Origin of the sequence: Catenulispora rubra (assembly GCF_015356825.1) — a bacterium.
GTDB lineage: Bacteria > Actinomycetota > Actinomycetes > Streptomycetales > Catenulisporaceae > Catenulispora > Catenulispora rubra.
Window position 1 is genome coordinate 1 of the sequence record NZ_JAACYW010000072.1, and the last position, 43414, is coordinate 43414.

The following is a 43414-nucleotide window of genomic DNA, read 5'->3' on the forward strand; positions in this document are numbered from 1 at the left end:
ATCCTGGTGATCGTCGCCGCGGTCTGGAACAGCAAGCGCAAGTCGATCGCCGTCTCCGACTCCAACTCCGACTCGCACTCCACCCCGGTCACCGGCACCGGCCCGGCGGGCGGCCCTTGGACCGTCACCTGGTGACGGTCAGGCCGAGATCTCCTCCGGAAGGCTTGCAAGGCACAGGGACCGGAGGACGCACAGTCGGGTCGCTTCGACGGTCATGTCCCTGCCCCTTCCTTTCCGATCTCGGCTTCGGAACCGCTTGATGGGTACATCCTGCCGGGCTCGCAGGGTGCGGACAACCGATTTAACCGGCGGGTGAAGCGGAGCGAATGAGTTCATTGACGTGCCCCGTCTGCCGCGCGACACTGAGGCCGCGGAATTCATGACTCTGTCATCGCTTCACGTATGTGAACCACCTCTGCCAGACGGAACGGGAGATCTTCGTTGAAACGCAGCCGCACGACGCCTCGAATACTCGCAGCCCTCGCCCTCGTCACCGGCTTGCTGGCGCCGTCGGCGGCCACAGCCTCCGCACATTCAGGAGAATCCGCGCATCCCGCGCAGCAGAGCTCGCCGGCGCACCGGTTCCAGGTTCCGGCGACCGTCGTCCTGGACGGCTACCGCCTGGCCCTGACCCGCGAGCTCGTGCGCGTCGGCGTGCCGTCGCTGCAAGCTCCGCTGGCTGACCTGCGCAAGCAGGCCGACGCCGCGCTCACCACTGGGCCCTGGTCCGTCACGGACAAGCCGCAGCTGCCGCCGAGCGGCGACAAGCACGACTACCTGAGTCAGGCCCCTTACTGGTGGCCGACCCAGCCCGCCACCGCCGCCAACCCCTGGGGCTGCCCGTACGTACAGCGCGACGGGGTGCGCAACCCGGCGATCGACGACATCACCGACCACGCCGAGCGCGGCGAGATGTTCAACGCCGTCTACGACCTCACCCTGGCCTGGTACTACACCGGCGACGCGGCGTACGCGCGGCGCGCGGCGCTGGACCTGCGCACCTGGTTCGTCGACCCGGCCACGCGCATGAACCCGAGCCTGGACTTCACGCAGTTCATCCCCTGCGCGGTCAGCGGCCGGGGCATCGGCATCATCGACTTCTCGCAGCAGTTCACCGACCTCCTCGACGCCGTCGCGCTGCTGAACACCGGCGCGCCCGGCTGGTCGGCCGCCGACAACGCCGGCATGACGACCTGGAACAAGCAGTTCCTCAACTGGTTGCAGACCAGCAAGAACGCCTCCGACGAGGCCGCCTCGACCAACAACCACGGCTCGTTCTTCGACATGCAGGAGGCCGCGCTGGCGCTGGCCACCGGGCAGCCGGCGCTGGCCCGCTCGATCGTCGTGACGGCGGAGACCAAGCGGCTGAACGTGCAGCTCGCCGCGAACGGCGGCCTGCCGCTGGAGCTGGCCCGGACGCGCAGCTACCACTACTCGACGTTCGACCTGGTCGCGCTGACCCGGCTGGCGATGATCGGCCGACACGTGGGCGTCGACCTGTGGCACTACGCCACCCCGACCGGCGGCACCCTGTTCAAGGCCGTCGACTTCGTCGTCCCGGCCGCCACCGGCCAGGCCGCGTGGACGTACCCGGAGCTCCAGTTCCAGGCGTTCGCGGCCGACGACGTCGTGCACGCCGCGGCCGACGCCGGGGACCGCACGGCGCGCGCCGCCGTGGCGAAGCTCCCGACGCCGCCCGGCGGGGACGTCTGGCTGCTGCGACCGGCGCCGGAGCAGTTGGACCCGATCAGCGGCTAGTGATCGAAGAATCTGACAGCGCGATCGGCGAGCTGTGCAGGAAGTCGTTCAGCGCGACAAGCAGAGCCTCGGGGCGATCCAGCGGAATGATGTGTCCGCACTCTGCGATGTCGTGCCGGGTGACGTCGTCCGCGATCTGCCGCAGCTGCTGGTAGAGCGTCGGCCCGACCGGCTGCGCACCGACCGCCAGCACCGGCACGGTCAGCCGGTGCCCGGCGGTCGCGGCAGCGATCTGACGCCCCGTCTCGGGCATCGCGCGGTAGTGCTCGAAGGCGCAGCGCAGGGACTCGGTACCGGTGTACGCGGCGACGAAAGCGTCGCGTACACCGGCGGAGATGCCGCGTCCCTGCGTTCCGGTCGCCAGGAACCAGTCCACGTATTCGGCCTCGTGTCCGGCCAGGACCGTCTCGGCCAAGCCCGGCACGGCATGGAAGCCGAACCACCACGGCGCACCGGCAGCCAGGAAGTCTTCAGCACCAGGCAGACGACCGAGTATCGCCTCCATAAGCACCAGCTGACGCACCACATCCGGCCGGCGCATGGCGAGCAGGAACGCCGGGGCGGCGCCGGCATCGATACCGACGACCGCAGCGGAGTCCACGTCCAGAGCGGCGAGCAGTCGTTCGGCGTCGGCAGCGAGGCTTTCGCCGTCGTAGCCCCCGGCGGCACGTGAGCTGTCCCCGAGCCCGCGCAGATCCGGGGCGATGACCCGGAACCGCTCGGAGAGCGGACCGATGACGGCGCTCCAGAGCCGCCAGGTGTGCGGGAACCCGTGCAGCAACAGCAGCGCCGGGCCGCTGCCGACGACGGCGACGTTCACCTCGATCCCGTTGGCGGGCACGCGGAGCAGTTCGACCGGCGTTGACACGGGTCCTCCCAGATGAAAAGCGGTTACCATTGGATATCTCGTAACCGTAGGAGAGCGATGGAGCGGCGCCAAGACGGCACTTCTCCATCAGGTGGTGAGGTGGAAGTGACCGCCCTGGCCGACGGCGCACGCGGCGACCTGTTCGATCCGGCGTGCCCGACCCGCGAACTGCTCGACCGGCTCGGCACGAAGTGGACGTCGATGGCGGTGAAGGTGCTCGCCGAGGCCGCACCGCAGGAGGTCCGCTTCGCCGAGCTGCGGCGCCGGATGCCCGGCGTCTCCCAGAAGATGCTCTCGACCACGTTGCAGGGCCTGGTCAAGGACGGTCTCGCACTGCGCCGCGTCGAGCCGACCGTCCCGCCGCGCGTGCACTACAGCCTGACGCCGCTCGGCCTGTCGCTGGAGGAGCCGCTAGCCGCACTTCGAGCGTGGGCCGAGGAGCATATGGCGGAAATCGATCGTGCCAACGAGCGTGCGGCGACCGAACGAGGGATGGCTGAGCTGTAGCGGGCTCCGGTCGGCGGCAATAGCCTGAGCGTGTGGAGTCCCCAGCGGTCCCGGTACCGCAACCGCAACCGGGGGCCACGGCCTCGGCCGGCGTCAGCGATGCCAGCGATCGCAGCGGCGGCACCGACAGCAGTGCAGTCAGCGAGGCCGGCAGCGTCATCAGCACCCGGGAGCTGACCAAGGTCTACCGCGGCACGGATTTCGCCGCCGTCGACAAGCTGGACCTGGACGTGCGGCCCGGCGAGATCTTCGGCCTGCTCGGCCCGAACGGCGCGGGCAAGACGACCACCGTCGGCATGCTCACCACGCGGGTGGTGCCCACCGCCGGGCAGGCGTTCGTCGGCGAGGTGGACGTGGTGGCGCGGCCGGCCCTGGCCAAGCAGCTGATCGGCGTCGTCTCGCAGCAGAACACGCTGGACCGGCAGCTGACCGTCTGGGAGAACCTGTACGTCCACGGCCTGCTGTTCGGCATCCCCCGGCCCGAGTCGCGCCGCACCGCCGACCGGCTGCTGGAGCAGTTCCAGCTGGCCAAGTGGGCCAAGGCCTCGGTCTTCGCGCTGTCCGGCGGCATGGCGCAGCGCCTCATGGTCGCCCGCGCCATCTTCCACCGGCCCGCTGTGCTGTTCCTGGACGAGCCGACCGCCGGGCTGGACCCGCAGAGCCGGCTCGCGCTGTGGGACATCCTCGGCGAGCTCAACGCCGACGGCCAGACCATCCTGCTGACCACGCACTACATGGAGGAGGCCGACCGGCTGTGCGGCCGGGTGGCGATCATGGACCACGGCCGCATCCTGGCCCTGGACACCCCCGCGCGGCTCAAGCACGGCGTCGATGCGGACACCGTGGTCTCGATCAAGGCGCGCGGCGACCTCGACGCCCTCGGGGCCGCGCTGCGCGAGTCCGTCTCCGGCATCACCCGGCTGCGGGCCTCCGGCGACAGCCTCGAACTGCACCTGCGCGGCGCCGACGGCTCGCTGGCGCGGATCATCGGCGCCGCGGAGAGCGCCGGCTATGTCGTGGCCGACCTGTCGGTGGCCGCGCCGAGCCTGGAGGACGTGTTCATCGGCCTGACCGGTAAGGAGCTGAGGGACTGATGACGGCTCAGGAGCTGATGACCGTTCAGAGACTGATGGCCGCTCAGAGGCCGATGACCGTTCAGGGGCTGAGGCACCGATGACCGCGCGAACCGAGGCTGTGCGCGGCACCGGACAGCAGATCCGCTCCCGCCCGGCGCGCTCGGCCGCCGCCGCGTCCCGCACCGCGCTGGGCGCGCTGATCCTGCGCGACCTGATGGTGCTGAAGAAGCACTTCGGCGAGTTCGTGGCGCGCACGCTGGTCCAGCCGTTCCTGCTGGTCTTCGTGTTCTTGTACGTGTTCCCCACGATCGGCCAGGGCATCGGCGGCGGAGGCGGCGCGCGCAGCGAGTCGGCGTTCGCCACGGTGCTGGTGCCGGGGGTGGTCGGGATCGCGATCATGTTCCAGGGCATCCAGGCGGTGGCGCTCCAGCTGGCCTCGGAGTTCGGCTACACGCGCGAGATCGAGGACCGGGTGCAGGCGCCGTGCCCGATCTGGCTGGTGGCGATGGCGAAGGTCTTCTCCGGCGCGGTCCAGGGCATGATCTCGGCGCTGCTGGTGTTCCCGATCGCGGCGGTGGTGCACGCCAAGGGTGTGCACGCCGACCTGTCGTACCACTGGTGGATCCTGCTGACGCTGATCCCGCTCGCGTGCGTGGCGATGACGTCGCTGGGGCTGCTGCTGGGCACGACGTTCGAGGCACGCAACATCGGCCTGATGTTCGGCTTCGTGGTGCTGCCCCTCACGTTCCTCGGCGGGACGTACTACGAGTGGACGCGGCTGGCGCCGGTGAAGGTCGGCGGGTTCCCCTGGCTGCAGACGCTGGTGCTCGTCAATCCCCTGATCTACATCAACGAGGGGATGCGCGCGGCGCTGACCGACGCGCCGCACATGCACCTCTATATCGTGTATCCGGTGCTGATCGGGTTCCTGGCGTTGTTCTTGGGCTTGGGGCTGCGCAACTTCGGGCGGCGCGTCCTCTCCTAGGCGGCGGCTGGAGCAACCCCGCATCAGCCCCACTCGGCCAACAGCGCATCGGCCTCCGCGACCTCCTCGGCGGCGTCGACCTCGGCGAACCGTTCGCGCGCCGACCGGAGCAGCGTCGCAGCTTCCTTACGTCGGTCGGTGCGGTCCAGCAGGAGGGCGAAGCCGCGCTCGACCTTCGCCTGCTGGTATGGGGTCCCGGCCGCTTCGGCCCGGGTCAGGGCCAGGCGGTAGGCGTCCTCGGCGGCGGTGTGTGTGCCAGTCTGTTCGTAGGCGCGCGCCAGGTACCAGGCGGTGAGGAGCAGTGCGACGTCGGCGATGAGCTGGAGGCCGGGGCCGTCCTGCGGGACGCGCGCCAGCTCCACGCCTTCGCGAAGCTTCTCAATGCCCTCATCGGCTTGGCCCAGCATGAGCGAGATCATGCCGACCGTTTGCAGAGCATTGAGTCGGCCCTCGTAGTCTTCGCTCTGGGCGAACAACCGGTCCGCATCCTGCGCGTGCCGCAGCGCTTTGGACAGATCCAGCTGCGCTTCGGCGTTGGCCGCGAACAGGAATGCCCAGGCTTGCGGGCTCACTGCTCCGGCCGTTTCCGCGATGGCCGCCGCGCGCAGGGCGGTCTGCGCGGCCGTCGCGTGTTCGTGGCGCTGCGCCTGTGCCCAGGACAGGTAGTTCAGTTGCTTGGCCTGGGCCACGGTGTCGCCGAGCCGGTCGGCGGCCTCGACGCCGAGCACGAAGAGCTCGTGCCAGTGCGTCCACAGGAACCAGCGGTCGGAGTACCAGCGCACTGCTTCAGCTGTATCAATGACCTGACGATGTTTGCCCTCCGACGCGGCGATTCGGACGGCGCCGAACCAGTTGTCCGCCTCGTCCTGCAGCCACGCCGAGGCGGCCTCGGCGCTCGACAGGTCCACCGGGAGGTCCCAGTCGGCCGGGGCGGCGCCGTATGAGGGCTCGAACCATCGGCCGGCGGCGACGGCCACGGTCAGCAGCCAGTCGGTCATCGCGGCGGCCAGGGGTTCGCGTTGCCCGGGCTCCTCGGCGTCGAGGCGGTCGCCGGCGAACAGGCGGATCAGGTCGTGGAAGCCGTAGCGGCCGGTGTCGGTCTGGGACAGCAGACCGAGTTCATGGAGCTCGTCCAGCAGCTCCTCGGTGTCGAGGACCGAGGCGCCGATCAGCGTCGAGGCCAGCGGCGCGGCGAAGTCGGGGCCGGGCACGAGCGCCGCCCGACGGCACAGGCGCTGGGCGGCCGGGGTCAGGTGGTCGTAGGACATGGCGAAGGCCGCGGTGATCTGCAGGTCGCCGGCGTGGATCTGCTCCAGGCGGCGCTCGGAGTCACCGAGCCGGTCGGCGAGCTGGCGGGCGGTCCAGCGAGGGCGGGTGGCCAGGCGGTTGCCGATGATGCGCAGCGCGAGCGGCAGGCCGCCGCACAGCGCCGCCAGGTCCTCCAGGCCGTCGCCTCGGGGGCCCTCGGTGTCGCCGATGATCGAGGTCAGCAAGTGCTGGGCCGCGGCGTCGTCGAGGATCGGGACCGCCAGGCGCTCGACGCCTTCCAGGCCTGTCAGGAGTCTGCGACTCGCGACGAACACCGATCCGACGCCTCCGCCGGGTAACAGGGGACGAACTTGCTCCTCGTCGCGGACATTGTCCAGGACGACGATCGCCGGCCGCTGCTCCAGCAGCGTGCGGAACTGGCCGGACCGGCTGTCGAGGTCGTCGGGCATGTCGCGGTTGCCGACGCCGAGCGCTTTCAGGAGGCGGAACAGGGCCACGGCCGGTTCCAGGGGCTCCGGGTCCATACCGCGCAGGTCCACGTAGAGCAGGGGAAGGCCCGCCGCCGCGGCCGCGCGGCGACCGGCTTCGACCGCGAGCGTGGTCTTGCCGACGCCGCCCGGACCGGAGAGCACGGCGACGGCAGCGGCTGCGCTTTCATCGGAGCCGGACTCTGCGGCTAGCGCCACGAGCCGGTCGACTTCCGCATCACGTCCGGTGAAGTCGGCAACCGGCCGCGGCGGAACGCACCAGCCGCCGGGCGCGGTGACCGGACGGGGACGGCCCACGTCGGCCAGCTGCTCCAACGCCTGCCGCTCGGCGTCGTCGAGAGCAAGGCCGTCGGCCAGCGCCAGAACCGTCCGGCGTTGCGGGCCAAGGCTTTGGCCACGCTCCAGGGCACCGACCGTCCGGACGCTGACGCCGGAGGCCTCAGCCAGCGCCTCCAAGGTCAGCTGGGCTCGCAACCGCAGGCGGCGCAGCTCCGTCGCGAAGGTCGTCTCCAGCTGCGGCATGGCGGCCCTCCCGGTCGGTGGTGTGACCGTTGATCTTAGTGGGCCGAACGGGTGTGCACAGCTCAGGAGCTTCGGAGCCGGCGTCGTGGCGGGCTTCCCCACCACGGCGCCCGGCCTATCTCAGCTCCCGTATACCTCGGCCGCCCGGTCCTGACCCCCGAATCAGGACCGAGCAGACCGGCGCCGCACCGGGCCCGTCAGGCCCCGGCGTGGCTCATCTCCTCCCGCACCGCGGCGGCGAACGCGTCGATGTCCGCCTCCGTGGTGTCGAACGAGCACATCCAGCGCACCTCGCCGGTGTGCTCGTTCCAGGTGTAGAAGCGGAAGCGCTTCTGTAGGCGCTCGGTGACGTCGCGCGGCAGCTCCGCGAACACCGCGTTCGCCTGCACCTGCTGCGTGATCGTCACGCCCGGCACGTCGCGCACCGCCGCCGCGAGCCGCTGCGCCATCGCGTTCGCGTGCGAGGCGTTGCGCAGCCACAGGTCGCCGGACAGCAGCGCCTCGAACTGCGCGGAGACGAAGCGCATCTTCGAGGCCAGCTGCATCGACATCTTGCGCAGGTACATCACGCCGTGCGCGGCGTCGGGGTTGAGCACGACGACGCACTCCCCCAGCATCAGGCCGTTCTTGGTGCCGCCGAAGGTCAGCACGTCCACGCCGGCGTCGGTGGTGAACTCCTTGAAGGGACGGCCGAGGGTCGCCGCGGCGTTGGCCAGGCGGGAGCCGTCCAGGAAGACCTTCATGCCGTGCTGGTGCGCGTGGTCGCAGATCGCCTTGATCTCCTCGGGGGTGTAGCAGGTCCCGAGTTCGGTGGACTGCGTGATCGCGACCACCAGCGGCTGCGCGCGGTGCTGGTCGCCCCAGCCCCAGGCGTGGGTGTCGATGAGGTCCGGGGTGAGCTTGCCGTCGGGGGTGGCCACGGTCAGCAGCTTCAGGCCGCCGATCTTCTCCGGCGCCCCGCACTCGTCGACGTTGATGTGCGCGGTGGAAGCGGCGATCACCGAGCCCCAGCGCTCGATCATCGCGTCCATCGCCACCACGTTGGCGCCGGTGCCGTTGAACACCGGGAACGCCTCGGCGCGCGGGCCGAAGTGGCCCTGGAAGATCTCCTGCAGGTGCTCGGTGTAGACGTCCTCGCCGTAGGAGATCTGGTGGCCGCCGTTGGCGACGGCGATCGCCTCCAGGACCTCGGGGTGGATCCCGGCGTAGTTGTCGCTGGCGAAGCCACGGTAGTCGAGGTCGTGGCGTCGGGTGATGGTCACGGGTGGTTCCTTCGCAGAGTTTCGCAGTGTTCTGTCGCGAGTCGGGGCGCAGGTCAGGGCGCGAGCCGGACGCGGGTGCCGTTGACCTCGGCGGCCGACTGCCCGAACAGCTTCACGATCTCCGAGGCCAGGTCGTCGACGTGGGTGTAGCCGGGGAACTTGCCCTCCGGCTTGGCCTCCTTCATGGCGTCGGTCAGCAGCGCCTTGACGACCAGCACGACCGCGGCGGCGTTGTCGCCGCCCTTCTTGAAGTTGTCGGCCAGCGCCAGCGTCCAGGCCTCGGCGGCGGCCTTGGCCGCGCCGTACGCCGCGTTGCCGGCGGTCGGCGCGGAGGCGGCGGTCGCCGAGATCAGCACGAAGCGGCCGTCGCCGGCGGCGTCCAGAGCGTCGTGGAAGGCCAGCGAGGTGTGCTGCAGGGTCTGGATCAGCAGCTTGTGCAGCAGCTCCCAGTCCTCCAGCTTGGTCTCGCCGAAGGTCTTCGAGCCGCGCCAGCCGCCGACCAGGTGGATCACGCCGTCGACGCGGCCGTGCTCCTTCAGCACGCCCTCGGCGAAGGCCTTGGTGGCGTCCAGGTCAAGCAGGTCCACGACGGCCGGGACGGCGCGACCGGGCCCGACGGCGACCGCGGCGGCCCGCTCGGCGTTCTCGGTCGTGGTGTCGATGCCGATGACGGTCGCGCCGGTCGCGGTCAGGGCCCGCACCACGGCACCCCCGGCGCCGCCGCCGGCGCCGGCCACTACGACCACTGAGTCGGTGTTCAGGCTCATGCTGGAAGTCTCCGATCGAAACAGTGTCCGGATATACAAAGCGTTCAAGGCATGCGAGGCATACGAGGCGAGGCCACCGCGACTCCGCAGCGCCGACAGCGACCCTAACGCGTAGCGCCGCCTCAGCTGCTCAGCCGGTCTCAGCCGGTGACGCCCCGAGTGGCCTCGATCACCGGCTTCAGCTTCTTGTTCAGGGCCTCGTAGAACATCGACAGCGGGAACTCGTCCGGCAGCACCGCGTCGACCAGGCCCTTCGGCGGCCCGTCCAGCGGCAGCGCGGAGGCGCCCTGCGCCCAGACCGAGTTCGGGTTCGGCGCCACGTAGCTCGCGACCAGCTGGTAGGCGGCCATCCAGTGTGCCGACTTGGGCCGGTCGATGCCGTCCCGGTACAGCGTCTCGACCTCGGTGGCCAGCGCGATCACCGCGTCGGCGATCCGCGACCAGTCCACGGCCAGCCGGTTGTCGGTCCAGTGGATCAGGCCGTGCCGGTGCAGGTAGGCGAACAGCAGCTGGCCGCCGAGGCCGTCGTAGTTGCGGACCCGGCCGCCGGTGATCGGGAAGCGGAACAGGCGGTCGAACAGGATCGTGTACTGGACCAGGCGCGCGTGCGAGGCGCCGGTGCCGCCGTCGCGTTCGAGGTTCACCGCAGCGCGGAACGTCGTCAGGTCGCAGCGCAGCTCCTCCAGCGAGTACAGGAAGTACGGCATCCGCTGCTTGATCATGAACGGGTCGAACGGCAGGTCGCCGTGGCTGTGCGTGCGGTCGTGGACCAGGTCCCAGAGCACGAACACCTCCTGCGTCAGCCGCTGGTCCTCCAGCAGCCGCGCGGCGTCCGGCGGCAGCGACATCTTCAGCGTCGCCGCGGCGGCCGAGGTGACCATCCGGAACCGCGCGGCCTCGCGGTCCTGCATGATGGCGCCCCAGGTGAACACCGGGGTCTCGCGCACGGCCACGGTCTCGGGGAACAGCACGGCGCTGTTGGTGTCGTAGCCGGCGGTGAAGGCGTCGGCGGCGACGAACTCGATCGGCACGAACTGCGGGTTCGGGTACTTGTCGCGCTCCAGTTCGGCGATCCAGTCCGGCCACACGGTGCGGATGACCAGCGCCTCGAAGTTGCGGTCCAGGTTGCCGTTCTGCGTGTACATCGGGAACACCACGAGGTGCTCGCGGCCGTCCTCGCGCTGCGCGGCCGGGTGGAAGGCGCCGAGGGAGTCCAGGAAGTCGGGCACGCCGAAACCTTCCTCGGCCCAGCGGCGCAGGTCCTTCAGGACGGCGTCGAGGTAGTCCGCGTCGTGCGGGAACTCCGGTGCCAGCAACTCCACGGCCGCGCCGATGCGCTTGGCCAGGGACTCGGCCTGCGTGCGGTCGTGACCGGCCTCGAAGTCGATCGAGCCGTCCTTGGACTGGAGCGGCCGCAGCTCCTCGATCGCCGCCTTCAGGTCGCCGAACGCCTCCGAGGAGGCGACCGGGTGCGGCACGACGTCGGCCGCGTTGGCCTGCTTGGGGCGGCGCGAGGCCCAGGTGACGGCGTTGATCCAGAGCGCGCGGTGGTCGTAGTCGGCGATCGAGTCGTCGCCGAACATGTCGGAGTCGGCGAACACCGCGACCCGGCCCTTGCCGAAGCGGACGCCCACGGCCAGCGGCCGGTCGGCGGGGTCGGCGGTCGGCGAGGAGTTGAGCAGCGGCAGGATGTCGGCGTCCTGGGCGGTGAACAGGGTGCCGGAGCGGTAGAAGCAGGCCTCGGCGACGCCGGCCAGCACGTCCTCGGCCTCGATCCGGTTCTCCGGCAGCGCGGCGCGCTCGGCCAGCACCCAGCGGGCGTTGCCGTTGTGCCGCCGCGCGGCGTCCTGCACCGTGAAGTGGTCGATGCCGACGCCGAAGCGGCCCAGCAGCGCGGCCAGGTTGGAGCCGGTGTCCTGCTCGCTGTCGGCGAGCAGCACCAGGCCGCCGCCGGCGGCCACGTAGGACTGGAGAATGTCCAGCTCAGCCGGGGTGAAAACGGGAGTCCCGACGCCGGTGGTGCGCTCGCGCGCGGGATCGGCTGGGTGCGCGATGACCAGGACGTCGGCGCCGAAGAGCGAGTCGGGCGTGAAGGCGCCCTCGCGGTGCGCGGTGACGGAGTAACCCCGCCCGCGCAGGAGGTCGGCGGCATGCGTATAACCGGCGTCGGCCGGATTCACGGGATTCATCGCCAGGGCGTCGGCCGGATCGATCGTCCAGGCCTCGCTGTGGGCCTCGTCGAACAGGACTCGCAGGATTCCCGTGTGCTGCCGCATGTGTCACCTCGCCTGATCATCGGATGATTGGTGGAAGAAATAGTGTGCGACCAGTCTAGCGACGGAAATCCTGCGGAATCAATCCTTGATCGCCGGATTACCTTGCGATCGCTGGGGGTAACGGGGCGGCCGGGACCGGTGCGGCCGGTCCCGGTGGTCGAGATGGTGGCCGGGCACGGCGGCGCCCCGGACCGGTGGTGCGGTCCGGGGCGCTCGTGAGGTGGTTGTGAGGTGATCTGGAGTCGATCGCCTGCCGGCGGTCAGTCCTCGACGACGGTCAGGACGATCTTGCCCGCGACGCGGTTGGTCTCGCCGAGCTCGTGCGCCTTGGCGGCGTCGGCCAGCGGCAGGACCGTGTCGACCACCGGGCGCAGCCGGCCTTCGGTCACCAGGGCGCGGATCGCGGTCAGGCCGCCGAGGTCCGGCTCGACCAGCATGAAGTCGGCGGTGACGTCGCGCTCGGCGGCGCGCGCCTTCATCGCGGGGGTGACGTCGTAGCTCAGGGCGACGAAGGTGCCGCCGGGGTTCATGGTGCGCAGGGAGCGGTCGAAGTAGTCGCCGCCGATGGCGTCGACGACCACATCGACGCCGGTCACGGTCTCGGCGAAGTCCACCTCGCGGTAGTCGACCACCTCGTCGGCGCCGAGTTCGCGCAGGAGGTCGTGCTTGGCTGCGCTGGCCGTGCCGACGACGTTCGCGCCGAGGGCCTTGGCGATCTGGACCGCGAGATGGCCGACGCCGCCGGCTGCGGCGTGGATCAGGACCCTCTGGCCCGGCTGGACGTCGGCGAAGTCGTGCAGGGCCTGGTAGGCGGTGAGCGCGGCGAGCGGGAGGGCGGCGGCCTGGACGTGGGTCAGGTCCGCGGGCTTGCCGACGAACTGGCGGGCCGGGGCGGCGACGTACTCGCTGTAGCCGCCGGGGAAGTGCGGGAACAGCGGCATGCCGAAGACCTCGTCGCCGGGCTGGAACAGAGTGACGCCGCGGCCGACCGCCTCGACGACGCCGGAGACGTCCCAGCCGAGGATCGGGCCCTGCTCGGTGACGTCGTGGCGGCCGGCCCAGCCGCCGGAGGCGCGGGTCTTCCAGTCGGCCGGGTTGATCGCGGCGGCGTGCACGCGGACCAGGATCTCGGTGCCACCGGGCTGGGGCTTGGGGACGCGGGTCTCTTTCAGGACGTCGGCGGGGCCGGGCTTGGTGGCGACGATCGCGCGCATGCTCTGTTCGGTCATGGCTCTACGTTCGCGGACCGTCCCCGGAGGCTGACAGTGGCCGGATGGCCAACATGTGAAAGAATCGGGCCATGACTCACCACCGGCACCGCGTCGTGGTCCTCGCGCTGGACGGCGTGATCCCGTTCGATCTGGGCATTCCGGGGCGGCTGTTCGGCGCGGCGCCGGGTCCGGACATGGAGCCGCTGTATGACGTTGTGACCTGCGGGTTGACGGCCGGGCCGGTGACTACGACCGAGGACTACTCGCTGTATGTCGAGCACGGCGCGGAGGCGTTGGCCGAGGCGGACACGGTGATCATTCCGCCGGCGTATCCGATCGTGGACGAGCTCGCCGACGGCGCACCCCTGCCAGCGGAGTTGGCCGAGGCGCTGGCTCGGATCCGTCCGGAGACGCGGAAGGTGGCGTTGTGCACCGGCGCGTACGTTTTCGCCGCCGCCGGGCTGCTCGACGGCCGGAAGGTGACGACGCACTGGCACCAGGCCGAGCGGATGGAGGAGCTGTTCCCGACGCTGTCGGTGGATCCGAATGTGTTGTTCATCGACGACGGCGACATTCTCACCTCGGCCGGTGTCGCGGCCGCGATCGACCTGTGCCTGCACATCATCCGCACCGATCATGGGAGTTCGGTGGCGAACGCCGCGGCGCGCGCCTGCGTGGTGCCGCCGTCGCGGGACGGCGGTCAGGCGCAGTACATCGAGCGGCCGGTCCCGACGCCGGCGGCCACCGGGACCGGGCCGGCGCGCGCGTGGGCTTTGGAGCGGTTGCACGAGCCGCTGACGTTGCAGGACATGGCCGGTCAGGCGCGGATGAGTGTCAGGACTTTTACTCGCCAGTTCCGGACCGAGACCGGGCAGAGCCCCGGGCAGTGGCTGACGGTGCAGCGGGTGGATCTGGCGCGGCACTTGTTGGAGGCGACCGATCTGCCGATCGACCGGGTGGCGGAGAAGGCGGGGTTCGGGACGGCTACGTCGATGCGGCAGCATTTGCGGGCTTCGGTGGGGGTGTCGCCGCAGGCTTATCGGCGGACTTTCGCTCGGGTTTGAGGGCTGGGGCGGCGCGGGGACGGGGATGGCCGGCCAGCCGGAGCGGCGCGCCGAAAATCGGTCGCGCGGCGGCGATCTTCGAGGGAGGCTTCCTGGTATGACCGCTCCGGATTTCGTGCCCGGCCTGGAGTTGTCGCGACGTTTCTACCTCGAAGCCGTGCTGCCGATCCTCGACAAGGAAGTGCCGGGGTTGCCGCACTCCGTTGCACGCCTCGGCAGCGGTTCGGAGGTGCTGGGCTTCGACACGGCGCGTTCCTCGGATCACGATTGGGGTCCGCGTTTGCAGCTGTTCCTGGCGCCGGATGATGTGGAGCGGCTTGTGTCAGCGTTCGCATATCAGCTCCCGAAGACGTTCCTCGACTACCCGACTTGGATCGACGTCGCAGGGGTCGATGACTGGCTGACCGGGTTCCTGGGGTTCACGCCGTCGCGGGGCGTGACGACCGCCGACTGGCTCGCGACGCCGACGCAGCGGCTGCTGGAGGCCACGTCGGGCGCGGTGTTCCACGACGGCTCGGGCAGCTCACGGCCGATCGGGCGCGGCTGGCGTGGTATCCGCACGATGTGTGGCTGTACGTGCTGGCGTGCCAGTGGAAGCGGATCTCGCAGGAGGAGGCCTTCGTCGGCCGCTGCGGCGAGGTCGGCGACGAGCTTGGGTCGGCGGTGGTGTGCGCACGGCTTGTCCGCGACCTGATGCGGCTGGTGCTGCTGATGGAGCGGCGGTATCCGCCGTACAGCAAGTGGCTCGGGTCGGCCTTCGCACGCACCGATGCGGGACCGAGCCTGGTGCCGCTCATGACCGCCGCACTCGCCGCGACGGATTGGAAGGCGCGCGAGCGGGAGCTCGGGCAGGTCTACACACTCGTGGCCAAGCAGCACAACGCCCTCGGCCTGACCGACCCGCTCGATCCGGCAACGCGCCTGTACTTCGAGCGACCCTTCCAGGTCATCGGCGCCGAGCGCTTCACCGCCGCGCTACTGGAGCGCATCGGGGACGCGCAGCTCCGAGCCCTGCCTCAGGCCGGCGCGATCGACCAGTTCGCCGACAACACCGACTTCCTGGGGCAGGCCGAGTTCACGCGCGGGGCGATCCGCATCTGAGCGCGGCCTCGACGCGGGCGGCGGCATTTTGTTAGGACCTTTTCGCCCCATATAAAAGGTGTACCTCGCGCCACTGACATCATCCGCGCACAGCCGATCACCTGCCCGAGCTAGCCCGCGTGCCCGCGATCTCGCTAAACCTGCTCCGCCGCCGCAGCTCCGCGCCCATGCCACGACTCCCACAGCCCCGCGTACGCGCCGCCGGTCGCGACCAGCTCCTCGTGGCTGCCGAGTTCGGCGATCACGCCGTCTTCGACCACTGCGACGCGGTCGGCGTCGTGGGCGGTGTGCAGGCGGTGGGCGATGGCGATCACTGTGCGGCCTTCGAGGACTGCTGCCAGGGAGCGCTCCAGGTGGCGGGCGGCGCGGGGGTCGATCAGGGAGGTCGCCTCGTCGAGGACCAGGGTGTGGGGGTCGGCCAGGACCAAGCGGGCCAGTGCCAGTTGCTGGGCTTGGGCCGGGGAGAGGGTGTGGCCGTCGGCGCCGATCGCGGTTTGCAGTCCTTCGGGCAGCGCTTCGGCCCAGGTCAGGGCGTCGACTGCGGACAGGGCGTCGCGGACCTGGGTGTCGGTGGCCTCGGGGCGCGGGAGGACCACGTTCTCGCGGACGGTGCCGGCGAACACGTGGTGTTCCTGGTTCACCAGCGCCACCTGGCCTCGGAGGTCCGCCAGCGGGAGCTCGACCAGGGGGACGCCGCCGACGGCGATCGAGCCTGCGGTGGGGCCGTGGATGCCAGCCAGGAGGCGGCCGAGGGTCGACTTGCCCGCGCCGGAGGGGCCGACCATCGCCAGCCGCTCGCCGGCGGTCAGGGACAGGTCGACGCCGTGCAGCACCTCGCGGCCCGGGACGTAGGAGTAGCGCACGTCGCTCGCCCGCAGGTCCTCGCCCTGCGGCTGCTCGCCGGAGGCCTCGCGGTCGGCCGGGACGCCCGCCACGCCGAGCAGCCGCGCCAGCGAGGCGCCGCCGACCTGCAGCTGGTCGGCCCAGGCCAGCATGTCGTCGATCGGCCCCATGATCTGCTGCATGTACAGCGTGGCCGCCGTGACCTGCCCGAGGGTGAACCACCCGTGCACGTACCCCAGCCCGCCGAGCAGCAGCGTCAGCGCCACCGGCAGGATGTAGCAGGACTCTGTCGTCGGCCAGAACACGCACCGCAGCCGCAGCGTGTAGCGCTCGGCGGCGAACTGCCGCCGGATGTCCTCGTCGGTGCGGTCGATCCGGTACCGCTGCAACCCCAGCGCCTCGACGGTACGCGCGCCGTCCACGGTCTCGGCCAGACTGTCGGTCATGTCCGCGTAGCGCGCGCTCTCGGCGAGGTAGCCCTCCGGCGCGCGCTTCATGTACCAGCGGAACACCACCCCGATCGGCGGCACGATGACCAGCAACGGCAGCACCGCCCAGGGGCTGACCAGCGCCAGCGCGACGACGGTGAGCAGGACCGTGACGATCGCGACCAGCGTGGTGGGCACCCCGTACCGCGCGGCCATGCTCAGCATGTCCACGTCCCGCGACGAGCGCGAGAGCAGGTCGCCGCTCCCGGCCCGCTCCACCACGGACAGCGGCAGCTCCAGCACCCGCGCCACGAAGTTCTCGCGCAGCTCGGCGAGCACGCCCTCGCCGAACTTGCCGGCGGCCAGCTTCGCGTACCGGGTCACCACGGTCTGCACGACCAGGAACAGCGCGATCAGCCCGACGATGGTGTCGACGTGCCCTGCGGTGGTCCCGTGCTGCACCCCGTCGATCAGCGACCCCAGCAGCCGCGGCCCGAACAGCCCGGCCACCGCGGCCAGCGCGAACAACCCAACAGTCAACAGCAGGTCCCGGCTGCGGGCCCGAGCGACGTGCCCCGCATACAGGCGCACCTCGGGATACGTCGCCACCGGCAGCGCCTGGCGACCGGCGGACTCGGGCCGAGGCCCCGACTCGGTCATCTCAGTCCTCTTCCCTGGTCACGGTGGCCCGGTAGCCGGGCACGGTCGCCAACAGTTCGCGGTGCCGGCCCTCGGCCGCGGCCCGGCCGCCGGCCAGGAACACCACGCGCTCGGCCCGGTCGAGCATCAACGGGCTGGTGGTGAACACCACCGTGGTCCGGCCGGCCCGGGCCGCCGCCAGCCGCTCGGCGATGCGGGCCTCGGTGTGCGCGTCGACCGCGCTGGTCGGCTCGACGAGCAGCAGCACCTCCGGGTCGGCGAGCAGCGCACGGACCAGGCGCAACCGCTGCTGCTGGCCGCCGGAGAAGGACCGGCCGCGCTCGGAGACCGTGGCGTCCAGGCCGTCGGGCAAGGCCTCGATGATGTCCTCGGCCGCGGCGGTGTGCAGGGCGGCGGTCACGCGGGCCACGCCATCAGCGTGGGCGCCAACGCGGGCATCAGCACCAGCACCAGCACCAGCACCAGCACCAGCACCAGCCAGCCCGTCGGCCAGCCGCCCCGAGAACAACCGCGAATCGTTGTCCGCGACCAGCACCCGACGCCGCAGACTCCCCAGCGGCATCGCTTCGAGCGGCACGCCGTCCAGCGTGACCCCGTCGGCGTCCCGGTAGCGCCCGAGCCGGTCGGCGAGCTCGATCGCCTCCGCCGGATCCGCGGCGGCCACCGCCGTGAACGACCCCGGCTTCAGATTCAGCCCCGAGTGCTCGTCCACAAGCGCCCCGCTCCCCTCGGCCCCCTCCGCGGAACCCGCAGTCTCGGCCAGCGGATGGCGCAGTGCCAGGACCCTGACAACCTTGGTCGCCGCCACATGTGCCCGCAGCAGCCGACCCCAGGCCTCGGTGATCGTCCGCAGCGGCAGCACCAGGAACGCGGCGTAGCCGTAGAACGCCACCAGCTGCCCCGTGGTGATCTCGTGCGACACCGCCAACCGGGCCGCCAGCCACGTCACGCCCACCACGAACAGCCCGGGCAACAGCACCTGCGCCGACTCCAGCACCGACTCCACGCGCGCGACCCGCACCCCGGCGAACCGCAGCTCCTGCGACTGCTCCCGGTAGCGCTCGGCGAACTCCGGCTCGCCGCCGATGCCGCGCAGCACCCGCAGCCCGGCCACGATGTCGTTGGCGCGCCCGGTCAGCTTGCCCTGCAGCGCGCGCACCTCGCTCTGCCGCCGGTGCATCGGCTTGAGCAGCGGCCCGACCAGGGCCATGATCAGCGGCACGCCGATCAGCACCGTGAGCCCGATCCGCACCTCGGTGCTGATCAGCAGCACCGAGACCAGCACCACCGACACCACCGCGCCGGCGAACCGCGCGCTGACGTCCATCGTGCTGCCGATGCTGGAGGTGTCGGCGGTGCCGATGGACACCACGTCGCCGGTGGCGATTCGGCTCGGGAGGGTGGCGCCGAGGTCGGTCGCCTGGCGCGCGGTGAGCTGCACGGTGCGATAAGCGGAGGTCAGCCAGTTGGTGACGGCGCACCGGTGGCGCAGGATCCCGGCCAGCCCGGTCAGGCAACCCAGGAGAAGCACTACGGCGGACCAGCGCCAGATCTCGCCGGTGTCCTTCGCGGTGACGCCGGCGTCGATGGTCTTGCCGATCGCGGCCGGCATCAGCGCCTGGCTCACCATCCAGACCACGCCCCAGAACGCGCCGAGCGTCATCGACGTCCACTGCATCCGTACGAGCCAGATCAAGTACCGGGTCGCCGATCGGGTGTCCGGAAGGCCGGGGTCTGGTTCGGGGAGGCGCCGCATGATCGCCACGCTAGTAGCGGCCCCGGGGCGGGGCCACCGAATTTAACGCCGCCACCACCTGCGCGAATAGTCCAGGCTATTCGAGGCTTGACTCAGGTCCCCAGGTCCGGGTTGGATGAGGCCACCTTGCCCGGCATCACCCGCATCACACCCGCACCACACGCGTCGCAAACAGTGGCGCCCATACCCTGTCAGCCTTGTCGCGAGGGGCCGCCTTGAGGATCACGCGCAGGCTCGGCGTCCTGGTCGCCGTCCCGCTCGCCGCGGTGTCCGGCTTCGGGGCCGTGGCGCTGACCGCCTCCGCCGGCGCGGCCTGGCGCAGCGAGCGTCTGTGGTCCCTGATGCACACCTCAGACGCCGCGGGCACGCTGTTGTCCCGCTTACAGGACGAGCGCACCGCGATGGCGTTGCTGCTCACCACCCACCAGAACCAGATCACCCCGGACGTCGAGACCCGGATCGCGCAGACCGACGCGGCGCTGGCCTTCTACCGGCAGCAGGTCCGCGCCATGCCGCGGATCACGCCGGGTACCAGGACCCTGCTTTCGCGCATCGACCAGGACCTGACGCAGCTGACGACGCTGCGCGCGCAGATCAAGGCGCAGTCCGCGCCGGCGCTGTCCACGGTGGTGTTCCAGTACCGCATCGCGATCGCCGACCTGGCGCAGCTGCGCAGCTCGGTGATCGACGACGGCAGCGCGACGCAGCCGATCGCGGCCCGGTTACAGGCCGCGAACCTGCTGTATCAGGCCTCTGAGGCGACCGGCCAGGAGGAGTCCGACGTGCTGCGCTCGGCGGTCGGGCTGCCGCTGACCCCGGCCGCGGTCGCCGCCGTCGCGCACGACCGGCAGGCCTACGACGACGCGATGGAGGCCTTCGACACCGCGGCCCCGGCCGGCTGGAACGAGCGCCCGGACCAGGCGATGACCACCGGGGACATCCTGACCGCGCAGCAGTTCGAGGACCAGATATCCCACCTGGGCCCCGGGGAACTGCTGTCCCCGGACAAGGACATGTGGGTGCAGACGATGAGCGCCCGGCGGACCGCGCTGGACACGGTCCGCGAGGAGATGGACATGGCCACCATGTCCGCCGTGGCGAAGCTGCGCGACCGCTCCGAGCACATCGCCGAGGTGGAGGCCGCCGCGATCGCCGGCACCGCGCTGCTGGTGGTGATGATCAGCCTGCGGCTGGGCCGGCCGATGATCAGGGGCCTGCGACAGCTGCGGGACGCCGCGAACACCGTCGCGTTCACCGGCCTGCCGGCCGCCGTGGAGGAGCTGCGCACCGCCGAGTCGCTGGTCGGCCGCAGCCCCGAGGAATTCGCCGACCACGCCGGCGACGCGCTGCCGCTGGGCACCGGGCGCGGGGACGCGCTGAACGCGAACGACCCGAAGGACGAGCTGGCCGCCGTCGCGCGGGCCTTCAACTCGGTGCACCGCGAGGCGCTGCGGACCGCCGCGGAGCAGGTGCTGCTGCGCGCCGGCGTGGGCGCCACGTTCGTGGCCCTGGCCCGCCGCGGCGAGCGCCTGACCGGCGCGCTGACCAGCGAGCTGGACCGGGCCGAGCGGCTGGAGCAGGACCCTGACCGGCTGGCGCGGTTGTTCGTGCTGGACCACCTGGCCGCGCGGATGGCGCGGAACAACGAGAGCCTGCTGGTGCTCGGCGGCGAGGGCTCGGCGCGGGTGCGGGAGCGCCCGGTGACGCTGCTGGACGTGTTGCGGGCGGCGCTGGGCCGGATCGAGCGGTACACGCGCGTGGATCTGCAGGCCGTCGATCCGGGGGTCGTCATCGCGCCGCACGTCGTGGACCACCTGGTGCACCTGTGCGCGGAGCTGCTGGACAACGCGACCGCGTTCTCCGCGCCGGACAGCCGGGTGACCGTCGAGGGCCACCGGATGACCGACCGGGTGATCATCCAGATCGCCGACCGGGGCCTGGGCATGACCCCGGCCCGGCGCGCGGAGCTGAACACGCAGCTGGCCGCGCCCCGGCAGGTGGACAGCGAGACGGTTCGGGCGATGGGCCTGACCGTGGCCGCGCACCTGGCCGCGTGGTACGGGATCGAGATCCAGCTGCGGGCCCGGCCCGGCGGCGGGACGGTGGCCGAGGTGGGGCTGCCGTTGCGGGTGGTCTCGATGATGGAGGCCGGTGCCGTTCCTGCTAACGGCGTCGGCGGTGGCGTCGGTATCGGCGGCATCAGCGGCGGCGTTCACCTCACGTCCGACACGATCGCTTCGGTCGACGGGGACGCCGACCCAGCCGAGGACATCGACTGGCCGGAATTGCCGTTCCCTGATATCGATGAGCCTGTCACTGTCGTCGCCGACGGCAGCGCTCCCGTCAACGGCAGCGCCGCGCTCAACGGCAGCACCGCACACAATGGCAGTGCTCAGATCAACGGCAGTAACGGATCTCAGGCTTCTGACACCTCTACTACTGTGAACGGCCTGCCCGTACGTCGCCCGAAGGCCCACTTGCCGGCCAAGGCGCGGCGCGCCCCGGCCCCGGAACCGGCCGCGTCTCCAGAGTCCACATCCAACGGCGGGCCCGGCAGCCACCCCGAGCCCGTCAAGAAGAAGGCCCGCATCGACCGGGACCCCGAGTACGTGGCGGCGACCATGGCCGCCTACGCGCGCGGGCTCAGCGGCCGCAACGGACCGAAATCGCAGTGACGCACACCCCTCATGCCATCCTCTAGCCCCACGGGAACCGCCCCATGAACGAACCCGCACCAGATCCGGCCGGCAGCCTCGACTGGCTGCTCAACGACTTCGCCCACGGCACGCCCGGGGTTCAGCACGCGCTGGCGGTCTCCGCCGACGGCATCGTGGTGGCCACGTCCCGGGATCTGGGCGAGGAGCAGGGTGAGCAGCTCGCGGCGGTGGCCGCCGGACTGGTGAGCCTGCTGGCCGGGGCCGCGCTGCTGCTGGACTCCGAGCCGGTGCGCAGCAACCTGACCGAGCTCGGCAACGGCTTCCTGTTCTCGATGGCCGTCAGCGACGGTGCCTCGCTGCTGGTGTACGCCGAGCGCGAGTGCGACATCGGGCAGGTCACCTACGCCATGGCCGAGCTGATCAACCAGGTCGGGGAGTCCCTGACGCCGACCGCGCGGGCCCGGATGCTGGCCCACGGCAACCTTCCGGGGGCCCGCTGATGGCGGCTCCCACGATCGCGGCGAAGATCGTCGTGGCCGGCGGCTTCGGCGTCGGGAAGACCACCCTGGTCGGGGCGGTGTCCGAGATCCAGCCGCTGACCACCGAGGCCGAGATGACGCAGGCCGGCATGGGGCTGGACGACGTCCACCTGATCCCGGCCAAGCGCAGCACCACGGTGGCGATGGACTTCGGCCGCATCACCATCGCCGAGGACCTGATCCTGTACCTGTTCGGCACCCCGGGCCAGGAGCGCTTCTGGTTCTTCTGGGAGGAGCTCTCACGCGGCGCCCTCGGCGCGGTGGTGCTGGCCGACGTCCGGCGCCTCGGCGACGCCTTCGCGGTCATCGACTTCTTCGAGGACCGCCGGATCCCGCACGTGATCGCGGTGAACCAGTTCGACGGCGCGCAGGTGTACGGGCACGAGGAGCTGCGCCAGGCGCTCGCCCTGGAGGACGACACGCCGCTGCTGATCTGCGACGCCCGGCGGCGCGACTCGGCCAAGGGGGTGCTGGTGACGCTGCTGGAGCACGCGATCACCCAGCAGCGGATGCGCGACGACCTGCCGCCCGACGACCGGATGAACTGATGGCGGCGGCCCGGGGCGGTGCCCCCACACCCGGCGCCGCCGCGGTTCGCCGCCGGGCGTTCGCCGCGCTGCTGCTGGCCGCCGCAACCGCCGCCTCGGCAGGCTGCGGCGTGCTCGGCGGCGGCTACGGCGGCGGTGGCGGCCTGGCGTACGGCGACCCCGCGGGCCGACCCGCCAGCCACACGCCGTTCCCGGTGGGGCTGCTGCTGGACACCTCCGGCACCAACGGCAGCGGCGGCATCGACGCCCGCGACGGCTTCGAGCTCTACGTCAGCCAGCACGGCGGCCGCCTCGGCGGGCGTCCGGCGCAGCTGACGGTCTCCGCCGAGGGCCCGACACCGGCCGCCACCGCGACGACGATGCAGGACATGGTCGCGCACGGCGTGCAGACGGTCATCGGCCCGATCGACTACGCGGGCTACGAGAGCGTGGCGCCGCTGGCGGATGCCGCGCACGTACCGCTGATCGGCGTGGTCGCGCGCCCGGACCTGACGGACATCAGCTACGTGTGGAACGTGGCGTTCCTGTCCACGGAGCCGGGCGTGGCCATCGCACCGTTCATCTACAACCACGTCAAGTCCCCGGTCTTCGCCATCGGCGGCAACTACCCCGGCGACTGGGAGCAGGTGCGTGGGTTCGTCGACTCCTACACCACCCTCGGCGGCAAGCTGGCCAACACCGGCGGCCAGCCAACCTTCACCCCGGCGGCGACGTTCACCCCGGCCAACGACACCACCGACTTCACCCCGTACTTCCAGGCGATCAAAGACTCCGGCGCGAAGGCGGTCTACTGCGCCTTCACCGGCGCCGAGGCGGTGCGCTTCGTGCAGCAGTACGCGCGCTCGCAGGTGAAGGACATGCCGCTGTACGCGGTCGGCCTGGTGACCGACGGCCCGCTGCTGAAGCAAGAGGGCCCGGCGGCCACGAACATCACCTCGGTCCTGAACTACTCCCCCGACGTCGACACCGCCGCCAACCGCACCTTCGTCTCAGCCTGGGCGGCAGGCCACGACGGCCAGGAACCGAGCGTCTACGCCCTGACCGGCTACGACGCGGCGGCACTCCTGGACCAGGCCGTCGCACAGGCCGGCCCGAACGCGGACGCCGCAGCGGTGAACGCGGCGATCGGCGCCCTGGGCCGGATCGACAGCCCGCGCGGCGCTTGGCAGCTGGCTTCGACGACGCACGCACCGATCCAGAAGTGGTACCTGCGGCGGGTGCAGGTGGACGGGACGTCGCTGGCGAATGTGGAGATCGAGGAGTTGGCTACGCTGCCGGACTGATGGAGGGGCGGGCGGCGGGGACGGACAAGACCACGCCAGCCCAGCTGTGCCCAGACTGCCGGCCCCGATCGGATCCGGCGCCAGGGCAGCCACGGTGGTGACGGGCCAGCCTGACCGGTGATGCGGTTCGCCGTGTCCGACCGGACCATGCGGGGTGTTGGTTCTGGGTCCCTCGCCGCGTCAGCGGGCGCAGCCAACCTGCCCGGTTTGGCGGTGTCAAGCCGGACGAGGCTGGACCACAGCAGCTGTGATCCGGCTTGATTCCGCCAAACCGGGCTGGTTCCGTTTACGGCGATGACGCGGCGAGGGACCCAGAACCTCGGCGACCACAAGCATCACCGCCAGCATGCAGCGCAACGCAGGCAACAGCGGATAGAAAGCCGAACAGTCGCGGGCCGCCGGCATCAAGCCCGACGCGCGGGTCGCCCCCTCGTCGAGGAGGCCCGCCAGAGGCCTCAAGGCGCCCACCAAACGCGGCAGACGCCCGCCAGACCAAACGTGTGCGCAGTGACTCGGACCGGCGCGCGGTCGTGTCCGCGAACACCGGCGGCCGCCAGCGCGACCTGCGGCGCTGAACCGAACTGCGTCCCCCTGCGAGGCCATCCAACCATGTGCGAAGCCGTAAAAAGCCTCTAACCCCCAAGAACACACCGCCGCCCACCGACAAACCGCAGTAGCGCCTACCCCCCAGCGACCCAGCGAGCTCAGCCCCCGCAACGCCCGCCCGCCTGCAACGATATTTTAAGCTGAGCCCTGACACGGGGGGGCTCTAACACGGGGGTCTGTAATGACAACGACAACACACACCACACGAATCGGCGTAGTCGGCGGCAGCATCGCCGGATGCGCCGCAGCGCTAGCAGCCGCGCAGGCGGTACCGGACGCGACGGTAGTCGTATTCGAACGCTCAGCCGGCGAGCTCCGGGACCGCGGGGCCGGCATCGGCATCCAGCACGAGCGGTTCGCAGAGCTGGTCGCCGCAGGCCTGCTCGATGCCTCGCTCCCCGCCACGACCAACACCGCGCGGGAGTGGTACGCGTGGGGCGGCGAGGCGTCCGGCCTCGGAAAGCTGATCTGGCCACAGCCCTTCCCGTTCAACGCCTACAACTGGGGCCACCTGCACCGGTCGCTGCGTGGGCGACTGCCTTCGCACGTCGAGTACCGGGGCGATGCGCGGGTGGTCTCGGCGTCGCCCACCGAATCCGGCGCATCAGTCACGCTGGCAGACGGCACCGTCGAGCACTTCGACCTACTCCTCGGCGCCGACGGCTACCGCTCCGTGGTGCGAGAGGCGATGTTCCCAGGCGTCGTGCCGGAGTTCGCGGGTTACCTGTGCTGGCGCGGGCTCTCGGACTTCGCAGAGCTCGAAGGACTCCCGACCGACTCGTTCTTCACAGTCGGCTTCCCGCACGGCCACCTGGTCGCGTACCCGATCCCCGCCGACGACGGCCGCCGACAGTTCAACTGGGTACTGTACTCGATGGTCCCGCCGGAACTGACAGGCGACCTGCGCACCGCGACAAGCATCCCGCCCGGCGCGGCCTCCGATGGCCTCCTGGATTTCATGGACGCCCTGCTCACCCGCGAGCTACCGCCGCTCTGGGCCGCAGCGCTCCGCAAAACAGCTCTCGAAGACGTCTTCATCCAACCCATCTACGACTTCGAAGCCCCCGCCTACGCCAAGCACCGCATGCTCCTCCTCGGCGACGCCGGCGCGGTAGCCCGCCCCCACGCAGGCGCCGGCGCAGTGAAAGCCATGCAGGACGCCGCCACCCTCCTGCGCCTGTGGCCCACCGCCACCGACCTCGACGACCTCGCCACACGCTACGACGCGGCCCGCCGCCCCGCCGGCCACGCCGTCGTCGCCCTGGCCCGCCGCATCGGCGAGGCGCAGGTGCTGCACACGCCGGACTGGTCGGCGTTCGACGAAGCGACGTTCGTCCCCTGGCTCACCGCCCAGATGGAACTGCCGGACGGGACGGAAATCGGCGGACGGCGGTTGTGACGCTGGCCGTTATGACACCGGTGGTTGATCGACCCATGACACAGGTCATGCCAGGGTCGTGATACGCGGCAATGCCGAAACGGCACATCAGAGCCCTACGCTCGCACCATGAAGACCGTTTCGAAGACCGCCGCCCTCGCAGCGGTGGCGCTCGCCGCGACGCTGGCGGCCGGTCCGGCCGCGACCGCGACCGCTGCGACCGCTGCAACCGCCGCGACCGCCACCGCCACCGCGGACACCGGCGCCAAGCCGACGGCGATGACAGCGACGGCGACGGTGACGGTGCACGCCGACCAAGCCCTCGCCCGCGTCCCCGACGCCCCGATCGGCAGCAACGACTGGGACTCGGATCCGAACATCACCAACCCCACCACCAGCGCACTGCTGAACGCCGCCGGCCTGCGGGTCCGCGAGCTCAACACCGGCCCGTTCGACGATGTCTACCGCTGGCAGACCGACACCGACGACGCCAACCCGGTCACCGCCAAACTCGGCCCGGACAATCCGCTGCCGTGGCAGACCTGGGTACGCCAAACCGAACAGACGCACGCGCAAGCGATGATCCACGTCAACTACGGCAGCACCGCCACTGACGGCCCCGGCGGCACCGACATCGGTCCCCAGGAGGCGGCGGCCTGGGTGCGCCAGGCGAACATCGTGGACCACGACCACATCAAGTACTGGACCATCGGTGAAGAGGTCTGGGGCAACGGCTTCTACACCAGCTTCCCGGCGTTCGAACCGGACAACCACCCGGACAAGAGCCCCACGGCCTACGGACAGAACGCAGTCCTGTTCGCCAAGGCGATGAAGGCCGTCGACCCCAGCATCAAGGTCGGCGTCGAGATCTCCCCCTTCGCGCCCACCGCCGGACAGCCGGACTGGAACGGGCCGCTGCTCAAGGCGGCAGGCTCAGCCATCGACTTCGTGGACGTGCACTGGTACCGGCCGCCCTTCATCGACACCAGCGACGCCTCGCTGTTCAAGGTCCCGGCCCGGATCCCCGCCGAGATGGCGTCCATCAAGGCCGACATCGCACAGAACGCCGCCGCGCACGCCGGACACATCCAGGTCATCGTCGGCGAGACGAACACCGCGGGCTTCGACCCCGGCGTCCAGAGCGTCACCACGCCGGACGCGCTCTACGCGGCCGACGACGTGGCCACCTGGCTGGAGCAGGGGGCATCACAGGTCGACTGGTTCAACACACACATCGGCGCGGTCCAGGACGCAGCCGGCTCGCCGGACGACCCCGACGGCCACGGCTACGGCGACTGGGGCCTGCTCTCCTCCGGCGTGAACAGCTGCGTGACCAACGCCCAGGGCACCAACGTGTGCGAGCCACCCGTGAACACACCCTTCCCGGCCTACTACGCACTCAGCCTGACCAGCCGACTGGCCAGCCCAGGCGCGACCCTGGTGCAGACCTCCACGTCGGGCACAGGCACGGGCACCGGCACCGGCACCGGCACCGGCACCGGCAGCACCGCGATCGTCACCCACGCCGCCGTGCAGCGCAACGGCGATCTGGTGGTACTGATCGAGAACGAGGACCCGGCCGCGACGCACACCGTGCAGTTGGACTACACGGGTTACCGGGCGCTGCCGCTGGCCCTCAGCTATCGCTACGCGTCGGGAAGCAGTGGCATCGCCACCTCGATCGGGTCGTCCGGCAGGACCCAGCTGCCTCCGTACAGCCTGACGGAACTGGTTCTGTCGCGCATCTGACGACGATCCACGCCACCGTCAGCGACTGAAAATCACGAAAACATCTGCCGCACCACACTCAGAGAAGCCGGGAATCACCTCGGTTCACCGGTATCCGTCAGGAGACGTATGCCAGACTGATATCAGGGCCGTTCGACATTCAACAGTCCCGTTCACGGCGAGAACACGGCCATTTCAGTTCAGCACGGAAAGTCTCGTTGTCAACGACTGTTGGGGGACTCGAGTGGGCATCCGCCAGTTGATCGACGGCATCATGGCACGGGACGCCGACGGCATCGTCGCCGTTGAAGTTCCCGTCTTGTCGCCCGGTACGCCCGAGCCGCAGCGCACGCTGTTCGCCCCCGGCCAGGTCTACCTCGAGGTCCGGCTGCAGCAGATGTGGCTCACCCGGGCACGGGAGCTGTGGCGCGAGTTCCTGCCGTTCGGCACGGTGGTCACCGAGTTCATCCACAAGGGAAGACCGGTCTCGGTGCCCACCGTCCTGAGCAGCGCCGAGCTGAGCCGTCGATTCCAGATCACCGGCGCGCACGACGCCGTCGAGATCAGCGATGTGCGCGTCGCGGGTCCCGTCCCGTACGAGGGAGACGAGATCAGCCTCCTCGTCGCGTTGTTCCGCGCCAAGTCGGCCGACTGGGTCGCCCGGTCGCTCCGGGTGGTCGAGGACGTGGCCAACGCGGTCGGGTTCGTCGGGCTGGCCAGCGCGGTTCCGGTGGCGGATTCGCTGATCCGCGCGATCGATTCGTTCATGGACTCCTCGGACATCGAACTTCGGGTGGGTGCGTATCGCTCGTGGAAGGCGTCGGACGACGACGGCGCGATGGCTCCGCTGCACTACTGCGTCATGCGCAGGCCTCGCGCCAAGACGTCGACCGCCGAGCTGGCCAAGCTCCGGGTCGTCGACGGGCGGTTGTGCCAGATCGCGGCGGACGGCGTCAGCTACGAGCCGTATACGGAGCACGACTTCATGCTGATCAGCATCGAGGCCAAGCGCCGCAGGGACGACTACAGGCAGCTCGAGTTCTACTCGCTGTGGCAGCAGACGAAGGAGCACGTGATCGCCGGCGATCTGCCCTCCGCGCGGCGGAGCTGGCGACGGACCGCAGGCGCGATACACACCGATGATCTGACCCGGCCTCAGCAGGAGGTGCTGTACAACGAGTACCAGCGACTCTTCGCCGACTTGGTCGAGCGTTTTGCGGTCCCGAAAGCTTCGACGTTCCGAAACGGAGAAGACGTCGAACAGCCATGGCAGGTGGAGGACGACCCCGCCGCGCTTCTCGACGCCGCCGAGACGAGTCTGTCGTGAATCAGACCCGGGACGGGGTCCCGGCCGAGGCGGGATTGCTGGCGGTCATTCAGCAGGCGCATCAGCTGCTCGGAATGGGACGCAACGAGGACGCACACACTGTGCTGTCCGCCTTTCGCGAGGCCGCGGACTCTGCGAACCCGGTGGTTCGCTTCGCGTTCTTCCGGCTCTTCGGTCAAGCCGCACGCCTCGCGAGGCAGTTCGACGAGGCACGGCTTGCCTACACCACAGCGCACGAAGCCGCCCAGCAGACCGGTGACCTCAATGTGATCAGCGGCGCCCTGGAAGGGCTGGCCCTGGTCGAATACGCCGACGAACGCTTCCCGGAAGCCGATCAGTACATGACGGCGGCTGTTTCGATGGCACGTGAGTCCGGTGACCCGATCGGCCACTGGGCCACGGTGAACAACTACGCAGCCATCCTCTCGAAGAGAGACACCCCGAAAGCCGTGGAGCTTTATCAGGAAGCTCTCTCGATACCGGGTGTCGACGCACTTCGCCGGGGAATATCCGCGGACAATCTCGGTGTCGCGCTCATGCGGCAGGAGCGGTTCACGGAAGCCGTCGAGCAGAGTAAAATCGCAATCGCCTTGCTCCACAAAGCAGGAGCGCGCTTCGATCTGGTCACGGCCATACACAATCTTGCGAAGTGCTGTCTAGCGTTCGATCCCGAAGCCGCGGCGCCGGTTTTCGTTCAGGCCCACGACCTCGCCCACCTGCTGTTCGAACAGCTCCCGGTCGAGCACTACACGACCGCACACGCGGTGCGCGTGCAGCAGATCGAGGAGGCGACCAGGGCTCGAATATCGAAACGAGACGGCGAGCTCTCGGCGTTCACCGAGATCATGATCTCCGCGCGGGCGGCGATGGAAGCCACCGAGCACGGCGAGCACCTGGTCTCGGATCACAAATACTCTGACGCCGAGTTGCAGCTACGGCAGGCGGAGGCCAGATGGACGCACCTTGAGGCGCATCACTGCCTTCCCCGTGTATGGATCGGCCTCGGCAACGTATACATGGAATCCGGGGACTACGAGGCTGCCTGGCAGCACCTTGAGCGGGCGAAGCAGCTGGCGAACCAGTTGGGTGACGCGCCGCTGGAGCTGCTGGCCCTGGTCAACCAGTGCAGTCTTGCCACCCGGTCCGAACAGTTCCACGAGGCAGAGACCCTGCTGCTTCTGGCAAAGGCGCGCGGGCTGAAGAAGCTCATCGCGAATCACATCACCGAACGCATCGTCGAGTGGTCACTCGAGCTCAACCGACCCGCACACATAGGTGTGCCTGTCGATGACGGCACCGCGGGAATCCTCGACGGCATAGCCAGCACCCTCGCAGGCTCCTTCGGCGCTACTGAACTCGAAGAGCTCTACCTGCGCAGTAGCGTCAACTCCGGCCGGCTGTTCGCCGATTCCCATCCGGCCCGCCTTGCCTATCGGCGCAGCCGACTGCTCGATTTCCTGCTTCGCCACGGCAGGGACGAAGAAGCGGCACAGCTCGTGGCGGAGCTCGAGGCGTCTCTGAACGAAAGCACGGACGTCGCGTTGACGTTCGTCGTCAACACCCGCCTGGGCCGGCTCGAATTCGACGAGGGCCACTGGAACGAGGCTGCACTGCGGCGGCTTGAAGAAGCCTGTTCCGCGTACGACCGACTCAGGCTTCAGAGTGTGGGCGTGGGGGAAGTCGGCCGGTTCGATTCGTTGACAGATCCTCCGCACTCCCAAGCGGTCGAGATGGCGATCGCGGTCGGCCCTCCGGAGCGGGCGTTCGAGCTGTTGCAGACCGCCAAGTCGCGCGCCCTGCTCGACACGCTTCGCGACCGGCCTCCCACCGCGACCGACGATGTTCTGCTCACTGAAGAAGCCGAACTCTGGCAGAAGCTGATGCGGTTACGCACCAAATCCCTCAGTAAAACGGGCGAGAACCTCTCAGCCGGAGCGCATACCAATCTGATCTTCCGCGCCGGTGAGGAGACTGAACGCCTACAGACCCGCTTGGAGGCGATCTGGACGGCACTGGCCGACAGCCATCCCGAGGTACGCATCCACCGCACTGCGACGCCGTCCACGGCGCAGGAGATAGCGTCTCTGCTTTCGAAGCGTGAAGACGCGGTGCTCGCCGAGTTCTTCGTGGGCACCAAAGGCGTGTACGCGTTCATCGTCAGCGCGGAGGAGATCGCGGTCCAGCTGGTCTTGGACGCGAAGGACCACGACCTGGACGAATTCACCGCTCTTGCCAGACAAGGCAATATCGAGTCGTTCGACCGTCTGCTCGCCCATGCCGGCTATGTTCGGCTCGTCGAACTAATCAATAGGATCGGTCGCCGCGTATATATCGCGCCGTATGGCATGTTGCACTTGGTGCCGCTGCATCTCGCTTCTGAAAGCGGCCAGCCCGTGCCGCGCCCGAGAACGTACTTGGTGCCCAGCGCCTCACTGCTGCGCACGGTGCACAGCGAAACCGCGGCGAACAAGACGAAGCTGGTCATCGCTGGCGACCCGCTCGGCGACCTGCCGTTCGCCCGGGGGGAGTCCGCCGGCGTCGCCGCCGCCTTGAACGGCGCGGCAACGAACGGACTGGCGGCGAACGGAGTCGTTCGCCACGGCGGCGGCGTGACCTTCGACTGGCTCGCCGAGGCACTCGACGGCGACGTCCGGCTCGTCCACCTGGCCTGTCACGCAGCCTTCGACGACGCGCGGGCGGAACGCTCGGGTTTGCTGCTCTCAGGTGCCGACGGCAAGCCGGACCGAGTCGTCCTGCAACGTCTCGCCTCGCTCAACTGGTCGGGGGCGCTTGTCGTGCTCAGCTCCTGTCAAAGCGGCATGCACCGAGTGCGGACCGGGGACGAGCTGACCGGCATCGCGAGCACCTTGCTCGCTGCCGGGGCCACTGCGTTGGTGACCACGTTCCGGCCGGTGCCCGATCTCTCCACAGCGGTGCTGATGTTGTGGTTCTACGAACGGTTCGCCGAAAACGCCGACTGGTCGTTGGAGTCATTGAGCGACGCGCTGGCGGCTGCACAACGCCGCGTCGCGACCGCTGCCGCACGGGACGTCGCCTCGTGGGTCCGGATCAAAGCCGAGGAACGCCAAGTCGACCTCGCGGTCGCGTACGCGCTTCTCTCCAGAGCCCATCGGACAGCAGGCGAGATGGACCTGTTCGTGTCCTGTCAAGAACGCCTCGGTCAGGCCTTCGCCGCCCAACTCGGGGACGACTCCTACGAGGACGTGATCCGCCTCGCCACGACGATCGGCCCGGAGTATGCAAAGCAGCCGTTCCACGCTGCCGCGAACTGGGCACCGTTCTCCATCACGACAGGCGCGGCGACCTAGCACCCGTCCGAACTCCGTCGGCGAAGCAGGTCGATCGTTGCCCGTTGTGTAGTCGCGGCAACGATGGACACGCAGGGTGAGGCACTGGTTGAATCCTCAGCGGACTATCTCAGAGGACGAAGATAGACGCCTGGGGGCGCCATGAGATCCGTCAGGCTCAACGTCACGGTGCCGCCGGCCGTCACGGCGCTCGCTGAGCAGCGCGCGCTCGGGGCGCGAAAGGCCGTCTTCTGGCGGCGCGCGGCACCCGCGCTGCTGCTGTGGCCGATCACCGTCGTGGTGGTGGCCCTCGCGGTCACCCTCGGGTTGCTCGGCTGGCACGGGCCGGCCCTCATCCTGATCGCGGTCCTCCTGGTGGGGATCTCGCTCTGGCGGTACGGCGGCGATGCCGAATGCGTCGTCGTGTACGAGCACGGGCTCGCCTGTTGCATCGGGCGGCAACTGCGGTCTGTGCGCTGGGACGAGGCGCTGTACTCGTGGCGGGGCAAGGCCGACATGGCGATCATGCCGCAGAAGGACGCCCTGGAAGTGACGGGCGCCTCGGACACGCCGGATCTGACGGGGCCGGGCGGCCGCATCCTCCTGCGGCGGTACTCGGGGATCTACCGGATGCTGCAGCTCGTCGATGCCGAGTTGCAGCCGCGCGCGTTCGCCCGGGGTCAGGCGCGGCTCGCGGCCGGTGGACAGGCGGACTTCCCGCCGATGGCCGTCACCGCCGCCGGCGTCTTCGTGAACCCGGGGAAGGGCACGATCCACGCGCCGTGGGCGGCGATCGACTCGTACACGCACGTCGGAGGCGTCATCGTCGTCAGCGCCTTCGTCAACGACGCCGCGAAGGGCAGGATCGCCAAGCAGTGGTTCCAGGGGCTCGTCGCCGACGCGACCGCGGCCGACTGGTTGATGGACGCGACCAACCCCGACCCGGGCACGCCGGCGGCGGAGAAGGCCGCCGAGCTGCTGGCCGAGGACATCGCGGACGACGCGGCTGAGGTAGGGAAGCGCTGGCAGAAGCATCGTCGGCAGGTGGTCCTGCAGGGCGCCGCCTTCGCCGCCGTGGTGATCGGCGGCGCCGCGATCACGACGATCCACCTGCCCACGCACGGGCTCGGTTACACCGCAGCATGCAGCGGGCACGGGGCCTCCCGCGCCGCGGCCTACGTCCCAGGCGGCGGCGGGCCGCATCCCATCGACTTCGAAGGCGGCTCCGGCGGCTTCGCAGGAGTCAGCGACAATGCCGGAGTCCTGGACGGCGAGTACGTCGGGTGGGCCCCCGCGAAGGCGACCGACGTCCAGCTCGTCGCCTGCGTCACCGGAGTCCAGACCGACACTCTGCTTGCCAACTGCGTGTACGTCGGTGGAGCGAGCGTGCCGATGGACCTGGAGAAGTACACGATCTCGGTCTGGGCGGCACGGACCGGGGCGCAGGTCCTGGCACCCCGCGAGATCGACGGCGACGACTCGGTCTGCCCGGACACGATCACCACGGTGAACGGACGGGCACCGTCGGAGTTCTACTCCACGCTGTCTCTGACCACCGTCCAATCGGCGGTGGCCGCCGCCGTCACCAACTGACGTCCCGCTTCCCTCAGGGGCTCGTCACGACCTGCCCGGCGTAGGACAGGTTCCCGCCGAACCCGAACAGCAGCACCGGCGCGCCCGCCGGGATCTCGCGCCGCTCGACCAGCTTCGCCAGCGCGATCGGGATCGAGGCGGCGGAGGTGTTGCCGGAGTCGACGACGTCCCTGGCGATCACCGCGTTCACGGCGCCGAGCTTGGCCGCCAGCGGCTCGATGATGCGCAGGTTCGCCTGGTGGAAGACGACGCCGGCCAGGTCCTCGGGGCGGATGCCGGCGCGGTCGCAGACCCGGCGGGCCACGGCCGGGAGTTCCGTGGTGGCCCAGCGGAAGACGGTCTGGCCCTCCTGGGAGAAGCGGTTCGGGGTGCCCTCGATGACCACGGCGCGGCCGCGTTCGGGAACGGAGCCCCACAGGACCGGGCTGATGCCGGGCTCTTTGTCGGTGGCGGTGACGACCGCGGCGCCCGCGCCGTCGCCGACCAGGACGCAGGTGGTGCGGTCGGTCCAGTCGGTGACGGCGCTCATGAAGTCGGCGCCGACGACCACGGCGGTGGTGGCCTGGCCGCAGCGGATCGCCTGGTCGGCCAGGGCCAGCGCGTGAGTGAAGCCGGAGCAGACGACGTTCACGTCGATGGTCGCCGGAGCCGTCATGCCCAGGCGCGCGGCGACGCGCGCGGCGGTGTTCGGGCTGGCCGCGCTGGCCGTGCTGGTGGCGACGAGGACCAGGTCGACATCGCTCGCCGCGATACCGGCACCGGCCAGGGCCTTGCCGGCGGCCATCGCGGCGAACTCGTCGACGGTCTGCCCGGGCTCGGCGACGCGGCGCGTGCGCACCCCCACCCGCGTGGTGATCCACTCGTCGCTGGTGTCGACCAGCTGCGCCAGGTCGGCGTTGGTGAGGACGCGGTCGGGCTGGCTGTGGCCGAGGGCTGCGATCCGGGAACCGGGCACGCGACGCTCCTTTGTCTGTTCGCGGAGCTGGTCGCTGCTCGCGGGGCGGGCGGTTGTTCCCTACTGATCCTCGCGTGCTGACATGCGGGGGTGCGGTCACCGGAAGCACCAAGGGGTTCGTGTCGGGTCTGGAGGGTTCCGCCATAGGCGGCCTATGCGGGAAATGGTGTGTGCTGCTGGAAATGGTGGCGGCGGCGGACAGGATGGGCTGTCCGCCGCCGTTGGTTTCCTGTGCGGGTTGCGCGCGCTACGCGTACTCGGGCGTCATCGCCGCGGCCATCCGCAGGTGCGTGCCGGCCTCGTCGGCGTGTCCCTGGCGCTCCAGGGTGCGGCCGAGCATCAGCCGCGCGTAGGAGTCGGACGGGTGGTCGGCGAGCGTCGCCTCCAGTACCTGGCGTGCTCGCCCCAGCTGCGCCGAGGCGAAGTAGGCCGATGCCGCGACGCGGCGGATGTTCGGGTCCTGAGCGTGCTCGGCGAGCAGGGGCTCCAGCAGGACGAGCGCGCCGAGCGGGTCGTTGAGGGCGAGGAGTTCGTCGGCCCAGCGGAGGCGCTCGACCTCGGGCGGGAGGCGGCGCGCGGCTTGGTTGGCGGCGCGGTCGGCGCTGGCGTCGGGGGCGTCGGCGGCGTCGGGGCCGTCGGACGCGCCGAGGAATTCGCCGATCGTCGCCGGCGACATCGCGAATTCCAGCAACCGGTCCTCGTCGGCGAGCGTCGGCGAGATCGTGATGCCGCGCGCCTTGCCGATCAGCAGCAGCTCGCGCAGCCGCGCGTGCCCGGCGTCGGATGCCAGCAGCGCCCCGGCGTCCGGGAAGCCCGCGCGGTCGGCGACGGCGGCCAGCTCGGCCAGGTCGCGGACGTCATGCGACGCCAGCAGCTCAGCGGCGACCCGCCCCTGCAACTCGACGCCGCCACGCTCCTCGGCGAGCACTAGCAGCCGCAGGGCGTCGCGCGGCGCGTCGGGATCGGCGGCGTCGGTCAGCAGCGGACGCCAGACAACCTCGGCGGCGACGTCACCCGCCGCCAACGCCACGCGCAGCCGCTCGGCCGCGACGTGGGTCCACGGGTTGGCGATGTCGGCCCACATCTCGATACGCATGTCGGACAGAACGCGCTGGCAATGGGGAACATTCCTGCCCCCTTAACGCACCCCGCCCCAACCGGGGGACAAACCACCCTCGTATCGATTATCGCGAAACGTCAACCGCCGAAGGAAGGCACCACCGCCGAAGTCCGCCCGATCGGACCAGCGATCGGACCAGCGCCGCCTACAGCTCCCCAGGCTGCGTGGCCGAGAACCGAGCCTCCACCGCCGCGTAAACGCTCTGCCGCGTCGGCTCCAAATCCAGCGCCGGCGGGCCGTCGTCGACGATGCCGCCGCCGCGCGTCGCCATGGCGTACATGCGGGCCTGGGGGGCCGGGGAGCCGGCGGTCGACAGGCCGGTGTCGGCCAGTTCCAGGAGCGCCGTCAGCTGGGAGCCGAGCGCGTCCGCGTACTCGCGTGCTCTACGGACCGCCTCGCCGACGGCCTCTGTGCGGGCCTTGCGGTAGACCTCCGAGTCGCGGCGGAGGGTCCAGTAGGGGCCGTCGATTGCGCGGCCTTCGCCGTCGGCGATGCGGGTGATCATCTCGCCGAGGACTGCGAAGTCCTTCACCACGAGGCGGATCCGGACCGTGCCCTGATACGGGCCTGTCTTGTCCGTGCGCTTGCGCCACTCCGGGTACACCGAGAAGCGGCCGGTTTCCAGCTTCTCCAGGGCGTCGCCGTAGTCGGCCTTGATCTGGTCGAGGAGTTCCTTGTTGCGCTTGGTCAGCTGCTCCAGGGCGGTGCGGCGGTCCTTGTCGCGGGCTGTGACCGTGACCGCGAACTCGCACAGTTCGGGGTCCGCTTCGAGGTTGGCCTCGCCGCGGACGCTGACGACGATGGGGTTGCCGGCGGAGTGATCGGTCTGATCGGTCATGACCGCCAGTCTGCCGTAGGGACGGGGTGCCGCGCCTGAGGAACTCAGGAGCGCACCAGGCGGGCGATGGCCTCGTTGGCTTCCTTGACCTTCGCGTCCGCCTCCGGGCCGCCGGTCGCCAGCGCGTCGGCCACGCAGTGCGCCACGTGCTCCTCCAGAAGGCCCAGCGCCACCGACTGCAGGGCCTTGGTCACCGCGGAGATCTGCGTGAGGATGTCTATGCAGTACTTGTCCTCCTCGACCATCCGCTGCAGGCCCCGCACCTGTCCCTCGATGCGGCGCAGCCGCTTGTTGTAGTCGTCCTTGCGGTCGGTGTAGCCGTGCATGCCCGGTGTCCCATCCGTCGTCGTCGCGCCTGGTGGATTACCCCCTAGGGGTAACTGGTCAGCCCGCTCCAGTGTTCCCGCGGATACCTACCCACAGTAACGGGCTGAACTGCGCCGACCCGTAAGATTAACGTCATGAGCCACTCCGATTCCGGCACCGCCCGGCCCATCACGATCGTCGGCAATCCGGTCCTGCACCACCCGTGTGCCCCGGTGGAGACGTTCGACGACCAGCTGGCGGTGCTCGTCGACGACATGTTCGCCTCGATGTACGCCGCCGAGGGCGTGGGCCTGGCGGCCAACCAGATCGGGGTGGCGCTGCGGGTGTTCGTCTACGACTGCCACGACGACGACGATGTCCAGCACGTCGGCCACATCGTGAACCCCGTGCTGGCCGAGCTGCCGGCCGACCGGCGCCAGCTGGACGAGTCCGCCGAGGGCTGCCTGTCGGTCCCCGGCCCGCACCACGAGCTCGCGCGCCCGGACTACGCGAAGGTGACCGGCGTGAACGTCAAGGGCGAGCCGATCACCATCGAGGGCACCGGCTACTTCGCCCGCTGCCTGCAGCACGAGTTCGACCACCTCGAGGGCCGCCTCTACATCGACCGGCTCACCAAGCGCCAGCGCAAGAACGTGCTGGCCGAGATGGAGCGGATGCAGGCGGAGAAGGCACAGAAGGCGGAAAAGGCCGAGACGGCGACCGCACCGGCGAACTGAACCAGATAGCCAAAGACCCAGATAACCAGATAGCCAGACAACAAGAGACGGAAAGATCGAAGGGCCCGCACATGCGGGCCCTTCGTCATGTCATCAGAACGCTCGCCGGGAGCGGCAGGCTCGTCACCCGCCCGACTGTGGCAGCAGTCCCCCGGTCGTCGTCGGCCGCCCGCCCGGCTGCGTAGGCCGCGACTGCGTCGTGCTCGTCCCCGGGGAGCCCGGCAAGTTCGACGTGCTCGGCGGGTTCCCCGACGTCGTCGACGTCGGCCCGCCGGTCCCGCCGGTCGCCCCAGTCGTGCCCGTCGTGCCCGTCGGCGGCGTGACCGGCGGCTGGTACGTGCTGGTCGGCGCCGGCGGCGACGGCAGGCCGGTCGGCGACTGGCCCGGCGTCGCGCCGGTGGTGTCCGGGGTCCCCGAGGGCGAGGAGCTCAGCGGGTTCATCGGCACCGCCTGGTTGTTCTGCGCCGTGAACGTGAACGCCTGCGCCTGCGTCCCGGCGACCGCCTTGTTCATGTACGCCGCCCACAGCGGCGCCGCCACCGCACCGCCGCCGACGGTGTCCTTGCCGGCCATCCCGTTGATCGACTGCAGTACCCCGCCGTCGGTCTGCCCCCAGACCGCGACCGCGGTCGACAGCGTCGGGGTGTAGCCGACGAACCAGACCGAGCCCAGGTTGGTGCCGTCGCCGGGCAGGTCGGTGGTGCCGGTCTTGCCGGCCACGTCGCGGCCGTCGGACAGCTGCGCGCCGCCGCCGGAGCCGTTGGTCACCACGCCCTGCAGGGCCCGGGTCACCTGGTCGGCGACGACCGGGGTGAAGGCCTGCTTGGCCAGGCTCTGGTGCGCGTACACGGTCTTGCCGCCCTGCACCACGCTGGCCACCGTGTAGGGGTCCACCTGCTGGCCGTGCGCGGCGAAGGTGCCGTAGGCACTGGCCATCGACTCGGGGTTGGTGGACACCACGCCCAGCGGCAGCGTCGGCAGCGACTGCTGGGCGGCGGTCACCGGGATGCCGGCGGCGCGCGCCGCGTCGGCGACCTTGGTCATCCCGATCTGCTGGCTCAGCTCGACGAACACCGAGTTGATCGACTGGTTCAGCGCGTACTGCACCGAGACCTGGCCGTAGCTGGTGCCGCCCTCGTTCGGGATCACCTGCTGGGAGTTGGGGAGGCGGTAGGGCGAGTCGCCGTTAAAGGTGTCGTTGAGCGTGCCGCCGTTCTGCAGGTACGCGGCCAACGCGAAGGTCTTGAACGACGAGCCCGGGGACAGCGTGCCCTGCCAGGAGGCGTTGAACGCCTGCTTGGCGTAGTCGTCGCCGCCGTAGAGGACGCGCACCGCGCCGTCGCCGGGGACCACGGTCGCGATCGCAGTGTGCACGTAGTTGTCCACGGACCGCTTGGCCGGGTTGAGCTTGCTGGTGATCTGCGCCTGCACCGCGGCGGCCGCGGCGTCCTGCATCTTGGCGTCGAACGTCGTGTTGATCGTGTAGCCGCCGGTGACCAGCTGCTCGCGGGTCAGGCCGGTCTTCGCCTCGGCCTCGCCGATGGCCGCCTCGACCAGGTACGGGTCCTGGTTGTCGGTCTGGCTGCTGGGCCGGGGCCAGGCCGCGAGCGCCGGGAACTGCTCGGCGGCGCGGTCGGTCTGGCTCAGCTTGCCCATCTTGACCAGGCCGTCGAGCACGTAGTTCCAGCGCGCCTGGAGCTTGGCCATGACGGTGGGGTCCTTGGGCGCCAGCTCGTAGTACGACGGGGCGTTCACCAGCGCGGCCAGCACCGCGCCCTCGCCGACGCTGAGCTGGTCCACGTCCTTGTTGAACCAGGCGCGGGCGCCCATCTCGACGCCGGAGGCGCCACGGCCGAAGTACACGGTGTTCAGGTAGCCCTGCAGGATCTGCGACTTGGGCTGCTGCTGGGAGATCTTCAGGGCTATGACCGCCTCCTTGACCTTGCGCGACAGCGTGCGCTCGTCGGTGAGGTAGGCGTTCTTCACGTACTGCTGGGTGATCGTCGAGCCGCCCTGCGTGGAGCCGCCGCCGAGGTCGTTGAGCAGGGCGCGGGCGGTGCCGGTGACCGAGATGGCGCCGTCGGACCAGAAGTTGCGGTCCTCGGCGGACAGGAAGGCGTTCTGCACCTGGGCCGGGACCTGCGAGAGCGGGACGTCCTGGCGGATCTCCGGGCCGCGCCGGCCGAGCACCACGCCCTTGTCGTCGACCACCGTCAGGTGCTGCTGGGTCACCGACTCGTTGATCGGCGGGATCTTGATCGAGGCGTAGACCGCCCAGGCTCCGCCGGTGACCAGCAGCACGAACGCGATCAGCGTGCTGGCGACCAGCCGCCAGGACGGCAGCCAGTGCCGCAGCCCGGACTTCCCACGGCGGGGATAGTCGATCACACGCAGGGCCATGGGGAACGGCTCCTCATCCGGGCCCCTGCCGACACGGCAGACCCCTTGCAGTCATTGTCTTCGGGCGTCAACACATCAGACCATCGTGAACTGAAAATACTGAGAAAATCCGGAGGAAACGGTCGTGATCCACCTCTCATCACGGTATGCGTCCCTCCGTGGACTCATCGAGTAGTTGCGAACTCTTCGCAACTGCAAAATAATCGCGTCTGGGGTGGGAAGGTGTCCTCCCCCGCCGCCGGCCCCGGCGGCGACCTTGTACCGAGCCCAGGGGGCGTCCCACGCCATGACCGCGACCACAGCAGGTGGCACCGACAGCACCGGCACCGCGCAGGCGGCTGGCGGGCCGGCCGGATCCCGGCTGGCCCGGATCCGGGCCAGCCTGACCCCCGCCGAGTGGGGGCGGGTCGGGGGCATGTTCGGGTTCATCGCGCTGCTGCACGTCGTCGGCTGGGGGATCCTGGCGGTGATCGTCGTGCCGGGCCACTACAAGCTGCAGGGCGGCCTGTTCGGCTTCGGCACCGGCCTGACCGCGTACACGCTGGGCATGCGGCACGCCTTCGACGCCGACCACATCGCGGCCATCGACAACACCACCCGCAAGCTGATGGCCGAGGGCAAGCGGCCGCTGTCGGTCGGCTTCTGGTTCTCCCTGGGGCACTCCACGATCGTGGTCGCGCTGACCCTGCTGCTCGGCCTGGGCCTGAAGGGCCTGGGCGTACAGCTGACCGACGACAAGTCCGGACTGCACAACTTCGGCGGCCTGGTCGGGACCACGGTCTCCGGCACGTTCCTGTATCTGATCGCGATCATCAACCTGGTGGTGCTGGTCGGGATCCTGAAGGTGTTCCGGCAGATGCGGCGCGGGGAGTTCGACGAGGCCACGCTCGAGGAGCACCTGAACAACCGCGGCCTGATGAACCGGTTCCTGGGCAAGGCGATGAAGGCGGTGAACAAGCCCTGGCAGATCTACCCGGTCGGCGTGCTGTTCGGCCTCGGCTTCGACACCGTGACCGAGGTCGGGCTGCTGGTCCTGGCCGGCACCTCGGTGGCCTCCGGGCTGCCCTGGTACGCGGTGATGTGCCTGCCGATCCTGTTCGCCGCCGGCATGTCGCTGCTGGACACCATCGACGGCTCGTTCATGAACTTCGCCTACGGCTGGGCCTTCTCCAAGCCGGTGCGCAAGGTCTTCTACAACATCACGATCACCGGTCTGTCTGTAGCCGTGGCGCTGATCGTCGGCACCATCGAGCTGCTGAGCATCCTGCAGGACAAGCTGAACCTGACCGGCGGCTTCTGGGACTGGGTGGCGCACCTCGACCTGAACAGCATCGGCTTCGCCATCGTGGGCATGTTCCTGGTGGTCTGGCTGGCGGCCGTGGCCGTGTGGAAGTTCGGCCGCATCGAGCAGAAGTGGACCGCGTCCCTGCCGGTGGCCGAGAAAGTTACCGACCAGTAGGATCATGGCATGACCGCAGCAGAGCAAGAGCCTTTCGACGTCGGCGCCTTCCTGACGGCCGCCGTCCCCATGGTCGGCACGCTGGCGCTGGAGTACGTCCAGACCTCGCCGGAGCGCGCCGTGCTGAAGTTCCGGGACCAGCCGGAGTACCGGAACCACATCGGCGGGCCGCACGCCGGCGCGATGTTCACGCTGGCCGAATCCGCCTCCGGCGCGATCGTCACCGCCGCGTTCGGCCACCTCATGGCTGAAGCCACCCCCCTGCCCACCACCGCCACCATCGATTTCAAGAAGGTCGCGCGAGGCGACGTCACGGCCACAGCAACGCTCGGCCGCCCCGTGGACGACATCATCGCCGAGCTCAAGGGCGGTACCCGCCCCGAGTTCCCGATCCATGTCGCCATCCAGCGCGACGTCGACGACGCCGTGACTGGCGAGATGACCATCATCTGGACCCTGCGGCCCAACAACTGAACCCCACCCACCGACGGCGCACGCGCTATCGGCCCCTGCTTATAGAACGTCGAGAACCCCGAAAAGGTTGCCATTCCGCGGTATGCAGGCCCGCCGGAGGATCTTCCCCCGGCGGGCCCGTCGCTGTTCAGGGAGCTGATTCAGTGTCAGGAGATGCCGCCGTGAGGTCGTGCCCGGGTCCGCGTCGGATGCCCGGTCACGACACGCACAGCACCGACCGTCACGACACGCACAGCACCGACCCCTGGGCTATCGCGCTGAGCACCCGTGCGCCGTCCTCCGCCACGGCGTACAGGTCGCACCGGCACACGGCCTGGCGGCGTCCGGTGTAGGTGACCTCGGCTTCGGCCAGCAGCGTCACCCCGGACGCCGGTCGGACGTAGCTGATCGTGACGCCGCTGGTGAGCACGTCCGGGCCGAGCGTCGTGCCGGCCGCGAAGGTGATGGCGTTGTCCGCCGCGTAGGCGAGCACGCCGCCGTGGACGAACCCGTTTTGCTGCTTGAGGTTCTCGCGGATGGGGACCGCCAAAATCGCGCGCCCCTTCTCGAAGACCTCCACGCGCGCCCCGAGGAGGACGCTGAACGGCTGTGCCGCAAGGACCATGCGCGCCGTTTCGATGTCGAGGGTGACCATGGAGGTCCATTGAGCGGATCGCAGGGCCCGGCGTCAAATCGGGGCCGGGGACCGCTCCCCGTGGCCGGGAGGCGCGAAAGCGCCACGGGTACCGTAGATTCCTGCCGTGGACCCCGACACCCTGCCCGCTCCCCTGCCCCGCGGCAACCACGGCCTGAGCCGCGAGGACGTCAGCGCGGCACAACGCGGGCGGCTGCTGAACGGGATGCTGGAGGTCGTGGCGGAGGGCGGCTACGCCGCGGCCACGGTCGGCGCGGTGCTGTCCCGGGCGCACATCTCCCGCCAGACCTTCTACGAGCACTTCACCGACAAACAGGACTGCTTCCTGGCGGCGTTCGACCGCTCCGCGGACAACTTCGCCCGCCTGATCGAGAAGTCCCTCGGCTCCCCCGGCGACCCGGCCCTGGTCCGCCTGGACCGGATCATGGAGGCCTACCTCGGCGCCCTGGCGGGAAACCCGACCAACGCCCGGGTCTTCATGATCGAGATCTACGCCGCCGGCTACCCCGCCGTCACCCGCCGCCTGGCCCGCGCCGAGGCATTCGCGATGAACCTGGCGCAGGCCGTCACGATCGGCCGACGCTGGCGCGGCGGCCTGGACCCGCTGTTCGTGGCGCGGGCCGTGACCGGGGCGGTCAGCGGGCTGGTGACGGAGCGGATCAACGCTGGGGAGGTTGCGGCGC

Annotated in this window: 32 protein-coding genes and 1 pseudogene; 19 read left to right on the top strand and 14 right to left on the bottom strand. The window is 70.1% G+C overall.

What is annotated here, in order from left to right:
* Positions 1–441: 441 nt before the first annotated feature.
* Complete coding sequence (locus GWK61_RS21145) at positions 442–1758, top strand: alginate lyase family protein (protein WP_194910634.1); 1317 nt, start codon at positions 442–444, stop codon at positions 1756–1758.
* Here the strand turns inward: GWK61_RS21145 and GWK61_RS21150 are convergent.
* The gene (locus tag GWK61_RS21150; RefSeq protein WP_194910636.1) at positions 1748–2656 is read right to left on the bottom strand and encodes an alpha/beta fold hydrolase; all 909 of its coding nucleotides are present in this window, start codon (positions 2654–2656) and stop codon (positions 1748–1750) included. The two genes, GWK61_RS21145 and GWK61_RS21150, sit on opposite strands and share 11 nt — an antisense overlap.
* Positions 2657–2725: 69 nt before the next feature.
* On the opposite strand from GWK61_RS21150, the gene GWK61_RS21155 reads away from it, so the two are divergent.
* From GWK61_RS21155 to GWK61_RS21165, 3 genes are all read left to right on the top strand, one after another.
* Positions 2726–3133, top strand: a complete 408-nt coding sequence (locus tag GWK61_RS21155; RefSeq protein WP_323747675.1) for a winged helix-turn-helix transcriptional regulator — start codon at positions 2726–2728, stop codon at positions 3131–3133.
* Positions 3134–3165: 32 nt separating this feature from the next.
* Positions 3166–4227, top strand: coding sequence for an ATP-binding cassette domain-containing protein (locus tag GWK61_RS21160; protein WP_194910642.1), 1062 nt, complete (start codon positions 3166–3168; stop codon positions 4225–4227).
* Positions 4228–4306: 79 nt separating this feature from the next.
* Positions 4307–5194, top strand: coding sequence for an ABC transporter permease (locus tag GWK61_RS21165; protein ID WP_194910644.1), 888 nt, complete (start codon positions 4307–4309; stop codon positions 5192–5194).
* Between the two features lie 23 nt (positions 5195–5217).
* Here the strand turns inward: GWK61_RS21165 and GWK61_RS21170 are convergent, their stop codons facing one another.
* The 5 genes from GWK61_RS21170 to GWK61_RS21190 form a co-directional block, all read right to left on the bottom strand.
* Complete coding sequence (locus GWK61_RS21170; protein WP_194910645.1) at positions 5218–7473, bottom strand: XRE family transcriptional regulator; 2256 nt, start codon at positions 7471–7473, stop codon at positions 5218–5220.
* A gap of 197 nt (positions 7474–7670) precedes the next feature.
* Positions 7671–8735 (bottom strand): threonine aldolase family protein, encoded by a 1065-nt coding sequence (locus GWK61_RS21175; RefSeq protein ID WP_194910647.1) that lies wholly within the window; start codon positions 8733–8735, stop codon positions 7671–7673.
* Positions 8736–8788: 53 nt separating this feature from the next.
* Complete coding sequence (locus GWK61_RS21180) at positions 8789–9502, bottom strand: SDR family NAD(P)-dependent oxidoreductase (RefSeq protein ID WP_194910648.1); 714 nt, start codon at positions 9500–9502, stop codon at positions 8789–8791.
* A 140-nt stretch (positions 9503–9642) separates the two neighbouring features.
* A complete protein-coding gene (locus GWK61_RS21185; protein WP_194910649.1) occupies positions 9643–11778 on the bottom strand; it encodes a DUF6421 family protein in 2136 nt (711 codons plus the stop codon).
* A 260-nt stretch (positions 11779–12038) separates the two neighbouring features.
* Entirely contained in the window at positions 12039–13007 is a 969-nt protein-coding gene (locus GWK61_RS21190; protein WP_194910650.1) for an NADP-dependent oxidoreductase, read from the bottom strand.
* A 71-nt stretch (positions 13008–13078) separates the two neighbouring features.
* On the opposite strand from GWK61_RS21190, the gene GWK61_RS21195 reads away from it, so the two are divergent.
* On the top strand, positions 13079–14053 hold the full coding sequence (locus GWK61_RS21195) for a GlxA family transcriptional regulator (RefSeq protein ID WP_194910651.1): 975 nt from the start codon (positions 13079–13081) through the stop codon (positions 14051–14053).
* Positions 14054–14150: 97 nt separating this feature from the next.
* Positions 14151–15154, top strand: a pseudogene (locus tag GWK61_RS60855) (DUF4037 domain-containing protein).
* Between the two features lie 134 nt (positions 15155–15288).
* On the opposite strand, the gene GWK61_RS21205 reads toward GWK61_RS60855, so the two are convergent.
* Together GWK61_RS21205 and GWK61_RS21210 are read right to left on the bottom strand one after the other, a co-directional pair.
* Entirely contained in the window at positions 15289–17085 is a 1797-nt protein-coding gene (locus GWK61_RS21205; RefSeq protein ID WP_194910652.1) for an ABC transporter ATP-binding protein, read from the bottom strand.
* 1 nt (position 17086) lies between these two features.
* The gene (locus GWK61_RS21210) at positions 17087–18841 is read right to left on the bottom strand and encodes an ABC transporter ATP-binding protein (RefSeq protein ID WP_194910653.1); all 1755 of its coding nucleotides are present in this window, start codon (positions 18839–18841) and stop codon (positions 17087–17089) included.
* A gap of 215 nt (positions 18842–19056) precedes the next feature.
* On the opposite strand from GWK61_RS21210, the gene GWK61_RS21215 reads away from it, so the two are divergent.
* The 9 genes from GWK61_RS21215 to GWK61_RS21255 all read left to right on the top strand — a co-directional run bounded on the left by GWK61_RS21215 (position 19057) and on the right by GWK61_RS21255 (position 33808).
* Positions 19057–21516, top strand: coding sequence for a sensor histidine kinase (locus GWK61_RS21215; protein WP_194910654.1), 2460 nt, complete (start codon positions 19057–19059; stop codon positions 21514–21516).
* Positions 21517–21560: 44 nt separating this feature from the next.
* Positions 21561–21998 carry a roadblock/LC7 domain-containing protein gene (locus GWK61_RS21220; protein WP_194910656.1) on the top strand — a complete coding sequence of 146 codons (438 nt, stop codon included), beginning with the start codon at positions 21561–21563 and terminating at the stop codon, positions 21996–21998.
* Entirely contained in the window at positions 21998–22585 is a 588-nt protein-coding gene (locus GWK61_RS21225) for a GTP-binding protein (protein ID WP_194910658.1), read from the top strand. Before GWK61_RS21220 ends, GWK61_RS21225 begins: the two co-directional genes overlap by 1 nt.
* Positions 22585–23868 (top strand): ABC transporter substrate-binding protein, encoded by a 1284-nt coding sequence (locus tag GWK61_RS21230; protein WP_194910659.1) that lies wholly within the window; start codon positions 22585–22587, stop codon positions 23866–23868. The genes GWK61_RS21225 and GWK61_RS21230 overlap by 1 nt, the downstream gene beginning before the upstream one ends.
* Positions 23869–24655: 787 nt before the next feature.
* On the top strand, positions 24656–25873 hold the full coding sequence (locus GWK61_RS21235) for an FAD-dependent monooxygenase (RefSeq protein WP_194910661.1): 1218 nt from the start codon (positions 24656–24658) through the stop codon (positions 25871–25873).
* Between the two features lie 108 nt (positions 25874–25981).
* Entirely contained in the window at positions 25982–27601 is a 1620-nt protein-coding gene (locus GWK61_RS21240; protein WP_194910662.1) for a hypothetical protein, read from the top strand.
* Between the two features lie 223 nt (positions 27602–27824).
* Positions 27825–28907, top strand: coding sequence for a hypothetical protein (locus GWK61_RS21245; RefSeq protein ID WP_194910664.1), 1083 nt, complete (start codon positions 27825–27827; stop codon positions 28905–28907).
* On the top strand, positions 28904–32236 hold the full coding sequence (locus GWK61_RS21250; RefSeq protein WP_194910665.1) for a CHAT domain-containing tetratricopeptide repeat protein: 3333 nt from the start codon (positions 28904–28906) through the stop codon (positions 32234–32236). Before GWK61_RS21245 ends, GWK61_RS21250 begins: the two co-directional genes overlap by 4 nt.
* 141 nt (positions 32237–32377) lie before the next feature.
* Positions 32378–33808, top strand: coding sequence for a hypothetical protein (locus GWK61_RS21255; protein WP_194910666.1), 1431 nt, complete (start codon positions 32378–32380; stop codon positions 33806–33808).
* 13 nt (positions 33809–33821) lie between these two features.
* Here GWK61_RS21255 and GWK61_RS21260 read toward each other — a convergent pair whose 3' ends face one another.
* The 4 genes from GWK61_RS21260 to GWK61_RS21275 form a co-directional block, all read right to left on the bottom strand.
* On the bottom strand, positions 33822–34763 hold the full coding sequence (locus tag GWK61_RS21260; protein WP_194910667.1) for a beta-ketoacyl-ACP synthase III: 942 nt from the start codon (positions 34761–34763) through the stop codon (positions 33822–33824).
* Between the two features lie 247 nt (positions 34764–35010).
* The gene (locus tag GWK61_RS21265) at positions 35011–35859 is read right to left on the bottom strand and encodes a tetratricopeptide repeat protein (protein ID WP_194910668.1); all 849 of its coding nucleotides are present in this window, start codon (positions 35857–35859) and stop codon (positions 35011–35013) included.
* 169 nt (positions 35860–36028) lie between these two features.
* Entirely contained in the window at positions 36029–36721 is a 693-nt protein-coding gene (locus tag GWK61_RS21270; protein WP_194910669.1) for an SIMPL domain-containing protein, read from the bottom strand.
* A gap of 44 nt (positions 36722–36765) precedes the next feature.
* On the bottom strand, positions 36766–37047 hold the full coding sequence (locus tag GWK61_RS21275; RefSeq protein WP_194910670.1) for a metal-sensitive transcriptional regulator: 282 nt from the start codon (positions 37045–37047) through the stop codon (positions 36766–36768).
* Between the two features lie 135 nt (positions 37048–37182).
* On the opposite strand from GWK61_RS21275, the gene def reads away from it, so the two are divergent.
* Positions 37183–37764, top strand: a complete 582-nt coding sequence (def, locus tag GWK61_RS21280) for a peptide deformylase (protein WP_194910671.1) — start codon at positions 37183–37185, stop codon at positions 37762–37764.
* Positions 37765–37887: 123 nt separating this feature from the next.
* Here the strand turns inward: def and GWK61_RS21285 are convergent, their stop codons facing one another.
* Positions 37888–40164 (bottom strand): transglycosylase domain-containing protein, encoded by a 2277-nt coding sequence (locus tag GWK61_RS21285; RefSeq protein WP_194910673.1) that lies wholly within the window; start codon positions 40162–40164, stop codon positions 37888–37890.
* 286 nt (positions 40165–40450) lie between these two features.
* On the opposite strand from GWK61_RS21285, the gene nicT reads away from it, so the two are divergent.
* On the top strand, positions 40451–41623 hold the full coding sequence (nicT, locus tag GWK61_RS21290; RefSeq protein ID WP_228562680.1) for a Nickel transporter NicT: 1173 nt from the start codon (positions 40451–40453) through the stop codon (positions 41621–41623).
* A 9-nt stretch (positions 41624–41632) separates the two neighbouring features.
* The gene (locus GWK61_RS21295) at positions 41633–42097 is read left to right on the top strand and encodes a DUF4442 domain-containing protein (RefSeq protein ID WP_194910674.1); all 465 of its coding nucleotides are present in this window, start codon (positions 41633–41635) and stop codon (positions 42095–42097) included.
* Positions 42098–42317: 220 nt separating this feature from the next.
* Here GWK61_RS21295 and GWK61_RS21300 read toward each other — a convergent pair whose 3' ends face one another.
* Positions 42318–42731, bottom strand: a complete 414-nt coding sequence (locus GWK61_RS21300) for a PaaI family thioesterase (protein WP_194910675.1) — start codon at positions 42729–42731, stop codon at positions 42318–42320.
* Between the two features lie 106 nt (positions 42732–42837).
* On the opposite strand from GWK61_RS21300, the gene GWK61_RS21305 reads away from it, so the two are divergent.
* Positions 42838–43414: TetR/AcrR family transcriptional regulator (locus tag GWK61_RS21305; RefSeq protein ID WP_194910676.1), on the top strand; the 577-nt coding region annotated here is incomplete at its 3' end.

Excerpts from the sequence above, each read along its gene's own strand:
- GWK61_RS21150 (WP_194910636.1), bottom strand. The coding sequence starts at position 2,656 with ATGGTAACCGCTTTTCATCTGGGAGGACCCGTGTCAACGCCGGTCGAA.
- GWK61_RS21165 (WP_194910644.1), top strand. The coding sequence starts at position 4,307 with ATGACCGCGCGAACCGAGGCTGTGCGCGGCACCGGACAGCAGATCCGC.
- GWK61_RS21170 (WP_194910645.1), bottom strand. The coding sequence starts at position 7,473 with ATGCCGCAGCTGGAGACGACCTTCGCGACGGAGCTGCGCCGCCTGCGG.
- GWK61_RS21180 (WP_194910648.1), bottom strand. The coding sequence starts at position 9,502 with ATGAGCCTGAACACCGACTCAGTGGTCGTAGTGGCCGGCGCCGGCGGC.
- GWK61_RS21185 (WP_194910649.1), bottom strand. The coding sequence starts at position 11,778 with ATGCGGCAGCACACGGGAATCCTGCGAGTCCTGTTCGACGAGGCCCAC.
- GWK61_RS21190 (WP_194910650.1), bottom strand. The coding sequence starts at position 13,007 with ATGACCGAACAGAGCATGCGCGCGATCGTCGCCACCAAGCCCGGCCCC.
- GWK61_RS21195 (WP_194910651.1), top strand. The coding sequence starts at position 13,079 with ATGACTCACCACCGGCACCGCGTCGTGGTCCTCGCGCTGGACGGCGTG.
- GWK61_RS21205 (WP_194910652.1), bottom strand. The coding sequence starts at position 17,085 with ATGACCGAGTCGGGGCCTCGGCCCGAGTCCGCCGGTCGCCAGGCGCTG.
- GWK61_RS21210 (WP_194910653.1), bottom strand. The coding sequence starts at position 18,841 with ATGCGGCGCCTCCCCGAACCAGACCCCGGCCTTCCGGACACCCGATCG.
- GWK61_RS21220 (WP_194910656.1), top strand. The coding sequence starts at position 21,561 with ATGAACGAACCCGCACCAGATCCGGCCGGCAGCCTCGACTGGCTGCTC.
- GWK61_RS21225 (WP_194910658.1), top strand. The coding sequence starts at position 21,998 with ATGGCGGCTCCCACGATCGCGGCGAAGATCGTCGTGGCCGGCGGCTTC.
- GWK61_RS21230 (WP_194910659.1), top strand. The coding sequence starts at position 22,585 with ATGGCGGCGGCCCGGGGCGGTGCCCCCACACCCGGCGCCGCCGCGGTT.
- GWK61_RS21235 (WP_194910661.1), top strand. The coding sequence starts at position 24,656 with ATGACAACGACAACACACACCACACGAATCGGCGTAGTCGGCGGCAGC.
- GWK61_RS21240 (WP_194910662.1), top strand. The coding sequence starts at position 25,982 with ATGAAGACCGTTTCGAAGACCGCCGCCCTCGCAGCGGTGGCGCTCGCC.
- GWK61_RS21255 (WP_194910666.1), top strand. The coding sequence starts at position 32,378 with ATGAGATCCGTCAGGCTCAACGTCACGGTGCCGCCGGCCGTCACGGCG.
- GWK61_RS21265 (WP_194910668.1), bottom strand. The coding sequence starts at position 35,859 with ATGCGTATCGAGATGTGGGCCGACATCGCCAACCCGTGGACCCACGTC.
- GWK61_RS21270 (WP_194910669.1), bottom strand. The coding sequence starts at position 36,721 with ATGACCGATCAGACCGATCACTCCGCCGGCAACCCCATCGTCGTCAGC.
- GWK61_RS21275 (WP_194910670.1), bottom strand. The coding sequence starts at position 37,047 with ATGCACGGCTACACCGACCGCAAGGACGACTACAACAAGCGGCTGCGC.
- def (WP_194910671.1), top strand. The coding sequence starts at position 37,183 with ATGAGCCACTCCGATTCCGGCACCGCCCGGCCCATCACGATCGTCGGC.
- GWK61_RS21285 (WP_194910673.1), bottom strand. The coding sequence starts at position 40,164 with ATGGCCCTGCGTGTGATCGACTATCCCCGCCGTGGGAAGTCCGGGCTG.
- nicT (WP_228562680.1), top strand. The coding sequence starts at position 40,451 with ATGACCGCGACCACAGCAGGTGGCACCGACAGCACCGGCACCGCGCAG.
- GWK61_RS21295 (WP_194910674.1), top strand. The coding sequence starts at position 41,633 with ATGACCGCAGCAGAGCAAGAGCCTTTCGACGTCGGCGCCTTCCTGACG.
- GWK61_RS21300 (WP_194910675.1), bottom strand. The coding sequence starts at position 42,731 with ATGGTCACCCTCGACATCGAAACGGCGCGCATGGTCCTTGCGGCACAG.